This window comes from Bacillus sp. MUM 13 (genome assembly GCF_001866725.1).
Taxonomy (GTDB): Bacteria; Bacillota; Bacilli; order Bacillales; family DSM-1321; genus Peribacillus.
Genome location: NZ_MLYQ01000047.1, coordinates 1 through 51696 on the forward strand (window position 1 = coordinate 1; position 51696 = coordinate 51696).

Genomic DNA, 51696 nt, shown 5'->3' on the forward strand with positions numbered 1-51696 from the left:
TTCAGTTTTCAAAGAGCAATAATTGGAGCGGGTGATGAGAATCGAACTCACGACATCAGCTTGGAAGGCTGAGGTTTTACCATTAAACTACACCCGCATATTAAATTCATTGAGGAAATGGTCGGGAAGACAGGATTCGAACCTGCGACCCCTTGGTCCCAAACCAAGTGCTCTACCAAGCTGAGCTACTTCCCGCAATATGGCGCGCCCGAAAGGAGTCGAACCCATAACCTTCTGATCCGTAGTCAGACGCTCTATCCAATTGAGCTACGGGCGCATTTTTAAAATGTTCTATAATAAATTTGGTGCGGCCGAGAGGACTTGAACCTCCACGGGGTTGCCCCCACTAGGCCCTCAACCTAGCGCGTCTGCCATTCCGCCACGACCGCAAAGCAGCAAGAATAAATAAAACAGATTTGACAAATGTGTCAAGATGAATATGGTGCGGGTGAAGGGACTTGAACCCCCACGCCTTGCGGCGCCAGATCCTAAGTCTGGTGCGTCTGCCAATTCCGCCACACCCGCATATTCATATAAATGGTGAGCCATGAAGGATTCGAACCTTCGACCCTCTGATTAAAAGTCAGATGCTCTACCAACTGAGCTAATGGCTCGAAAAAAATGGCTGGGCTAGCTGGATTCGAACCAACGCATGACGGAGTCAAAGTCCGTTGCCTTACCGCTTGGCTATAGCCCAATAAAAATCAGAAGCACAGGATAATATTATAACACACACTCACTATATTATGCAATACTTTTTTTAAAAATAAAAATGGCGGTCCCGACGGGAATCGAACCCGCGATCTCCTGCGTGACAGGCAGGCATGTTAACCGCTACACCACGGGACCATGAATGATAATATTAGAAGACCTTCGTCTTAATGACCCATACGGGATTCGAACCCGTGTTACCGCCGTGAAAGGGCGGTGTCTTAACCGCTTGACCAATGGGCCTTTTATGTAAATAAGTCCGGCTGGCGGAGAAGGAGGGATTTGAACCCTCGCGCCGCTTACGCGACCTACACCCTTAGCAGGGGCGCCTCTTCAGCCTCTTGAGTACTTCCCCAAAAAATGGCTCCGCAGGTAGGACTCGAACCTACGACCGTTCGGTTAACAGCCGAATGCTCTACCACTGAGCTACTGCGGAATAATAAGGTTTTAAGTGCCGCATCAACGTGTTGTTGTTTTGTCGACTCTTTAGATTATATAGACGATTACTCACGAAGTCAACACTATTTTTAATTTTTTTATATTCACTTTAATCGGCAGGACATTCTTACGCTTTCCCCGCTGTTTTCACTCTAAAAACACCAGTCTCCCTTTACATTTGCCGCACACATATCTGGCTGTATCCACCCGTCTTCTGCGTATATAAATCTGCCTGCATTCCAGGCATTCATATTTTAAGATCTTTTTTGGCTTCGCTGCCTTTTTTGCTTCTTCTTCTAAAGGTTTGCAGAATCTCGGTGCACCTACTTTATTTAATAACTCCCTGAAATCCCGGTCGCGGTGCTTATATCCTTTTTTCTCAAGATGAAGATGGTAGTGGCATAATTCATGCTTGATAATCCCGATTAATTCCTCCATGCCTCTTTCTTCAAAATACTTTTTATTAATCTCTATATTATGTGATAACAGCAAGTATCTGCCGCCAGTAGTTTTAAGACGGTGATTAAAAATAGCATTATGCGAAAAAGGTTTATTGAAGTCTTTTTCGGAGATTTCCTCCACGAGCATTTGAAGCTCACGATTATCCAACGCACTCTTCCTTTCTTCTTGTATCGTGACAACCCATTATAACATACACTCTTGTAAGGACTTCTTTTCCTGAAGCCTAAATGAATTATTTAAAGGGGTGTACTCATGCCTAAATGGTTTCAAAACCAAATGCGGAGAGCATTTTATGAAAAAGATTATCAGCAAATTAAGATTCTGAATCAATGCTGGTTTTTTTATACAAATAAAGAAAGCTATCGTTCCTGAGTACAATAAAAAAACCTCCCTCCCAAATATAACGGAAGGAAGGCAGACCTGTTTTTAACTCTTATCGGGACTGAGCATTGTCAGGGCAACTCTTTGTTTTTGCGCATCAACATGATCCACCCAAACAGTGACTACATCCCCTACCGATACCACGTCTAATGGATGCTTGACGAAACGGCTGCTTAGCTTGGAAATGTGCACGAGTCCATCCTGTTTAACGCCAATGTCTACGAACGCGCCAAAATCTACTACATTGCGCACTGTTCCTTGAAGCTCCATACCGGTTTGCAAATCTTCCATCTTAAGCACATCCTGCTTGAGCAGCGGCTTTGGCAAATCATCCCGAGGATCTCTTCCCGGTTTCATTAGTGCATCTATAATGTCCTTTAAGGTAATCTCCCCGATTCCAAGTTCCTCTGATACCTCTTTAATATTAAGAGTGACAAGCACTTTGTTGAGGTCCTCATTCCCCAGATCACCAGAACTATAACCAACCTTATGAAGCAATTGATTCACTGCCTGGTAATTTTCCGGATGAATGGATGTTTGATCAAGCGGTTCATCTCCATTTATTATTCTTAAAAACCCGATGCACTGCTCATACGTCTTGGCTCCGAGCCTCGGAATATTCTTTAGCTCTTTACGGCTTGTAAAGCGCCCTTCTTCGTCGCGTTTCTTTACAATGTTTTGTGCGACTGCTTTGGAAAGCCCTGCTACATATTGCAATAGGGAGGAAGATGCTGTATTAACATTGACGCCTACCTGGTTAACCGCTGTTTCTACTACAAATGATAGCGAGTCAGAAAGTTTTTTCTGCGAAACATCATGCTGATACTGTCCGACCCCCACTGATTTAGGATCAATTTTTACAAGCTCAGCTAAAGGATCCTGAAGTCTTCTGCCGATGGAAACTGCACTTCTTTCTTCTACCTGCAGATCCGGAAACTCCTCACGCGCTATGTCAGAAGCAGAATAAACGCTTGCTCCGGCTTCATTTACAATGATATACGCAATGCCATTTCCTGATTCCTTTAATATTTCCGCGATTAACTGCTCTGTTTCTCTTGATGCAGTGCCATTTCCGATGGCTACTATTTCTACGCTGAATGCTTTTAGCAGTTCTTTAATCTTTTCCTTTGCCGCTTCTTTTTTAGCTGCTGGAGGATGGGGATAAATCACGCTGATATCCATTACTTTACCTGTCTCGTTGATAACCGCCATTTTGCAGCCCGTCCGAAAAGCAGGATCTACAGCAAGAACTGTCTTTCCTTTAAGCGGAGGCTGCAGTAGCAGGTTCCGGAGATTTTCCGAGAAGATATGAATGGCTTGGTTCTCTGCTTTTTCCGTTAGCTCTTTTCTAATTTCCCTTTCAATTGAAGGAAATATCAGCCGTTTGAAGCTGTCTTCTAAAGCTTCTCTGACAAAACCGGCCGCTGTGGAATGGCTGGATTTTATAATTCTTTTTTCCATATAACGAAGGATGGCCTCTCCATCAGGGTGAATGGATATCTTCAAGACATCTTCCTTTTCTCCCCTGTTCAATGCCAATATTCGATGAGGCACAATTTTTTGTACAGGTTCTTCATACTCATAGTACATTTCAAAAACTTTTTTCTCATCCTCGCCATTGTTTTTAACAGCCGAAATCAATCTGCCTTTTTTAAAGGTCTCTTCTCTAATCCATTTCCTTAGAGATGCATCATCCGATATCTGCTCTGCAATAATGTCTTTGGCCCCGTTGATTGCTTCTTCAGGCGCAGTCAGGCCGTTTTCATCCGTAAGGAATTGCGCCGCTTTTTCGTGAACATCCTCGCCCTGCGGGAATTCCATCAGCCAGACAGCAAGCGGCTCTAGCCCGTTTTCCTTTGCTGCAGTTGCTTTTGTCCTTCTTTTCTGCTTATATGGACGGTATAAATCCTCTACTTCCTGAAGCTTCTCAGAAGCCTCAATTCGCTTCTTTAACTCATCTGTTAATTTTCCCTGTTCCTCAATTATCCGGATTACCTCACCCTTTCTCTGGCCAAGCGCCTCCAGATAATTAGAACGTTCCATAATTGAACGGATTTGCACCTCATCAAGAGAACCTGTCATTTCTTTTCTATATCGTGCAATAAAAGGCACTGTATTTCCGTCTTGAAGCATCGCAATAACATTTTGGACCTGATGTGCTTTCAAGGTTAATTCTTTCGCAATTTGTGCGATCAAAGCTTTTTGGGCAGTAATTTCACTTATCAAGAGCATTTCCTCCAAGCATCGTTTATCTTTTCTTCTTTATCCGCATGAACGGGCATGTTTGGCCCTGCATACTGAAGTTTCCCTTACAGCATATCAAATGTAAATCTATGTTGCTAATATGTATGGCATCAATCAATATGGTTTTTCAACAGGAAGACACACTGCTCTCCTGTGATGATTAACGTTCCGATCACTATTGTGCCGAAATCCATATCAATCTTTAAAAGTAAAAAAATAAAAGGATTTTTTCTTAAAAATTATAGATTTTTATTGAGTCCTGTAAAATGCGATTTCCATAAGTGAGGTTGATTGAAGAGAGACTTCTGCTTAGATTAGCGGGAAGGGAGCATCCTACACCGGAAATCAACCCGTTCCATAACACTAGTTTACGAAAACCGCCAAATAAAAAAACAAAAAGCTTACCTTCACTAAAATCATGAAAGTAAGCTTCCCAGGATAAATGTAGTATCATCAGATTCCATTGTATTATTCTGCAGAATGTGATGTGCGTTTTGTTCAAGAGAATAATGCCTCTTCAAAATGGATTTAGCTCCTTGAAGCTGCAAACCATCGGAATGAAGAAGAAACTTGGCATGTGGCTCATATTTATATCTTTGTGTATGATACTTTTGTTTTCTTCCTGATAAATAGCCTGTAACAGGAAGAGGATAAACAAGTTTGTCTGACTGAGGATTATATAGAAAGAAACGAATATTGCCAACAGAGCTATAAACAAATTCTTTCGTGTCATAATAAATCTTCAGAATAGAAACGACAGCTCCCCTTTTGTTTACCAGGGAACTGTTGCAATTCGCCATTAGGGTTTCTACCCCTTTGCTGTGGTTCTTCTTTACTTCTTCAATAACTGCATGGGAAGACTCATATGCAAACTTGCCGCTGCCTAAGCCATCTGCCAGAACACAAAGGAAGTACTCCTTTGTTTGGCAGATAAAATAATCATCTCCGCAATATGGCATATCATCCTTAGAGGACTGAGAGGCGAGCACTTCGATTTCCGTTTCGCGCAGCACTTCTTTAATCATTGGACAAACTCCGTGTTGCTTTCCGCATTTATAGCTTCCTGCAGTTTTTTAATTGCTCTTCTCTGCAGACGGGAAACATGCATTTGAGAAATTCCAAGCTTTTCTCCAGCTTCTTTTTGGCTTAAATTCTCCAAATAGGTGTACTGGATGATTTTCTTTTCTCTTTCACTCAGCACATGAAGTACCTTTTCAAGCACCATACGCTGATTGACCTTTTCAAATCCTTCATCAACATTTCCAAAGATATCAAGCAGGGTAACAGTTCCGCCGTCAGAGTCCGCCTCAATCGAATGATCCACAGACAATGCCTGATAGCTCTTGCCCATCTCCATCGCTTCCAGTATCTCTTCTTCAGGGACATCCAGATGAAGGGCAATTTCCTCGATTCTCGGGGAACGATGAAGCTCTGTAGTCAGTTCTTCAACGGTGACCCTTATCTTCGGACCAAGCTCTTTAATTCTTCTTGGAACATGGACACTCCAGGTTTTATCCCGCAGAAATCTTTTAATTTCACCAATAATTGTAGGAACCGCAAATGCCTCAAAGCTTTTGCCAAATGACTCATCATACCTCCGGATTGCACCAAGCAGCCCAATCATCCCTACCTGAGAAATATCTTCCTGAAAAGACTTTCCCTTGGAATACTTTCGTGCAATGGTTTCAACCAGGCCTTGATAATGCAGCACCAGCTGATTCTGGGCCTCATCATCCTGGTTAAGCTGATAAGCTCTGATCCATTCATTTACTTTTTCCTTTACCGCCGGATTAGGTTGAGAGTGTTTTTGCATCCATCTCCACCTGCTCTCCTTCTAGAAACTTAGTCATAAAGACTGTAACCCCTTCATGCTGGTGAATTTTCACCTCGTCCATCAGGGTTTCAATGAGATAAAGACCAAGGCCTCCTTCTCTCAGGAATTCTACGTTATTTCCTTTTTCATATGGTCCGATGCCTTGGCGCACTTCATCGAAATTGCAGCTCTTTCCATTATCGGAAACCATAACTTCAAGGCGGTCTTCATAAAGGCCAAACCCAATAATTACTTCGCCTTTATCCATTTCCTTATATGCATGCTGCACAGCGTTGGTACATGCCTCACTGGTGGCTATTTTCAAATCTTCAATTTCGTCATAGGAGAATCCCATCCGGCTGGCAATTCCAGAAAGCGTCAAACGAATGACTCCAATGAAATCCGGTTTTGCAGGTATCTTCATTTCGATGTATTCGTATGTCTGACTCATTCTAACCCACCCTCTGCACTACTTTTTATATCAATAATGTCTGCAAGGCCTGTTATGTCGAAAAGACGGCGCAAACGTTCAGATAAGCCAATAAGCCTGAAATTTCCGTCGTGGGCTTTTACGCTTTTAAATAATCCTACAAATACCCCAAGACCTGTACTATCCATATAGGATACTTCGCTAAGATCTATTACCAATGATATTTGATTCTGCTCAGAAAGAGGAAATAAGGATTCTCTAAGCTTCGGAGCAGTATAAGCATCAATTTCGCCTTTAACTTGCACTTCAACCTGCGAATTGTTGTCTTGAACGTCAATATTTATATTCATCTAATTTAACCCACCTCTTCAATCCTTAATTACATGCTATCGCCATATATAAATACCCTGTTTCAGGAGAGTTAAACCTCTCTTTTCATTACAATTAAAGTGAAATCGTCACGCAGCTGGAAATTCTGCATTCGTTCTAGCTGTCTGTATATATTATTTACTATATCCTGTGCTTTTAAATGTATATTTTTTTGTATATATTCAACAAGGGTTTCTCTTTCAATGAATCCCTCGCTCGTGCGGCACTCTGTTACGCCATCTGACAGCAGCACAATCAAATCGCCAGGCTCGACATTTTTCTCATATTGGCGGTAGCTTGTTTTCTTCTCCACGCCCAAAAGGAGTCCTTTTGCTGTGAGATCCGAGAATTCTTTCGTTTCTGCATTATAATAAAATCCCGGTTCATGCCCTGCTGCAGCATAAGAAAATACATGCTTCCTAGGATTGTATAGCCCATAAAACATCGTGATAAACATGCTGGGATCTACGTTGTGCTCCACTACCCGGTTCAAGCTTTCCAGCACGCTGCTCGGAGCATGCCGGTGCTCAGGAAGGCTATCCATTGCATATTTGATCATGGACATGCAAAGTGCAGCAGGTATGCCTTTTCCGATTACATCGGCAATCGCAACACCAATGCACTCATTTTCATCCTGGACAAAATGATAGTAATCACCGCTCATCTGCCTCGCAGGAACGCTGATTGCGCCAATTTCTAGTCCGTCAATAACCGGTATGCTTGTTTCAAGCAATGTATGCTGGACATTGGCCGCAATTTCAATTTCTGATTTCAGTTCCTGCTGCTGATGCCGCAAACTCTGATGCTCTCTGTATGCAATTCCATATCCCATCATAACCTCAAGCAAGAAGTCCATTGAGTTAAGGACCTTTTCGGGTGTATCAGGACAAATTTCCAGAAGAATGCTTTTGTGCAGACTGATGATTTCTTCTGGGGATATCTTAGATTCAATTGTTTTTCTGCTGATCTTCTGCCCTTGATACAACGCTTGTTCCGTTTGGTCTTGCAAATAGGTAGAGAGAGCTTCACGGTACTTTTCTTCCATGTTCTCTCTAAAGTTCATAGTTCCCCCCCCTTAGCGGAGCCATTTGGTTGCACGGATTTCCGTGCCCTTTCCGGGAACGGAATCGATGTCAAACTCATCCATCAGGCGTTTAACACCCGGAAGGCCTGCTCCAAGTCCCCCGGAGGTCGTAAAGCCATCCTCCATCACCTTTCGAATGTCCTGTATTCCAGGACCTTCATCCGCTGCGATGATTTTGAGGCCTGATTTCCCGCTGTCAAAAATCTTTTCTATACATACACTGCCTTGTCCGGCATATAAATATATGTTCCTGGCGAGTTCACTTATTGCTGTAGTGATTCTAGCCTGGTCAACCGTACCAAATCCCAGCTCTTTGGCAACATTTCGCCCAAGCTGGCGAGCCGCTACGATGTCCCATTCATTGATAATTTTCACGCAGGATTGGAACTCCATACATTTAATCCCCCAGTTCCTGTTGTAATTTCTCCAGGCCTTTCTCTAAATCTAGAGCTGTAAGGACATCATCTAGAGTAATGCCTAGTTCAATTAAAGTAATCGCAACAGCCGGCTGGATCCCGGTAATTACAACTTTTGCTCCCATCAGCTTAGACATGCTGAAAACATCGCCTAAAACCTTGGCAATAAAAGAATCAATGAAATCAATGGAGGTAATATCAATAACAACGCCATTTGCGCTTGTTTCATGGATCTTATGAAGCAAATCCTCCTGGAATTGCAGCGCAGTCGCGTCATCCAGCTCCCATTGAATAGAGACCAAAAGGCAATCATACAATTTTAATATCGGAATCCTCATGATTCTTCCTCCACATCCACAATCTTGCGGCTTGTAAGTTCCAGTGCAGCTTCAATCCCTTTTTTCAGGGTGTTTTTAGTTACCACTTCATTTAGGTTAATGCCCAGGTTGACAATGGTCTGGGCAATTTCAGGCCGGATTCCGCAGAGCATGCACTTAGCTCCTACCAGCCGGACAGCTTCGGCAGCCTGAATGATATGATGCGCTACCATGGTATCCACTACAGGGACTCCTGTGATATCAATCAAGACTACTTCGGAACGATGCTTCACTGCCCCGACAAGCAGATTCTCCATAATCTGTTTCGCTCTTTCCGTATCTATGGTGCCGATAAGCGGCATGACAGTGATTCCTTCAAGTACAGGAATCAGCGGCGCAGAAAGCTCCTGAAGCGCTATCCTCTGGAGGGAAACCGTTCTTTCCCATGTTTGGGTATACATATCTACTATCTCATTATTTAAAGGGGCTGACCACTCGTCAAGTTCCTTAATGATAGATGATATTTCGTCAGGGGGCACTTGCCCCTGATTTAGAAGGCCAGTAAGCACGATTCTGGTGAATTTATGCAATCCATCATTCACGAATGTCAAAGGCCACCCCAGGCGGACCACCTTTTCTGCAAAGTCATTCAGCTTTGCTGAAAATTCTTCGTTGTTATTTTCTGTATTGGTAATAATCACATCTATAAATTCACTGCTTGTTTGGCTGAACATGTTATCAGAAACAATTTTCAGCAGCCTGCCGTCTGCATTCCGCTTCATCATTTCCATCCATTCAGACAGGATATGATCGTGATTTTTCGTAATAAAATCGTAAACCAGCTGATTCATATTTTCCTCCCATTCTATCACAATCGCCAAAAATGATATAACTCCGGCACGCCCCTGCTAAAACGGCAAGGATTTTTAGGCAAAGTTGTGAATGACTGCAAATCTTTGAATCCTTCTTTTATTTACAGGGTCATTTCTTAGAAAATAACCTCTTTGATCTTCAAATAATCTTCTTTCCTACATTTTCACTATATAGCGTTGTCCTTTCATTCGTCAAATGATAGTGTATTCCCTGCAAAAAATGCAGAACAAGAGAAAAAATAGGAAAAAGACGGTATCGGAACACCATAAAGCAAGAAGGCCTGTCCTTTGGATACCAGGAAAAACTGCTCCATCCGCAGGTACAATCTTGAGCGCCCTTGGCAGAGACCATCAAAATTGCAAAAACGGCTCCAGTATTCTGGAACCGTTTGTTCGCCCGCATTACGGACCATGATAAAAATATAATAAAGGCCTAAAGGATTATTTTGTTCATATCCAGACTTTCCCAGACTTTCTTTTAAAAATCAACCAGACCCAGGCTGATCTGCAGTGCATCATTGACTTTCTGCATCATCGGTTCATCGAGATGCGTAATTTTATCTGTCAGGCGCTGCTTATCAATGGTTCGGATTTGTTCTAAAAGAATAACAGAATCACGTTCAAAGCCATATTTCTTTGCATTGATTTCAACATGTGTAGGCAGTTTGGCCTTTTGGATCTGCGCTGTAATTGCTGCCACGATTACAGTGGGACTAAAGCGATTACCGATATCATTCTGTAGAATCAATACCGGGCGTGTTCCGCCTTGTTCAGAGCCCACGACCGGAGACAGGTCTGCGAAGTATACGTCACCACGCTTAACAACAATCAACGGCTCAGCCTCCGCTAGCTAATCGTTCAACGCAATGTCCAGCCTCATATTCTGCCAGGAATGCTTCAGAAGCAATTGTCAAATTAATGGCCGCCATTTCAATATAGCCACGTTTCATTGATTCGCGAAATTCTCTCTTTTTTCGTTCGCGAAGATACATTTTTGTCGCACGATAAATAAATTCGCTGCGATTCACATTTTCTTCACTAACATACCCATCTAATTCGGATAAAAAATTTTGAGGTAATCGGATTAAAATTTCTCTTGTTGCGCTGGATTCAGACACAAACATACACCTCCACCATCACTACACACCTTTAATATATATATCCTTTTTCATATTACCATTAAAACGGCCTTCTGCAAAGAGTATATTCCAAACTCTGTACTATTATCAGCAAAAAAGGATGTGTTCTATTCATATTAAAACAATTTCATAATATAAAAATCAAATCATACAAGATGTGATATAACCTGTTTCTTTTTTCAAGGAAACCTCACCCTAGACCCCAGTCATTTCCAAAGAGTATTGGAAACCTCCGCAGCCTTTCCATTTCTGATATAAACCCTCGGAATGCGCGCTCCCAGCATACATGTAACTTCATAATTAATCGTTTCCAGACGTTTTGCAATGTCATCAGCAGATATGCTTAGCCCTTTGCTTTCCCCAATCAATATAACCTCAGTACCCAGCGGGACTTGCCGGGACAGCTTCACCATGCATTGGTCCATGCAGATTCTCCCTACAATTGGCGCCATTTCTCCTGATACATTCACCTTCAGGCCCTGCAGCCTGCGGATCCAGCCATCTGCATACCCGATTGGAAGCGTAGCGATCCATTCACCATCTTCTTTCGCTGTATAAGTTGCTCCGTAGCTGACACTTTCTCCCTTTTGCAATTTTTTCACATGCACAACTTTCGTTTTAAGAGAGAGAGCGGGCTTCAGCGGGAACGGCAATAGCTCCTTCATTTCCGGGGAAGGACTTAACCCGTACATGGATATACCCATCCTCACTGCATTATAGACAGAATCAGAGAAGCGAAGGGATGCTGCGCTATTTGAGGCATGAATAAGTTCAGGCTTCTTTTTCAGCCAAGACAGCATCTCATTAAATATATTCAGCTGCTTCTGGTAATATGACTTGCTGATTTCATCAGCGGTGGCGAAATGGGTATAAATCCCCTCCAGATAAAACCTTGGATCTTCCTCCAGACTCTTTTCTACTTTTTCCAATTCGTCTTTTGTTTTAATGCCGATGCGCCCCATTCCGCTGTCACATTTTAAATGGAGCTTAAGAGTCTGGCCGTAAGGAATATACTGGCCGGCTTCTCTGATCCAGGTTTCCTGAAACACCGTTAAGGTAATATGGTTCTCGGCCGCAATACCGGCACTTTCAGGTCTTGCCGCCCCAAGCACAAGAATAGGAGCGGAAATTCCCTTTTGTCTTAAAGACAGAGCTTCATCTATAAAAGCTACTGCCAGAAAATCAGCACCGGCTTCCAAAGCTGTTTTTGCCGTTTGCACATCTCCATGTCCATATCCATTAGCCTTGACAACTGCGAAAATTTTCACATTTTCCGGCAGCCTTTTTTTCATCGAAGCAACATTGTCATAGATATGATCCAAATTAATCTCTGCCCACGTATCTCTGTGGAATTTTAGCGTCTCCAAACCTGCAAACCTTCCTTCTTTATATTGCATCCCGTATTTTCTTTTTTCATAGTAATCGTTGTTAGTGTCTGACAGAAACAACCGTGTCATTCAGCCAAAGTTTATGACATTTATTCAGGATTCCTTTATTATAGCAATATTACCGGGGATTTAAAGAAGGGTCCTCCAATTTGAGCGGATTGGACATGCAGAAAATGAGTCGGTGAGGCATCATTAAATCTAAAAAACCGGCACTTGGAAAGCAGGGAACAGAAAAATACCTTTCCGCTGCACAAGGGCCGGGAGAAATTAGTTTTGCGAATTTCCAGACGGCAAAATTCCCGCTAGATCATTTGCATGTATAGGCTTTTAAATTACTTAACAGAATCTCCGCCAACAGATTCTGCGATTGTGACCATTTCTTGTTTAGAGAGGTCTTCAGAAACAAGCGTATAATCCACTCCATCATGCGTCCAGGCAAGTGAGTGTGCAGACATTGCTCCAACTGTATAGCCCAGATCAACAGGCTCTCCATTCATATCAGTCGGAACAATGGTCGTTTCCATCACTTCTGCTTTCTCCTGCACCAGCGTAAAGTTCTTATTGCCTTCGTATGTTAAAACAACCCGTTTCCCATTTTCTGCATCAATTTTCTTTTCTTCTATCAAACTGGATCCAGATAGATCCGCCGGATATTTGACAGAAAAACTGCCGTCCCCGACATTGCCCATTACAGGAACCTCCAATTGGGCGCTTGTCATATTTTTCTTCATATCAAAAGCGTCTTTATCAAAGGTGGTTCCAAACTTTACATTTGAAAACTTCACAGTGACCAGGGTCTTATGGTCCGGATCCATGACCTTTACCTGTACCGGAGACAGGTCTTTTTTATTTAGGGTGATTTCCTGATAAGGAAGCATTTTGTTATTCTGATAACGCGTTTTCGTCTCAAAAATATAATGATTATCTACCGTTTTGAAGGAAGCATTTTTATCCTCAATAATATCCTTCACCAATGACTCATAAAGATATGCCTGGCTGCTGTTTTCCGGCCACTCGCTCTGAAATTTAAAGCTTTTGTTCAAAGCAGGAGTCAGGACATACACTCCTTCATTGTTGCGCAGAATCATCTGGCTCTGTTCCTTTTGGCTGTTTTTCAGATTCACTCTGTAAAAAGAAGGATCTTTATGCCAGATAACAACATTGTAAACCTGTGGCTCTGTTCCCATTTCAAGCGTCATTTTTGCATTCGCTTTATACCCCTTCATGTCAGTAAGCTTCTCGTTCAAGGCACTTACCACGTCTTCCTGCGATTTTTGACCGCAGCCAGAAAGAGCAAACACGAGCAATAGCCCAGTGAAAAGCACAAGCACTTTCTTCATCTTTTCAACCCCTTTTTTTATTGAACTTAAAAAGGGAGAGGAAAAGGCAGGATCCAGACATTGAGGCAACGTTTTTCTCGGCAGGATGATTGGGGTCTTCACAGTTTTGAATGTCTTCTTTCCGGAAGGCATTCACATTTTTCGAGAGCGCTTTTCCTGCAATGTACCTTATACCGGGCCTTGTCTCCCTATAGCAATAAAAGTATATGAAGGGGCCTGGCCATTTATTACCCCATGCTTTTTCACCGGGATTCCCTATTCTGATTCTTCAATAACAACCTGGGCCGCTGCATATTCTGAGCTATGTGTAATTGAAAGATGCACACCCGTGGATATAGGAGCTATGAAGATGGGCTTTCCCTTTGAATCATAAGAAATTTCCATATCCAAAAATGAGAGTTCTTTTCCGATGCCAGTACCATAAGCCTTTGAAAATGCTTCTTTTGCAGAAAACCGGCCGGCAAGAAACTCCATTTTCCTTTTATCCTTTAATTCAGAAAACCTTTTTAATTCGCCGCCCGCCAAAATCCGTTCTGGAAACTTCGGATGCGCTTCAGCAAGCTTTGCGATCCTTGATATTTCAATGATATCCATTCCAATTCCTTTTATCATTCTGTTTCCGCTCCCTTCTACCCAGGGCATGCCTGGCATATAAATTTCAAACAAACATTTATTTTAAAGGAATGATTGAATTGTATAAAAAAACAGCTCTTAATCTGCAGCCTTCCGGAATCAGCCCTGCTGTCACCGGCATACTCACTCTGATAGGACTAGTGTTTATTGTTATTCTGATACCAGCAATGCCTGGATTGCTTATTTTTCAAAAGCTGGCTGGCGTCAATCTTTTCATTAGAAATGGGCAGCTGTGGAGACTGCTGACCCCGATATTCCTTCACACTTCTTTGGGGCACTTGCTTTTCAACAGCTTTTCCCTCGCCCTCCTCGGACCAAAGGCAGAGCGCACTCTCGGCAGCTTAAAGTTCACGCTATTATTCCTGTTATCAGGAATAATGTCCAACATGGCCACTTTTTTATGCAGGCCGCTCACCTATACACACACTGGTGCAAGCGGCGCCATTTTTGGCATTTTAGGATTTTACCTTTATTCAGCACTTGCAAGAAGAGATATTATCCCCATGCGGCAGCCATCCATATTTTACACGTTCATAATCGTATCTGTCATCGCTTCATTCATTCAGCCTGAAGTAAATGGCATCGGTCATTTAGGCGGACTTGCCGGCGGTTTTCTATTGGCAGCCCTTTTTTTAAAAGAGCGTAAACGCCTTGGATGATAAAAAAACCCAGTTCATTCAATCCTGTCGCATAGCTTTAAAACCGCGTTAAGTGTTTCCATTTACATATTACTTCAATAAAAAAAGGATCCCCAGTAAGACAGGCTCATAAGATGCATACAGATTATCAATCCATATACATCTCTGCTGAGTCGTCCTTGATGAGTGATCCTTAGTTTGTTCATAAGTGATGCTTCCATCAGCTCAAGCTGTACCAGTCAGGCTGGCGGCCTGAAATAAATAAGCTAACGGAGCTTATTTATTGAACTGTTCCCTTTTTTGCCCTGTGCTGCGGTTTCCATTAGAGCTGCCGCTTGGCTTGCGGTTATTTGTTCTCTTGTTGCTGTATTCTTTTTTGCCGGATGTTCCTCTTCCGTTGCGCTGTCTGTTGTTGCTGTTGCCGAAACGGCTGCGGTCGCGTTTCATCGGCATTGGCGCTTCTTCAGTAAGTTTAACTGGAGTGCTGTCCGGTTCTTTTGTCATGGACTTAAGCACAGCAGCAACCAAATCTACTGCACTATGCTTCTGAAGCAACTCTTCTGCCTGGCTCAAGTACAGGGATAAATCTTCATTTTCCACTGTATTGACGATTTTTTCAGTAACAGCTTTTTGCTGTCCTTCTAATGCTTCTGTCAGCGTAGGAGTTTTCATTTTCTCCATGCGTTTCTTTGTCGTATGTTCAACAGCATGAAGCTGCCCTCTTTCTCTTGGTGTTACAAAAGTGATGGCAACTCCGTGTTTTCCAGCTCTTCCTGTACGCCCAATACGGTGGACATAGCTCTCAGGATCTTGAGGAATATCGAAGTTATATACATGTGTAACGCCTGAGATATCAAGTCCGCGGGCTGCTACATCAGTTGCCACAAGCACATCAATGCTGCCTTCTTTGAACTTTTTCAAAACAGAAAGGCGTTTTGCCTGGCTCAAGTCACCATGGATTCCTTCAGCCATGTATCCGCGGATTGTCAAAGCAGAAGCAAGCTCATCCACACGGCGCTTAGTGCGTCCGAATACGATTGCAAGCTCAGGTGTCTGGATATCAAGCAAACGAGCAAGAGTGTCGAACTTTTCGCTTTCTCTTAATTCCACGTAGAATTGTTCAATTTTAGAAACAGTCATTTCTTTTGCTTTAACACGGACAATTGTCGGCTCATTCATGAATCTTTCCGCAATTTTACGGATTGGTTCAGGCATTGTAGCAGAGAAAAGAAGTGTTTGTCTTTCTTCAGGAACATTTGAAAGGATTGATTCGATATCTTCGATGAATCCCATGTTCAGCATTTCATCTGCTTCATCAAGTACCACTGTATGAACATCGCCAAGGCGGATGTTTTTGCGTTTGATGTGGTCAAGCAGGCGTCCCGGTGTCCCAACAATGATATGCGGGTGTTTCTTCAGGGCGCGGATTTGACGGTCGATGTCCTGTCCTCCGTATACAGCCATAACACGTGCACGCTTGCCGTATCCAAGCTTATAAAGCTCTTCAGATACCTGGATTGCCAGTTCACGCGTTGGTGCTATTACGATTCCCTGTACGTGATCATCTTTAATATCTATTTTTTCAATTAGAGGAATACCAAATGCAGCTGTTTTTCCCGTACCAGTCTGCGCCTGGCCGATTAGATCTTTTCCTTCAAGAGCCAAAGGAATTGTCTGCGCCTGGATCGGGCTCGCTTCTTCAAATCCCATTTTTTCAATCGATTTCATGGATGTTCTGTCTAAACCTAATTCACTAAACAAAGTCAAAATTGTCGTACTCCTTTTTTATCATGTAATTTATCATAAGCAAATCACTTTCTTGCCCACGACAGTTGAATAACAGCACAATGCGATCTGCATTATAAGTGCATAATTAATTTACCCTTAAGAAAAGTTTTCTCATTACCGCCTAAAAGAATGACTACAATAAAAAAATAATGAACTCAATGATGATTTATTAAAAAGAAAAACATATTGTACATAAACAAGCGCAGGAAAAATCAAAAACGCCGGCTCCAAATATAAATTATCGCCCTTTTAATAGTACATGTAACCAAAATTAAATTCAAAAAAACGGAAATGTCAAAGTAGCAATACGCGGCAGATAGCCGGTTATTAGGTGAGGGCTGCTGCACCTTTCTTCTTTCAGCAGAAGTCATAGCTTGCGAAGCTGCATGGAAACCCGGAAGAAACCAGGCTCTTACAAAAAACAGGCCCTTATGCGTTGAGGGGTGCGGAAGTGGAAAAGAATCACAAGAGTATATCGCTGCGGATACAGGCAGTTCATCATCCTATAAAGAATAACTCCCTGCCGGTATAGCAATCGGCTTGTGAGGCAGCCTGGCCAAGAAGTACTTCTCAGTCACGCCGGACTTTCCTATTAGCAACTAAAGCCGCCACACTGGCAGCTTTTATATGGTTTCAAGACGCGCGGCCTATTTTATCTAAAAGTACAGAATTCTTCACAAACAATGAAGAAATTTAACAGAAATTCTCTCAAAAGGAACAGTAAACTCTCTTTCATTGATTTGTGTCTTTTGCAAAGATGATTATACACATACAGCTATCATCGATTCAATGACACGCAATCACATACTGTATGTTACCACCTTAAGCGCCCTAATGCAATAAAGGATATCTTCACATTGCATTAAATTTACATTACAGGTTTCTTTCTACTATACTCTATTCCATACATCAGCGATTATTTACTCTGAATTCCCGGAAAACAGGAAAATTCAGCAGATTTATACTAGACATGTAGCCTCAGGTGAGTAAAACATGTCTATCCGGAAGATTTTTGCTGCTTATTTTGAACCCCGCCGCCATAAAAATGTTCCTACTTAAGTATTGCCCGGAATACCGCCCAAAATAACATCGTTTTAAAAATCAGTTTACCTGATTTATTGCGCGAAAAAACCCCTGACACATTGCCAGGGGCAGCTTCATCTTTACTTTCATGTAGTTTTGCTGCTTATCTTGATGTTTTATTGAAGTGCCGATACCACTTGTTCCAGCTTCATTCCCCTTGAAGCCTTAACTAAAATTAGATCGTTAGTGTCCGTATGCTTTTTAAGCTCCTCTATCAGCTCGCTTTTATCCTGAAAAGCAAAAACATTTTCTTTTGAAAAAACAGTCAAAGCCCCTTCGCTGATTTTTTCGGCTAATGGACCGAATGTAAATACTTGATCAATTTTTTCGGCTGAAATCTGTTCACCGATTTTCCGGTGATAATCGCCTTCCTGCTCTCCTAATTCCAGCATGTCACCAAGCACAAGGATTTTCTTCCTGAATCCTGACATCCCTTCCATTAGCTCTATGGCTGCTTTCATCGAAGTAGGGCTGGCATTATAAGCATCATTGATGATTTTTTCTCCCCTTGCTCCTTCGACCATTTCCATCCTCATGTTTGTTAAACGGATTTCGTCCATTCCTGACTGCATGGATGCTTCAGGAACTCCCGCCTCTTTTGCTGCAAGCATTGATGCCATGGCATTCAGAACATTGTGGTTTCCAAGTACAGGGATGGTCATCACTGCATCTGGATGACTATTTAATGTGAATGATGTGCTGTCCTTTTCCTGAGTAATCGATATAGGGAACATGTCATTATTCTCAGAACGGCCGAACGAAAGAACTCGAACTTTCGGGAATTCAGCTTTAATCCGGTCACTTAGTAAAGGTTCATCTCCATGGTAAATTAATACCCCGTCTTCTGAAAGGCCTGAAAGGATTTCAAGCTTGGCATTCGCGATTTCTTCTCTCGATCCCAGATCCAATAAGTGAGACTCGCCGATATTGGTAATAACCGCAACATCCGGGCGCCCTATTTCGGAGAGCAGTTTGATTTCTCCCCTTGCGCTCATGCCCATCTCAAGCACAGCCGCTTCTGTATCTTCACCCATGGATAAAATCGTTAACGGCAGACCAATATGGTTATTAAAATTGCCGCTTGTTTTATGAACTTTGTATCGGGTCTGAAGCAGGCTTGCCGTCATATCCTTTGTTGTGGTCTTGCCGTTTGAGCCTGTCACACCTACCACCTTAAGTGAAAGCTCGCTGCGATACTCTTTTGCCAGCTGCTGCAGGGCAGCCAATGCATCTTCCACGATAATCAGAGGAAGCCCAACAGGCGGATTCGGTACGCCCTTTTCCCACAATGAAGCTGCTGCCCCATTTTTTATAGCTCCTTCAACATACTGGTGGCCATTAACATTCTCGCCGTTCAGTGGAATAAACAAATTGTTTTTTTCAATATTCCTCGAATCAATTGAAACGCCGCAAATCTCGGCATCCTGGAAATTTTCCAGTACATTCAGGCCTCCTGCCATTTCATGAACACGTTTCAAGCTTCGTCTAATCATTCTTGCGCCTCCTTAAAATTTTAACCCTGTGATGCTATCAGAAAACAAAGCAAGCAGAAGCCAGCAGTCGGATAACCGCAGCTTCTGCTCTTTTTACTCTTCATATCCCGCATTATCAGGCAGAAAGATTTCCGCTGACGGAAGTATCTCTTTATACGAAGTCAGAAAGTATATTTTATTTTTTGTTTTTCATCATGGCGCTGCCGGGCAAGTTCAACCAGGTTTTCTATCAATTGAGGATAGTCAACGCCTGTATGCTTCCATAAAAGCGGAAACATGCTGAATGGTGTAAAACCAGGCATTGTATTCACTTCATTAATATAAAATTCTCCTTCTTTAGTCAAAAAGAAATCGGCACGGACAAGGCCCGAGCAATCAAGTGATTTGAATGCATCAATGGCCATTTCCTTGAGGCTGCTGTATTCCTCTTCTGAAATGTCCGCTGGAATAACCATGGCTGTTTCACCGTCTTCATACTTGGCTTTATAATCATAGAAGGCTTTTTTGGGAATGATTTCTCCTGCAACAGAGCATTTGGGCTCATCGTTGCCTAATACACCAATTTCCACTTCCCTGGCTGTAACTCCTTCTTCCACGATGATTTTGCGGTCAAATTGGAAGGCTTCAATAAAGGCAGCTTCCAGCTCTTCCTTGGATGTGCATTTGCTGATGCCGACACTGGATCCAAGATTGGCAGGTTTTACAAAGCAAGGATATCCAAGCTCCTCTTCAACCTTCTGATATGCACCTTCTTTGTCCTTTTCCCATTGAGTGCGCACAAACCAAGAGTACTTCACTTGAGGAAGGCCGGCCTGAGCAAAGATATTTTTCATGATGACTTTATCCATTCCAGCAGATGAGGCAAGAACTCCATTCCCGACATAAGGAATGTTTAACAGCTCAAGCATTCCCTGGACAGTTCCATCCTCTCCGTTCGGTCCATGAAGGAGCGGAAATATAACATCATAGCCTTCCCGGTTTTCTCCAGCCTCGGCCGCCGCACTTAACGCCAATGGCGAAAAAGTTTGTTCAGAAGCATAAGCCAATTCTTTCACAGATTCTACAGGAGCAGTCAGCTGCGGGCCGTTTACCCATTGTCCCTCTTCAGTTATATAGATAGGATGTATATCAAACTTTTCTAAATCCAGTGCTTTAAGGACAGCATACGCAGTTTGCAGGGAAACATTATGTTCAGCAGACTTTCCGCCATAAAGCAGACCCAGTTTTGTTTTCATTCCAGTAACCTCCATTATTCAAGACAAATATTAATTTTCAGGCAATATATTCCTTCGTAAGCATTTGCGCAAGGCCTAACGCTTGCTAAATAACAAAATTAGGGGCAGCTGTCATGCATGCGAGGAAATTTGACTTTTCTATTGTATCATTTTCTGAAGCAAAGAAATAAAATTTCTATTATTCCTTTTTTCTAATTCCACCATTTTTTCACAGTATAAAGACCTGCCACTATTTTATGAAATAAGGGGCACGGCCTACACCTGTTTACCTTTAAAATTAATTCCGTAAACACACATACCTCCATTAGCCGGCCATTCACCATCATGCCCGAGGATAACCTCAAAAAAGCCCGGTCACATAAGACCGGGCTTTGCGGGCAGTCAGCCCCTGTTTGCATATTTTCTTATGCCGCCAATTCTGTCAGCAGGTATTACAGACTGTTCTTTCACCTGATAAAAAATTATTGTTTTTTCAGGACTACGGACCATTCCTTAGTTTTGCGGTTATACACAACAAGTGCATGGGGGCTTTCATTTTTTGCCTCAGTATAGGCTTCAATCATATCATCCATATTCAAATAATCGCCCACAGTCCAAATAGGGATTTCAATACGGTTCCTTGACTGCTGCACCCCAATCAGGGAAATGGCGATTCCCTCTCCCATAAGAGGCTCCAGGCTTTCGAAAACCTCCAGCGGCACTTGGGGATATTCGCTTTTTTTCCGGATGCCAAGCCATGTCCGCTCGACACGAAGCGATTCAAGCTTAATGGAAAGTAAGTTTCCAAGTATTTTAAAATACGTATCCAGCGATCTGTAGTATGTTTTATTAAACCATCCATCATCATGGGAAAGATAGGCAAAATGGTTATTCAGCTTTCTGAAAAAGGGCGGCCTTAAATGGCTTTTGGTGTGTCCCAAAAACAGAAGCTCCGCAAGTTCCTTATCTTCTATATCATCAAGTGCTGCTTCTTCTTCAAAGTCTATCCAGCAAAAATCTCCATACTCGCTGACATCCTCTTTAAGAAGCTTCATCACACTGTCACTTGGAACATAATCCAAAAGTGTGTTTCTATTAAATTCCCCATCTTCATACTGATGCTTCAGCAGCAGAAGATTGGCTAGAGGATGCTGCAGGGAATAAACAAACTCCTGAAAGCTCATTCCATAGGAAATCACAAATCGTTCGGAAGCCTGCACATGCATATAAAGAATGTCTTTTCTTTCATTTTTCATACTATCCCTCCGAACTGGCATTTGTCTCCTGTTTCCAATAGAATGCCCAAAAAATTCATTATTGATTATTTTACCAAAAACACTTCCCCTTTGCATAATTTGAATAGGAATTTTCCTGACTGCGATATGTGGCTTAGGCAGACAGCAACAGTGAAAGAAGAACAGCCGCCTTCTATTGTTCAAGGAATCTTGCCAGTTCGCTTTCGCCGCATGGTCTCCTGCCCGTCTTTACAACAGACTCTATATCAGCTTTCTAGAGAGCCAAAAATAAAAAGCCTTCTCTGACAGAAAGCTTTCAAAAGATTCATGAGTGTAATCAGCACTGGCATCTTAAGGGAAATCAGGCTCTTTGATCCCCTCTGAACATAGCCATTTCTTGTCCGTACTGACTATTGGTTTCTTATTTCTTCATTAATCGCTGGATGGTCACAAGAACCTCATCAAGGACCTCCATGTCGCCTTCTTGAATCCTTTCAACCACACAGCTCTTCATATGGCCTTCTAGCAAAAGCTTTCCTACACCGTTCAGAGCAGATTGAGTGGCAGCGATTTGGGTGATCACATCATCACAATAGGTATCTTTTTCTATTAGTCCTTTAATGCCCCTTATTTGACCCTCCACTCTGTTCAAGCGGGTTATCAGGCTCTTTTTAACAGCGTCAGAATGATGGCTCTTTCGGGAAGATTCCCCTGTGCAGCAATCTGCTGCCCCGTCTACTGGCATCACACTTTGTCCATTAGGGTTTTTTTCACTCATTGCACAGCCTCCCTCTACAAAAATACTATCATACCCCCCTGGCGTATGCAATGCACGAAACACTCTTCATTCATGTTCAATATCGCTATAATCATTTATCCTTTTTCCTTAATTACTCCTATATATCTCGCATCCGGCCGGTAAATAGCATTATCTGACCATTGCTCCATCACATGAGCAGTCCACCCTGTTATTCTAGCCGCTGTAAATGCAGGAGTAAACAATTCGTCTTCCATACCTATTGCTTTCATAACGGCAGCCGCATAAAATTCTACATTCGCATAAAGGTTTCTTCCAGGCTTATATTCCTTGAGTAATTTAACCGCACAGTCTTCCGTTTCTACAGCCAATTCAAGCCAAGAATTGTTTCCGCTTACTCTTTGGGCAATTTCACGTAAAGCAATCGCCCTTGGATCAGCTGTTTTATAAACTCTATGTCCAAAACCCATCAGTTTTTCCCCATTATTTAGCTTAAGACGGAGTATTTTTTCTATCCCCCCTCCTGCCTCTATTTCATTTAATAATTCAATGACCCCGCTCGGCGCGCCCCCGTGCAAAGGGCCTTTCATGGCACCCGCCGCACCTGTAACAGCTGATGCTAAATCGGATTCTGTCGATGCTATTACCCTTGCCGCAAATGACGACGCATTCATTCCATGCTCCATCGTCAAAATCATATAGGCCTCCAGAGCCTCCCTTTTGGCCCCCGGCCTCCTTTCCCCTGTTAGCATATAGAGAAAGTTCTCCACATGATTGAGCGATTCATCAGGTTCAATCTGCAATAACCCTTTGCCTTCCCTATATCGCCAGGCAATAATGGAAGGAATGACAGCTGTTAGTTCAATCGCCTGCTCTATAACTGGCATTTCATTAAAGTTCCGGGTTCCCATGGATGAAATAACTGTGCGGATGGCCGCCATTATTTCCATATCTGCAGGCAACGCCTGAAGCATTGCTATTGTTTCAGGCTGCAGCATTCTCTTTTCCTTAAGCTTTACCTTTAGCGCATCAAGCTGGCCTTCATCAGGCAATTCCCCATGCCATATCAGGTAGGCCGATTCCTCAAATGACCTTGTCAGAGCCAATTCTTTAGCATCGAATCCACGATAAATCAGCAGACCCCTTTCCCCGTCAATCATGCTTATAGATGTTTCAGCAGCAATGATTCCCTTTAACCCTTTACTCATTTTAACTCCTCCTTTTCTACTTATATAATAAGCCGTATAATTAATAGAAAATATTGAAAATTTATGCTAAATTTGATTACTTTTTTTAATCAGGAGGTTCCTTATGGACTTAAAATGGCTTAAGACCTTTACAGTTGCGGCAAAATATGAAAATTTCCGAATGACTGCTGAAGAGTTATTTATATCCCAGCCTTCCGTTACGGTCCATATTAAACTGATGGAAGAGTACTTAGGAAGCGAGCTCTTTGAGCGGATCGGGAGAAGGGTTCAGCTGACCGCAGAAGGAAGGCGCTTCCTGCCGTACGCAAAAAAGCTCCTTGACATACACCAAGAAGGCATTGAGGATATGGAAGATTTCAAACAAGGGCGCTCCCGCAAGCTGACTCTTGCCATATCACCATTAATTGCTTCTTCCGTCATGCCCTCAATCCTGAAAAAATACATGGTCCTAAATCCTGACATATCTTTGGAAATTCAGGTTATGGAGTCTAAGGATATCCCCGCTGCCGTATTAGAGGGACAAGCAGATTGCGGGCTTTCGAGAATGCTGATTGTACACACAGAGTTAACATGTTCACCGCTTTATGAGGATCCTGTCATCATGATTGCTCCGCATGATGGCTGGTATAGCGATAGCAGCCCGCCGGTCGATATGGAGGAATTGTTTCGGCAGCATAAGATTTTAACTCATAACCACCCAGAATATTGGGGAGATCTGCTGAAACAAATCAAGAAGAAATATGCTTATGTCCAAACAATGGTCGTGACACAGATTGAAGTGACCAAACGATTTATTGAAGAAGGACTCGGAATTTCCTTTTTGCCGTCTTCTATCGTCAGAAGGGAATTACTAGAAGGCAGGTTTTCAGAAGTATTAACAGATGAACTTTCCCTTCCTGTGGCCCGCAGCTACTTCATTGCCAAATATCAGCATGAAGAGGGCACGCGCTTCCGCCAATTTCTGTCTCAGTTTTACTATCAGTAAAAGCCAAGCAGCCGGGCATCCATCACCAAGATAGATTTCCGCATTCTGCTTATGCGTTCAGACTCAGATTCACAGCCACATACAGCACATAAAAAGATGGAGTTTTACTTTGGATCCAGGTCAAAGGCTCGCTGGTCCCGGACTGAACGGAGCAGCCATAACAAAAAAAAGCCCGCATCTCTTAATGCAGGCCATCCTAAGATGGACCGCCATTAAGCGATACGAGCTTTTTTACATTTATCCGTTAACCTTCTCTGCCGCTTGCATATTTCTATTAGGATTGAATTTGCCTTCCCATTTCGAAATAACAATCGCAGCCAACGAATTTCCTATTACGTTTACAACGGTACGGCCCATATCCAGGATACGGTCAATACCTGCAATAAATGCAAGTCCTTCAACCGGAATTCCTACAGAACCAAGTGTGGCCAGGAGAACAACGAATGAAACTCCAGGAACACCTGCGATTCCTTTTGAAGTAACCATCAAGACAAGTACCAATGAAATCTGCTTGGTGATGCTCAAATCAATCCCATACATCTGGGCAATGAAAATGGCAGCAAGCGATTGGTAAAGTGTAGAACCATCCAGGTTGAATGAGTATCCAGTCGGAATAACGAATGAGGAAATATGCTTCGGACAGCCGAGCTTTTCCGTTTTTTCCATAAGCTTAGGAAGCACTGATTCAGAACTCGCGGTAGAAAATGCTAATATGAGCTCTTCCTTCAATGTTTTAATTAATTTGAAAATACTGAATCCTGCTATTTTTGCAACAAGTCCCAGCACAACTATTATAAAGAAAAACATTGTTCCATACACCGTAATGATGAGCTTGCCTAATGGTATAAGTGAAGAAAGCCCAAACTTGGAAACTGTTACACCGATAAGCGCAAATACACCCACTGGCGCCACTTTCATAATCTGGTTTGTCATATAAAACATGGCATCTGCCGTTCCCTGGAAGAAGCGAATCACAGGTTTCCCTTTTTCGCCTATGGCTGAAATCGCAAAACCAAACATCAAGGCAAAAAAGATAATGGCAAGCATATCTCCATTGGCGATCGCCGATATCGGGTTCGCAGGAACTATATTAACGATTGTATCAGCAAATGAATGCTGTTCAGTCGTTTTTGCCGTGTCCACATATGAGCTAATGTCGGTTTTACTTAAGTGTCCCATATCTACACCGGCACCCGGCTTGAAGATATTTGCCGACAATAATCCTAATAAGATGGCGACAGTCGTGATAATTTCAAAGTACAAAATCGTTTTACCGCCAATTTTCCCAAGCTGTTTGATGTCCCCGACACCTGCAACAGCAATGATAATACTTGAAATAACAATCGGTACAACAATCATTTTAATTAAACGGAGAAAAATGTCTCCAATAGGCTGCAAATATTTAGCTATGTCAGAGTTCCCATAAAAAATGGCCCCTACAATAATTCCAATCACCAGGCCTATAAATATTTGCCAAGCCAAACCAATTCGTTTCATCTACATCCTCACCTTCTGTTAAATTCTATTGCGGAAAAGAAATTTGTCTCGGTAAGGGAAACAAATAGTTGTTTTTGGTTCAAAAAAAAGACACGTAGGGTGTCTTTTCATGCGAACGAAATTCACATACTGTTCCCTTTAAGACGCTGACGAGGTTAGCTGTCGGGTTAGGGCCCGGAAACACACATTAGCCCTTTCTGAAGTCAGAATTCACCCCAAGCGGAATACACCGCAAAGTTGGTTCCCCCGTTCTCAATAACAAGATTAAGCGGAAATTGAATTATAATAAAATATTATCTTATAAAAGCAAATCTGTAAATCCTTTTTGTTTATAACTCCCCGCAGAAAATGCTGGATAACAGACAGGATTTCCTGCCGCAGCTAAAAATCCTCTGGGCGCTGCCCTCAATAAAAAAATTTCCTCACGCTTAAAGTACAGCACGAGGAAATGCCCAACACCATTAATAAAGATCTATTTTTCCAAAAGACCAGTCAATAGATAGCGGATTGTTAAGTGCTTGGCAATTTTCTTATAAGCTGGGGCTCCATTTTCCCTGACTAATATAGGAGTAATAAACAAACTGTGATCCTGAGGCGTTTTACATGGTGACACTACAGCAAATTCGCCAGCAGTCAAACCGCTTTTTATTTCCTGCTTCCCTTGAGAACGAAGGCCTAATTCAACATATTGGTTATTTATATACCCTTTTGGGTTTATTTTATAAACATGAGGCTGCTTTTTTACATGCACAGCTTCCTCTTCAATAGCTGATACTCTTTTTGCATTTTTAGCTGTGACCGTTAATGCAACGTTAGAACCAATAGGAAGCTCTCTTTGGGTTTCTTTTATGCTCCCTTTAAAACGGTAGGAATTTTTGGAATTGACAGAAGGCTCCTTAACAGGGTAGGCATTAATTTTCACGATTGTTCCCTTAAGCGGTCTTTTTAATTCCGGTGATTTAATGGTCATCATCATCCCTGTTTTAGCCATTCTAAATTCTTTTTCTGATAGCACACCTTCTACTGAAGGTGTCTTGGATGCAATTGTAAGAATAGGATTTTTCAAATGTTTATTGATTTTTTTCACAAATCCATCCGCCTGGCTTGCTGCGGCTGCGGTATTGCTTTGTTCATCCATGAAGGCGAGCTGTTCGTCAAATCTTTTCATTCGTGATTCAAGCTTGGTCTTTTCTAATTCTTGTTTATAAATTTCCTGTTCAATTGCACTTAGGATTGCCTGATTAGAGGCATCAGATGCAAGATTGAGGTTCTTATTTATATCTGCATTTTCATCCGTAACAGGCATATCTGCTGTAATGGTTTCCTTATAACTCTCAAGCTTGCTGATGTACGCATCAATCCCATTCATGTCGCCTGCAGCCTGGGATTTTTCTGCTTCAAGATTTTTTTTGATTCTGTCTGCTTCCGGAGAAGTATATTGAAAAAGTGCGGTGCCTGCACGTACTTCATCGCCTTCTTCAACAAGAAACTTCTGGAATTCCTTGCCGTTCCCGCCGTTAAAGTAAACCGGATATTCATTATTTGGTTTTATTACGCCAGCAGTGTGAAAGGATTTTGTTAAATTCTCTTTTTTGACAGAAGACCATTTGCTGACAAAGAGCGTCCTTTCCACTTTGCTGTTTTCCTTTACAATTAAATACACATTAATACACATAAATAATAATGCCGCCAATAGAATGATAGTTTTGTACTTAGTTTTCATAATCTCCACAGCCCCTTACAGAATCACACTAACATCAAGATATGCGAGGAATGCCCCAGCTGTCCAAGTGATGATAAAAACCAATGCAACCGACAGCCAAACTATGAATCTGCTTTTTTCCGACAAAAATTTCAAATAATAGCAGGTTAGCGCAAGCATACTAAGCTGGAACAGTGTAATATTTCCAAATAAATGAATCAAATACTCATTGGAAGTAAAGTGCTGGCTGATTACCCCGAATGAAAAAGGGTTTGCATCCTGGTTTACGTTCAGGTAAATGGAAATCGGTACAAGCAGCAGCTTTTCCAGCAGATATAAACTGAATACAATCATTTGGACCATCACAATCTTTATGTATGGGATATCCAAAAACATCCAGTAAATCAAGGATGCAGCAAAGAAAAATAGAGAGGGAAACACAACTCCCGCTGCCAGCTTTCCATATAAAAACAGCATTTTCGCTGCTTCATATTCCCCTGGCGTCAGCTTTGTCAGCTCTTTGGAGATTGACTCTGATCCTAAACCATAATAAGCTCCCACTCCATAAACCAGCAAGCTGACAGCATACAGCATGAACAAGGAAGGGCCAAACCGGGTCACAGCTTCCGCCTCTTTTAATTGATATCTGCTTAATGCCGGATGAAGCAGGCCTTTCACAAAATGCATTTGATAGATCATTTATGTTCCCCCGTAAACTTTAAAATATGTTATCTCCTATTTTAACGTAAAACTGGACAAAATGAACAAACGAATGCTGTAAACTTTATGTTAATTTTATTGTAACCGCCACCATCGATGAAACCTCTGCAGATTAAGCTTCTGGGCCGCACAGCATAGGCAGGTGGTTCTGCAGGACTTGAATATCGGCAGGTGTTTTCAGATAAATTTCTCCATCTGTATCTGCTTCCATCTCCTTGGAGGTTTGAATTTTAATATCGCTCGCCTGAAGATACCATACACCCGAATCAGGATCTGCGCTTTCAGCTGCCATCCTTTTCATGGCTAGAAGTTCTTTGAATACTCCTATGTTTGATTTCTTTAAAATGACGATATCCATTACTCCATCCTGGCTATCGATCAGGGGAAATGGAAGCAGGTTTGTCCCAATGTACTTTCCGTTGAGGACAAGAATCATGATTGCTTCATCTTCTATCGTTTTTCCGTCATACTCCATTGTGAAGGAAAATGGTTCATTATCTCCAAGCGTCCGAAGGGCACTTAAAAAATAGCCGATTTTCCCAAAAAGGTTTTTCTCATGTTCATCAATGTTGCTCGAAGTATCCGCAATAAGTCCGATTCCCCAAAAGTTCAAGAAATACCTATCTCCGGCTCTGCCGACATCCACTTCCTTTATCCTGCCCGACATCATTTCCTCAGCTGCTTTTCCAATTTTTTGCGGCAAATTAAGCGTCCTTGAAAAGTCATTGCAGGTCCCCCCAGGTAAAATACCTAAGATCGGCCGCTTATTAAGTACAGACAAACCATTGACACATTCGTGAACCGTCCCATCTCCTCCAAGGACAAATACTACATCCATATCCTCACCGTATTCCCCGCATATCCTTTCTGCATCTCCGGCCTCTTTTGTTTGAATAACCAGAAACTCCTCAATATTGCACGAAAGGACTGGCAGGCATTCTCCCAAATTCTTTTCAAGCTTCCCGCCGCCGGCATTTTGATTATAAATCAGCAATCCTTTTTTCCACTTCATCGTCCCGCCTACTTTCTACTTTTCAAAATGTATATGTCTAACACTTTCCAGAATCCTTGTATTTAAAACATTACTTATTGTTCAGAAAACACTTTGTTCTAATGCTTATTATTATAAACTTTTTTGTTAAAAAACCCCAAACTATTAAAAATATTCCAACAACCTGAATAATAGGGTTATGTTTATTCAGCAGCATGTCTGGCACACTAAAAAAAGACAGCTTAATGCTGCCTGGTTAATAAAGGTATTTTTCAAGCCGCTTCCTCAATATAAGGAGCGATGAATTTTTCACATTAATTTTTTCAGCCATCAAAAGAAGGCTTTCTAAAATAATTGAATTTGGAGATGTTTTTTCCAATTCGTTTTTTATAGCCTGAAGTGTTTCTAGTTCTTTTTTCTTGCTGGGACTATGAACCCCCCCGCTGGAGATAACCGACTCAATCGCTTCATTTACAGCTTCCCTAAGAAGTGTCAAGGTATCCTCCGTATCTGCGGCATTCGGAAAAGCAATATTCTTAAGAAGCGATCCCTGTTCATCCTTCAGTCCTTCCACTATGGAATCCAGGCGATTCAAGAGAAATTCAGGGAGCCTTTCACTGTCAAATTCAGCCTTTCCTTCCATTAAACTCAAAGACATATAGGATTTAAAAAGGCCATCCATCATTATGGCACAATCAGGAATATACTCTTCCTTCAATTGAGGATAAAGGCTTTCGATCTTTTTTTGGAGCCATAAAAAATTCCCTTTTTGGATTATTAATAAAAACTGATCCAGTTCTTCAGTAATATGGTGCATATGTTCTTTCATCAGCATCTTAATAAAACCTGTATTCTCAAGCATCCGGTTTATTTGAACAGATAGCTGCTTAGCAAATTTTGCTCTTTCACCCAAGGAATCGTCTCCTTCTACAGAAGATAATTCACCCTGGATTGATTCATAGAAATGAGTAAATATAAAAAGCAGCAATTCGTCCTTTGATTTAAAGTAATTATAAAAGGAACCCTTTGCCATTTTGCACTTATCCACGATTTCTTGTATAGAGGTGGCATGATACCCTCCCTCAGCAAATAACGCTAAGGCCGCTTCCATAATAAGTCTGCTTTTTTCTTTCATAGAACATCCACCTAACATCCATTCAAATGAAGTGACCATTCAGTCACTATGTCTCCCATTGTATATTATTTATTTGCAAATCTCAACAGAGCCTTTAGTCGAGGGTATTTATTATTGCATTAACACATTAATTCCTATATATTCTAGAAGTGACTAGTTGGTCATAAATTTGATCACGGAGGAATCATATTGAATTCGATTATTAAGTTTTCTCTTAAAAACAAACTGGCTATCTGGCTTCTGACAATCATCGTCATTGCCGCTGGAATATATTCCGGTTTGAATATGAAGCTCGAAACACTGCCGAGCATATCGACACCGGTAATCAGCATATCCACTGTTTACCCTGGTGCAGCACCGGATGAAGTAGCGAATAACATTTCTGAACCGATTGAAAAAAGAGTCAGCAATCTTTCAGGAGTAGATATTGTCAGTTCATCATCCATGGCGAACGTATCTTCCATACAAATAGAATATAACTATGACAAAGATATGGACAAAGCCGTGGATGAAGTCAAAGAAGCCATCTCAGGTCTGGAATTGCCAGAAGGGGCACAGGAGGCAAAAGTTTCGCGCATCGACTTCAACGCTTTCCCTGTTATTGCCCTGAGCGCCACAAATGCCGGGGCTGACCTGACCGAATTGACAAAGCAGGTAGAAGAGGACCTCATCCCTAAGCTTGAGGGAATTGACGGAGTTTCAGAAGTGACTGCCTCAGGACAGCAGGTCCAGCAAGGATCATTAGTCTTCAAAAAAGAAAAGCTTGCACAATACGGCCTTGACGAACAAACCGTCAAACAGATAATCCAGGGTTCCAACGTTTCAGTGCCTCTTGGATTATTCAATTTTAAAGATAAAGAAAAAACCATTGCTGTTGATGGCAACATCGGCACTCTTAAAGACTTAAAAAACATTGAAATTCCTGTTTCACCTAAATCTGCAGGAACTCAAGGGATGCAGCAGTCACCGCAAGGAATGGCCGGACAAGCAGCTCAAGGCCAAAAAAAGCCTGCAGTCTCCCAGCCGCAGACGAAGCTGGCAAAGGTGAAGCTTTCTGACATCGCCGACATCAAAATTACCGGCCAGGCTGAAACGATTTCCAAAACCAACGGACATGATTCCATCGGCATTCAAGTAACCAAATCTCCAGATGCGAATACTGTCAATGTTGTAAACGACGTAAAAGCTGAGCTGAAAAAATTCGAAAAGGATACACCAGGATCAAAGATTCACACTACATTTGATCAGGGTAAACCAATTGAGCAATCAGTAAAAACCATGCTTAACAAAGCAATTGTGGGCGGGATTTTTGCAGTGCTGATCATTTTGATTTTCTTAAGGAATATCCGCACTACACTTATATCAGTCATCTCAATTCCGCTTTCATTGCTGATCGCTGTGCTTGTTTTAAAACAATTCGATATCACCTTGAACATCATGACTTTAGGAGCGATGACCGTAGCGATCGGACGTGTAGTCGACGACTCCATTGTTGTTATTGAAAATATATTCAGACGAATGACATTGAAAGATGAAGAATTAAAGGGCGGCGAACTCATCCGTTCAGCAACAAAAGAAATGTTCATTCCAATTTTCTCATCTACCATTGTAACGATTGCAGTCTTCCTGCCGCTTGCCCTTGTAAAAGGACCTGTAGGCGAACTATTCCTGCCATTTGCCTTAACAATTGTTTTTGCGCTGCTGGCTTCCCTGCTTGTCGCCATTACCATTGTTCCTTCTATGGCCCATTCTTTATTTAAAAACGGCATAAAAGGGAAAGGTCACGAAAGCAAGCCCAGCAAATTATCAAATTCTTACCGCAAAGTATTGGACTGGTCTTTGAACCATAAACTGATCACATTTGTCATCGCCATTTTATTGCTGGCAGGCAGTTTATTGCTTGTTCCAAAGATTGGCGTCAGCTTCATTCCATCGGATGAAGAGAAAACCATGATTGTCACGTATAAACCTTCTCCGGGAGAAAAGAAAACAGATGTTGAAAAAGCAGCCGCCAAAGCAGAGAAGTTTTTTATGGATAAAAAACAGGTAACCTCTGTGCAGTACACAATCGGCGGTGAAAACCCGATGATGCCAGGTTCGGGAAATTCAGCGATGCTGTACGTCTCTTATAAAAATAACACAGAGAATTTTGAAGCTGAGAAAGACAAATCCTTAAAGCATCTAACCGGACTCAGCACTGCCGGAACATGGAAATCGCAGGACTTCAGCGGTTCAGGCTCCAACAATGAGCTAACACTCCATGTTTACGGAAAAGATCTGGACCAAATAGAGCCGATCGTCAAAAAAGTGACTAAGATGCTGAATGATAACAGAAGCTTAAAAGATACCGATACTACACTATCTGCGTCTTATCAGCAATACACGCTTGTTGCTGACCAAAGCAAACTGAGTGATCTTGGCCTGACTGCTTCACAAGTCGCAATGGCCCTTTCTGCAACAGGTGAAAAAGAAACATTAACAACCATCAAAAAAGACGGAAAAGATGTAAACATCTATATTGAAAAACAAAATAAACAGTTCCAGGATAAAAATGATTTAGCTGACAAAACCATTACATCCCCTCTTGGAATGGAAGTTCCGCTAAAAGAGGTTGTCAAAATCAAAGAAGGTAAATCACCGGATACTGTAACCCGCCGCGACGGAAAAAGATATGCTGACGTTACCGCCAAAATTAAAGGCAAAGATGTTTCAAAAGTGACCAAAGAAGTTCAGGATAAGATAGATAAACTGGACTTGCCTGCGGGAGCGAGCATTTCCCTTGGCGGAGTTTCCGAACAAATAGGCGATTCATTCAGCCAGCTTGGACTTGCCATGCTAGCTGCCATCGCGATTGTTTACTTGATTCTCGTCATCACCTTCCACGGAGGGCTTGCACCTATCGCTATCCTTTTCTCTCTGCCATTTACGATTATCGGCGGATTGGCCGGATTATTCCTGGCAGGTGAAACGATCAGTGTATCTGCATTGATTGGCGCACTTATGCTGATTGGAATCGTCGTGACCAACGCCATTGTCCTTATAGACAGGGTAATCAAGAAGGAAGAAGAAGGACTAAACAAACGCGATGCCCTTCTGGAAGCTGGAGCAACAAGGATACGTCCAATCCTTATGACAGCCATCGCAACAGTGGGAGCACTCATTCCGCTTGCAATCGGCTCTGAAGGCGGGGGATTAATTTCAAGAGGACTGGGCGTCACCGTAATTGGCGGCTTGATCAGTTCCACTTTGTTAACACTTGTCATCGTCCCTGTCGTATACGAATTCATCACAAGCTTCGGCAAAAAGAAAAAAAGGAAATAAAGCATAATGCTTTAAATGCCCCTCACATTCCGTGAGGGGCATTTTTGTTTTTCCCATATTACAGGTCTTCGGGTGATATGTATATTAAAGCTATATTTAGGTCAGCGTTTGTGCCGCTCGTCTTCTGTAAGTTCTCCTTGGCTTTTGGGGGCGCCATGCAGGGTGACGCGGCGCCATGGCGCCTGCGTCTACTTCTTTCCCTTTACTGCAATCAAGTCAGGTATACCATACCTGCCGAACAGGAATGATCTGCAGACCATTACTAAAAAGAAGTCATAGCCCCTTTTTCGTCAAATACCGAATCGGGATTCCAAGCTACCTCCCAGATGTTATTTTCAATATCTGCAAAATAAGCGGTTCGCCCTCCCCAGAATGCATCACTTGGTTCGCGGAGGATTTTCCCTCCTATTTTTCGGATATGGCCAATAACGGCATCAACTTCTTCAGGTGTATTTACGTTAATGGCCAGAGCAATAGCTTGATAGGCATCCTTAGATTTATGAATCTGCACTCCCGAATCAGCTTCCAGTTCTTTTAAAGGAAAGAGGGACAACAGCACACCAGCTGTTTTAAACACTGCATATTGATCTGAACTCATTTCCGGTTCACTCCAGCCCATCTTTTGATAAAAAGCGCGAAGTTCCGGCAAATCAATTGCTCCTATTGTAATAAGCGTTACACGCTGCGGGACCATATCACCACTCCTAACCACTGTTTAAACACAGTATAAACGCAGGGAACTTCATTTAAATTAAATATTTTTCGACAAAACGGGGTCAGACCCCTAAAAAAAATCATAAAACCCGCTGATTCAGGGTTTTATGATTTTTTTGCATGGTTTATTTTTCCGCGCTGCGGAATTCTGTTTTGACTTTTTGAAGCAATTCTTTGTCTGTCAGGAGCCGGTAGCCTGTCAATGCAAGGGCTTTGGCTCCTGTTAATAATGCGTGTTCTCCCTGACTGGAGCCGGCAGCCTCGCGGAATTCATTTGTGTGTGCAATCAGTTCGTCAGGACCGATTTTGATATAAGGATGTGCTGTCGGCACCACATGGCTTACATTGCCGGCATCTGTGGAGCCAATTCCTCCGCTTCTCTTATCAACGGTTTCTCCTAGGTTCTCCAGTTCTTCCCGAAGAACTTCATCCAAAGATGTATTGATAACAATATCATGCACTTCATTTTGGAATCGCTCAATCTTTACGGTAGCTCCTGCAGCAAGTGCGGCACCCTGAGCAACATTCCTGACCTTAGCTGACACTTCCTCCGCACGTTTCCATGTGCTGGCACGAATAAAGAAACGGGCGGAGGCAAAGTCAGGAATAATATTAGGTGCATCTCCTCCATGGGTAATGATTCCGTGTATTCTTACATCTGAAGGCAATTGCTGCCGAAGGGCATTGATTCCATTGAATATACCAATGACTGCATCTAAGGCATTTATTCCTTCTTCCGGTGATCCCGCAGCATGTGCCGCTTTTCCGTAAAAGAAAAAATCTAAAGGATCAACTGCCAAAGACGGACTTGTCAGCCCTGTTTTACCGCTTGGGTGTATCATGAGCGCAGCGTCTATGCCTTCGAGCAATCCATGTTTAACGAAGCTCCCCTTCGCACTTCCATTAGGGCCTCCTTCTTCTGCAGGGGTACCGAAAACAACAGTTTCTCCGCCGGTTTCCTCAACCACCTTTGATAAAGCAATTCCAGCAGCAATACTCGTTGTTCCAATAATATTGTGGCCGCAGGCATGCCCAAGTCCCGGCAAAGCATCATATTCTGCTAAAAACGCAATCGAGGGGCCCGGTTTTCCTGAGGATTTTCTTGCTATAAAGCCCGTTTCATGGCCGGCGACATTTCTTGTCACTTCAAAGCCAGCTTCCTCCAGGATATTAGTTAATGTATCGGATGCAAGATATTCCTGGTTCCCTATTTCAGGATTTTCGTGGATGTAATGGCTCGCTTCTATATATCTGCCACTGCCATCCTCAATGCTTCTCACAATCAAATCTCTTTGTGTTTCAACTTCTACTGTCATATAAACCTCTCCTCTCTCTTAGCTATATTTTGGGCTGGCCAGCTAAAAGCTTTCAGCCTATAAGTTTTTAATTTTATCTATCGAGGTCACTACTGGCACTGTAGCACCTTTATCACGTTTAATGATGTAATCGTGAACGGCTTTCGACTGATATGCTTTTACGATTTTAAGGAAATCTTTATCCTTTTTATTTTTTGTGGCAGCAGCAATTACGTTGATATAAGGCTGGGCCGATTTATCATTCGGATTTTCCTTATAAAGCGGATCTTTGGAAGGCTGCAGGCCGGCTTGCACGGCAAACCCATTATTAATGACAGCTGCTCCCACATCTTCAAGCGATCTGGCTGTTTGTCCTGCTGCAATCGGTTTGATATTCAAATGCTTTGGATTGTCTTTGATTTGGTCCACACTGCCTCTCGGATCGAAATTATCCACTAGAGTAATTAGCTTTGCCGATGCCAAAAGCTTAAGGGCCCGGCCAGCATTTGTTACATCATCAGGTATTGTAATGGTAGCCCCGTCCGGTATGTCGTCTATCTTTTTATATTTTTTTGAATAAACCCCCATTGGCGCTATAACTGTTGAGCCGATTGCTGAGATATCCAGGTTGTGATCATGTTTGAATTGATTCATATAGGTGATGGTCTGGAAAGAATTTAAATCAATGCTGCCATCATTTAAGGCTGTATTGGGCTGGACATAATCTGAAAAAGATACAATTTTCAGGTTGATTCCATCGTTTTTTACCTGTTTTTGGACAAGGCTCCAAAGATCATTGTCGTCCCCATTTATCCCTATTTTTATTGTGCGCGTGCCTCCATCCTTGGAAGCTGTATTTGATGAGCATGCTCCTAACACCAATATCAAACTTGCAACTGCCGCTAAAACAATACTTAATCTTTTCATCCTCTTTTCCTCCTCACATATCTTGACCATGTATTTCCAAAGCTTTGAATAAGCTGAACGCTAACGATAAGCAATACGACTGTAATGACAATAACGATAGTGATAAAACGCTGATAGCCATAAGTAATTGCAAGGTTTCCAAGACCCCCTGCACCTACAGCGCCCGCCGCTGCTGTCGAACCGATCAGCCCGATTGTCGCTGTAGTAAACGAAAGTATTAATGATGGCACCGCTTCCGGGATAATGAATTTAGTGATAATCTGCATTTTTGTGGCTCCCATTGCGTGAGCTGTTTCCAGGACGCCTTTATCCACCTCGAGCATGGAATTTTCAATCAGCCTTGCAAGATACGGGCCTACAAAAATGGACAAAGGCACAATTGCTGCCGCTACACCTATTGATGTCCCCGTCACAAGCCTTGTAAATGGAATAATAGCAACCAGAAGAATAATAAAGGGTACAGAACGGACAATATTCACAATGGTATTCAGGGCAAGAAAGACCGCTTTATTTTCCATGATATGTCCGGGTCTCGTGATTACAAGAATGATGCCTAAAGGCAGTCCTATGATTGTTCCAAAAATAAATGATCCAAACACAGTGAGAAACGTCTCTTCACAGGCCTGGAAAAACTGCGGCCAGAAAAATTCCCAATTAAGCTCCATGCGCTTCAGCCTCCTTTATGTCGATTCCGCTATTCAAGATAAATTGGATGGCTTTATTTCTTTCCTCAATTTCTCCGTCAATCGCAATAAAAAGATTTCCGTATGGTTTTTCCTGCAGCTCTGTAATAGATCCATACAGGATGTTCAGATGAATATCAAACCGCTTGGAAACTTCCGATAGTAAAGGGCGTGCCGCTTTTTCCCCCAGAAAAACAAGACGGTAATAGGTCCCGCTTCTTATTTTCTTCGATAAATGAGGCGGTATTTCATTTTGCAAAACGGTATTAACGAAATTACGGGTAATTCTTTCCTGAGGATTAGTAAACACATCATAAACTGTCCCTTCTTCAACGATTTCCCCGTCGTCAATCACCGCGACCCTATCGCATAAATCACGAATTACACTCATTTCATGTGTAATCAGGACAATGGTAATGCTGTAAGCTTTATTTACCTTTCTTAACAGCTCAAGAACATTTTTTGTTGTTTCTGGATCCAATGCGGATGTTGCCTCATCGCAAAGCAGGATTTGGGGATCTGTCACAAGGGCCCTCGCGATTCCGACACGCTGTTTTTGTCCGCCAGACAGGTGGCCCGGATAAACATTTTCCTTTCCGCTTAGTCCAACAAATTCAATGAGATCCAGCACCTTTTTTTGAACATCCCGCTTCTTTTTTCCCTGCAGATATAGCGGCATTGCAATATTGTCAAAAACGGTTTTAGCAGAAAGCAGATTAAAATGCTGAAAAATCATCCCAATTTCCCTGCGTGTTTTCCTAAGTTCACTTTCATTCAATGACATCAAGTCCAATCCATCAATGCTGATTGTTCCTTCTGTCGGTTCCTCTAACCGATTAAGACATCTTATTAACGTGCTTTTTCCTGCTCCTGAAAATCCTATGATTCCAAAAATATTTCCCTTATCTATTGTCAAAGAAATATTATTTAGTGCATGAATAGGGGTTTTTCCCTGATAAACCTTTGAAACATTTCTGATTTCAATCAATTCTAATTCCTCCTACGGCGCTATTAACCAATTATCCTTATAAGTTTAATCAGAAATATACATATAAGCCGCCCCTTTCTCCAATCTTCCGGAAACGAAAAAACCCTTCTTTTATCCATGACAGATAAGAAGAAGGGTTTATATGTATAAGCCGATCTACTTCTTATCTTTCAAACCGATTGTATCGATTTGCAGGAATTAGCACGGTATTTGCAATAAGAAGCAAACCCGTTGCCGAGGTTTCGCAGGGCCAGTCCCTCCACCTCTCTGGATAAGTAATAGCATTTATTCAATTGTTTTTTAATTTGTAACTACAATATTAGGCGGGCTTAAGGGATAAGTCAATATTTTTTTAAAATTCCCAATAAAAATTTCCGGCTGGTCCTTCTATTTTATGTCTACAAAAAGAATTCAGAACAAGATTTTACAGATAAAAGAGGGAACGGTTGACGAAAAAAATCATATCGTGTTATTATAAAACCAAGTAAATTAATAAGAATAGTTAATTATAAACTTCATATACCATTATCACGAGTGAACGAGAGATCTGGCTCAATGACTTCACAGCAGCCTCATGAAAGGTGCTCCTACCAGCAAAGCATATTTGCTTTGGCTGATAAGATTTGTCTAAAAAACTTTCTTTGCAGCCGGGCAAGGAAAGTTTTTTATATTAGAAAGGAGTTTTTCTCATGTCATTATCCCCTGTTATTCCTGGTGCTGAATCCTTTTTCTATCCCGGCAATTCTACAGGAATTTTAATTTGCCACGGCTTTAACGGGACTCCTCAGAGTGTTGAATATTTAGGGAGCCAGTTTGCCGAGAAGGGATATACGGTTTATGCACCCCGTTTAAAAGGGCACGGATCAGCTGCGAGCGACCTGAAAGTCTGTTCTTATCAAGATTGGATTCAAAACCTGGAAGACGCCTACTGCGTTCTTCAGCAAACCTGCAGCAGGGTTTATATCCTGGGGCAGTCTATGGGCGGGGCTTTGGCCATTGATTTGGCTTCGAAGACAAACTGTGATGGCGTCATTACAGTTAATGCAGCTTTAAAGGTGCCGCAATATGAGCAATACCGAAAAGTCCAATCCCCCCTTTTCATCCCGGATGGCTCACCAGATATCAAGGATCCATCGGCAAAAGAAATCACCTATCCAGAAGTGCCGCTGCACTCAATTAAGCAGCTGCTGTCACTTATGGATAAGACTAGTGAAAATGTTAAAAAAACAACCTGTCCCCTGCTTCTGTTTTATTCGGTTGAAGACCATGTGGTTCCGGCAGAATGTTCATTTTATCTTTATGATCAGGCCGCTTCGCCTGAAAAAGAACTCATCGCCCTTAAACAGTCATACCATGTGGCCTCCCTTGATTATGATAAGGAACACATTATCAAAAATACGCTTCGCTTTATTGAAGAACATTCCAAGAAAGAAATGGCATCATAATATTGTTTAACAGACTCCTCTGCGGGTAAATAACAAGTAAACCAATGAAGGAGGAAGATAAAGATGAGCGGTTTATCTGATAAAGTCAAAGGTGCTGTAAATAAAGTCAAAGGTGAAGCCAAGGACCAAATGGGCAATGCCAGCGATGATAAAAGAATGCAGGGCGAAGGCAAGAAAGATAAGTTAAAAGGCGAAATTCAAGAAGGAATTGGCAAACTAAAAGATTAATACTAAACCATACACTAGGAAGCTGCAGAAAACCTGCAGCTTCCTTATTACGATAAAGCAGAAAACTACTAAAAAGCAGCCCTCCATTTTTTTGGACGGCTGCTTTTTACCTTATAAAGAAGTCTCCCTTCTTACCGATGCAAACGCTTTAGGTCGCGTGGCTCTAAACCATTGGAGGCAAAAAATAAAAATCATGATGAGTTCAATTGCATCCCCGCCATAGTACATGAGCATCCCCCCTGTTTTTGCCTGGGCTGCCACTACACCAGCGGGCGGATTTGCATAGATGTACTTTGATAAAATCCCGTGTCCAGCGGAAGCCAGCACTAATACTATCGCACGATAAGCAAATGGGTATCTGCAGCTGACCGGATCCATATAAATCATGGAAACTGTGAAAAGATACCCAGCGATGAAGATGTGCATATGTATGACAACATACCATACCATATTCGTGTGCATTACAGAGTATAAATTTGTCGTGTAAAGCAGCCAGAGGCCGCCAATATTCAGGATAGCAGCCACAACGGGATGAAAGAATAGGTGTACGATTTTAATTTTCATAACCTGTGTAAGCCTTCGCGCAAAAGAAATCTTGACTGTGCGCAGCAAAAGAGTCATAGGAACTGAAAGAGCAATAAGCAGTGGCGCAAGCATCCCAAGAAGGAGATGGGCAGTCATATGGCAGTTAAAATCAGTATGTGCCTGTTCTGCCAGAGGTCCATCGACAGCAAAAATGGCACAAGAAACACCAAGAATCCAAAAGATACAGCGGTGCAGCGGCCATTGGCGCAACTGCTTGCGGCGTTTCAGGACATAGGCCGCACCCATATACAAAAACGAGAAGAGAACGATGATGAAAAACATCGGAAAGATAATTTCAGGTGAACTGCCGCTAGCGTGTTCCATATGATGATTCACGAGATATTCTCCTCTTGGCTTGTGGCTTTTCCCTTTCTGCCGGTAATCACTGCTCCAATCACTATCATAGCGACCGCGAAGATATTCCAGACCACGTCATAAATGAACAAGTTTGACACATAACGAATCTGGTGCAATCCCATGAGTTTATGCTGGACAGTACCATCATAAAATTGAAACAAGCCTGCTCCGAGCAGCACACCTCCCCACCACCTTGTCCGCCGCCAAGCCTCTCGCCTGCGAAGGTCAGCCACCATGAACAAAGAAGCAATTGTGGCAAACCAGCTTAACGCGTGAAACAGGCCATCAGAAACCAGTCCAACAGCAAGTGTGGATTTGTCGTAAAAGTGATGCCAGTGCAGAAGCTGATGAAAAACCGCCTCATCAATAAAAGCGATCAAGCCAATACCAAACAGGATCCCCGACCAAAGGTTTCGGCTCAGATAATTAGTTGCAGAAGACATAAGTTCCTCCCCTGTGCTTTTGTAGGAACGTTCACGATCACTCGAACTTATTACACTTCTTTCCCATTAACCCCGCCAACAAAACACAGAACCGCAGAAAAGCCATAAAACAAGGGTGGGTGATCATGCTCGCTTTCCGCGGGCGGGCGGTGAGCTGGTAATCCATAAGATACAAATTTTATAAAGGTACGCGAACCATGGACTCAAGCTTGTTTAGCTCGATTTTAAAAAGAAGACTAAAAAAAATATACAGCTTTTTAATTTTCTATGAAATAAGATGTTTAAGGTCAAAAAAATCGGGGTATTATCTATTAGGGGTTTTTTGTGTTTTGCAGATTCCTTCCAATATGAAATAGCAAAATTAAGCTTGAAAAAAATCCAGCAAAACAATCATCTGATTATATACAAATAGATACAGAATATATAGGTAACCTAAAGGAGATATTGAGAATGTCGATCTTAATCGTAGATGATAACAAGGTTAACCTTTTCGTTATTGAAAAAATATTAAAACGGGCTGGATATAATGACTTTGTTTCTCTGACTTCAGCAAGGGAAATGTTTAATTACTTGGATGCTGATACCCCTTCCCCTAAGGAAACATCCGTTGATATCATTCTGCTGGATATTATGATGCCTGAAATAGACGGGATTGAAGCATGCCGGCGTCTTCAGGAAATCCCTCATTTAAGGGATATTCCCGTCATATTCGTGACTGCGCTTGAAGACTCGAATAAAGTGGCGGAAGCGCTTGATGTCGGGGGAATTGATTATATAATGAAGCCGATTAATAAGGTAGATCTCTTAGCAAGGATACGGGTGGGACTCCGGCTTAAATATGAAAAAGACTGGCACCGGAAGCAGGATGAAAAGATCCGGAACGAGCTGGACCTTTCCATGCAGGTGCAAAGCAGCTTGCTGAGCGAGCCGGTAGAAACGGAAAAACTGCTGATCAAAGCCTCCTATTTGCCCGCAAATAAATTAGCAGGAGATATGTATTATTGGCATCGCATTGATGAACACCGCTCTGCCATTATCATGCTTGATATGATGGGACATGGAATTTCAGCTTCGCTTGTCTGTATGTACATCTCTTCTGTTCTAAGGGATGCACTGAGGACCTATACAGATCCCGTGCGCGTCATTACCGAACTGAACCGCTGGATGAATCTTTTAAATAAACCGGAAAATCCTGTTCATTATTATTTCACCGCCATCTCCATGATCATTGATACAGAAAACAAAACGGTGGAATATGTGAATGCCGGACATCCCCCGGGATACGCCCTTCTGGATGGAGAAGAAGTATTTGCTCTTTCCACAGGATGCTGTCCGGTTGGTTTTTTCCCGGAAATGGATGTTAAAAAAAACACCATCTCTTTTCAGGACCGCATTCAAATCCTTTTATTCACCGATGGTGTGATGGAGGCATTAGAGAAAGATGGTGTAGACGGATTGGAGAAAATTCAAAATGCCGTCTCAAAAGGCTGGCTGGATTGCAGGACCTCATCTCCCATTGATTTTCTTTTGCCAAGTGAACTCCAGCGCGATCAGCCCGATGACATGTGCGTTGTATTCATACAGGCTCAATAAAGCATTCCATACATAAGAAAAGCAGGAAAGCCATGGGCTTTCCTGCTTTTTACTTTTTCCGGTAAATCTTCTCGTTCAGATCCACATCTTCAAATTCCTCAGAGAAACTCAATGTGCGTATCGTTTCCTTATTACCCATCGCCATGAACCCTTCCCGGCAAAGGCTATGGTAAAACAAATCACTAACCTTGCCTTGAAGATCGCCGTTAAAGTAAATCATGACATTCCTGCACATAATCACATGGAACTCATTAAAGGATCCATCCGTTACTAAATTGTGCTGAAAGAATACAATGTTCCGAAGCAGGTAAGGATCTAAATAGGCATATTGATAGTCAGCCGAGTAATATTCAGAAAATGCCTTTTCGCCGCCCGCCTGAAGATAATTCTTCGTATATGACTGCATGCGGTTAAGGGGGAGAATTCCCTTTCGAGCCTGTTCCAAAACATTTTCATTCATATCAGTCGCATATATCTTTGCCTTTTCATATAGTCCTTCTTCTTTTAGCAATATCGCCATGGAGAATGCTTCTTCACCGGTAGAACATCCAGCATGCCAGATCCGGATTTCCGGAAGTTCTCTAAGAAGCGGAACCACCTTCGTCCTGAAAGCCAGAAAAAATCCTGGGTCCCTGAACATCTCGGTCACATTGATAGAGAAATCGTTCAAAAGATTTTCAACGAACCCTTTTTCATATAGCACCTTTTCAATCATATTACTGATTGTCCGGATGCGATCCAGGCTCATTCTGTTTTCAATTCTTCTTTTTATCGATGAGCGCATATACTGGCTGAAATCAAAACCAGTCACGCGGTAAATGGCCTGGAGCAGCAACTCAACTTCAAAATCTTCCCGTTCTTCGGCAGTTAACGTATCTTTCATGGTATTCCCTTCCTAGCTTTCCTGGCAATTAATTAGTCAGCCATACTCTCATCACTGATAGCAGCTGATCCAATTTAAGCGGCTTGCTGATATAGTCTGATGCACCGGCCTGAAGACATTTTTCTTTGTCTCCCTTCATTGCTTTCGCTGTTAATGCAATGATTGGCAGATTATCATACATGCTGTTCATGCGGATTCTGCGCATGGTTTCATATCCGTCCATTTCAGGCATCATAATATCCATTAATATGGCATCAATACTATTTCCGTTTTGCAGCACTTCCAAACATTCTAGTCCATTTTCTGCGGCTATGACCTGCATTCCTTCCTGTTTCAAAGCATTTGAAAGGGCAAAGATATTGCGATTGTCATCATCGACAATTAAAACGGTTTTATTTTTGAATAGCTGATCACCTTCAGGTTCATCTATAATATCTCCAGATGAAAGCTCGACCATTTCCTCTTTTTCAATAGGAGGGGCTATTTCCTGGGCTTCTGCAGCAGCAACCTGGCTTGAGGCTATGGAGACATCCCCTGCTCCCTTCATGCCTTCAGGAAGGCTTGGGATGAACAGAGTGAATTTGCTTCCTTTACCCTCTTCACTGTCAACGATAATCCAGCCGCCAAGCAGCTTGGCAAACTCTCGGCAAATCGAAAGTCCGAGGCCCGTGCCGCCGTATTTCCGCATTGTTGCTCCATCACCCTGCTGGAAGGCTTCAAATATTATCTTTTGCTTTTCAGGAGAGATACCGATTCCTGTGTCAGTCACATTAATTTCAAGCCATGAGCTGGCGCCTTTTGTATTGACCCACTGTGCAACAAGCTCTTCTTCAGCACGCTTGATTGTGACTTGCACTGTCCCTTTTTCAGTAAATTTAAAGGCATTAGACAGCAAGTTTTTAAGTATCTGCTGAAATCTCTGCTGGTCAGTAAAGAAGATGTCAGGAACATTTTTGTCTTTTGTAACTTTAAAGGAAATTCCCTTTTTATGTGCTACATGATCGAAGTTCCTTTTAAGCAATTCCGGAAGTTCACTTACATTCATTTCATCAAAGACAACATCCAATTTGCCGACTTCCACTTTGGATAAATCCAGGATGTCGTTAATTAAGGAAAGAAGGTCTTGTCCAGAGGAATGAATGACCCGCGCGAATTCCTGCTGCTCGCTCGTCAGGCTGCTGTCACCCTGATCCGAAAGCATTTCCGACAGGATCAATATGCTGTTCAGCGGTGTCCGCAATTCATGTGACATATTCGCCAGGAATTCAGATTTATATTTCGAGCTTTGTTTTAATTCTTCTGCCTGGGCTTCCAGATTGATCTTAGCCCGCTGAAGCTCTTTGGATTTCAGCTCTGTATCCCTGTTTCTTTCTTCAAGCTGTTCATTAATCATTCTTAACTCTTCCGACTGTGTTTGCAGTTCTTCTGACTGTGCCTGCATTTCTTCAGATTGAGACTGCAATTCCTCTGATTGCACCTGCAGCTCTTCAGTCTGAGCCTGTGATTCCTTGAGGAGACGTTCAATTTCCATTCTTCCTCTTACACTATTAATGGTAATTCCCAGTGTCTCAAGCACTTTCCCAAGGAAGGTTTCCTGAAATTCTGTAAAAGGAGTAAGGCTGGCAAGTTCGACCATCGCCACAACTTCATCCTCAAAAATAACCGGTGCGATAAAAATGCTTTTGGGAAGTGTTTCACCCAGGCCTGTCTTAATCAGACTATAATCATCTGGAACGTTATTGATAATCTGTGAACGCTTCTCAAGAGCACATTGGCCAACAAGGCCTTCACCAGGCATAAAGTTTGTGCGGCCGGCCTCTTTTCCCTCTTCTGCAAAAGAGGCTAGTTTAACAAATTTGATGTTTTCTCCTTCTCCTCTTTTCAGATATATCACGCCAAGGGATGCATCCACCATAGGCGCCAGCCTGGAGATGAAACGCTGGCCCAGCACTTCAAGATCTACAATGCGCTGATACATTGTCGCAATGTCAGCAAGCCGCGTCTGAATCCAGTTTTGCTCGCTGATTTTGGCGGTAAATTCTTTTTCTTTTTGATTGTACGCTTCAAGCGAACCTGCCATTTCATTAAAGGAATACGCAATGTCGCCGATCTCGTCATTGGACCGAAATTGTATCCTTGGTATCTCGCTTAGGTCATTGTAGTCAATATTTTTGATTACCTTTGTAATGGACTGCAGATTTTTCGAAGTGCTTCTGATCATCCAAATCACTGTCATGGCGATTACAACAATGCTGATTAAAACAGCAAGAATGATAAATCGGATGATTTGATCATACGTTTGTTTGGAGCTTTTTAGCGCATCATTCATTAATGTTTCCTGGTATTTTTTAAAGGAGTCCATCGTAGCTATGACTTTGGTCCTTTTATCCCTTTGGTCACTCATCAGAGACTGGAGATTAGCCTGTCCTTTACCGGATTCGATTTTCTGGATGATATCGGCTTCTGTCACTGAATAGGAACCGTAGTTAGTTTCAAGCTCTTTCAGCAGCTTTTTCCCGTTTACAGTATTGGCTACGCTTGATAGAGTGGCAATTTCATTATCTAACTTGGAATGATTACCGTTGATAATATCAAGGCTGCCGGCCCTTTCGCTTTTGTTCGCTTCATTTGCAGCAAATAGGATTTCCCTGTCCGAATTAGAGAATAATTGGCGTATCTCTGCCACCTTTGAAACTTTGTAATATCTGTCCTCGACGATTTCCGTTAAATTGCTTTTTATGTTATTCAGCATCATGACGATACCGGTCAGCAAAACGACCAAAAAAAGCAAGATTAAACCGAAACCCAACAGCTGTTTCTTTTTGTATCCCATTCCCTCTCCTGCCTTCTGCTTAATATAATGGATATAAAAACGTAAAATACGCCTGCTATAACGTTAGCCTTGCGCCTATCATTATACCATTTTTGTTATAAAAACAGGGGATTTCAAGCCTGTTATTTTTTCATAATTCCTCCAGTAAAAAAAGCCCCGCACAGCAAAAATCTGCTGTGCGGAGCCTTTTTGAATCCTTAGATTTTTTTAGTCCCCTGCCCTTTGGATATTAAAAAAGTAACCTCGAGCATTGTCACTGTTATGGACGTTTTTTTTCTGTACGCAAGATACTTTGGATTCCAAACATCCACGAATTTATCCTTAATTGTATTCAGGTCTTTATATTGATAAAAGCGATGTCCGTAGCTGAAGATCTGAGAAGCAATTTTCTCCCGAAGCAAAGAGAAACGCGAACTTCCTGTACTAGGCAGCGGCGCAAGCCCAAGGGAGAAATATTTATAATGATTCTTCCTGGACCAGTCAATCATGTTAAGGAACATATAATCGAGAAGCCCTTTTGGCTGATTGCTGCGCCAGCGGACTAAGTCTGCCGAAATACTCTCATTATCGAATGCAGGAACAAGGGTGGAAAAGCCCGCAATATCTCCATTACTGTCTTTTACGATAGCAACTGGCGAATTCCTCAGGTACTCTTCATCCACATAAAAAGGCGCAATATCCTTGTCGTCTCTTTCGGACAGCCACTCATCGCAAATGGCCTTTAACTCTTTAACCGTTCTTTCCCCGATAGGCTGATTAAGGATGCCAAAATCAAAGTTCTGTTCACCCAATGACCCCCAGGCCGTTTGTATCGGCGCAGGAGCAGTATTTGAATCAAAGTTCTTCAAATTCACAAGGCCTTCTTCACCAAGCTTAAAAAAGTCATATCCTTCATCATGCAAAAATGCCAGGAGGCTGTTTTTCACTTGATAGAAGACAGGAGTATATCCAAAGCGGTCCGCTTCTGCCAGGAATTCGGCCACTGCCTTAAACACACTGCTATCTTTCCCGATTGGATCGCCTATGACAATGAGCTTATCACTGTAGTTTTTATAGTAAAACAATACTTTATGATGATTATCCCAATATGTATGCCGGTCATTCAGCAAGCTCCAGTGCAAAAGCTCGCCGCCTTCATACTGAGTTAAAAATTGTTTGATTTCAGCTTGTGAACTTTCAGAAATCGCAAACGGGAATTTATGGCGCCTGTACAGAAAGAACGTTATATAAATAAATATTACTGCGATTGAAAAGCCCAGAAATGCACTCATTAACAGATCATCCGAGGTTCCAATTACGTATTTTTGGTAAGCCAGAGGAATCTTTATTTTGGTATCAGGAAGATTCAGGTAACCTACAAACAAATAGCCTCCAAAGAAGACAAGAAGAATCAGGCCATCCATCACCGTTCTTCCCCACGTCATAACAAAGTTCTCTTTATAAAACTGTTTTTTAGCAGCAAAAAGCAAAACGGCTACAAAGAGGAAAAAGATGGCGTCTTCATAATCAAGAGCTTTCGAAAATGCAGCAATTGACCCAAGAATAAGCATAAAAAGGGTAATGTACCAGGCGCGGGTTACCTTGTATCCTATGGCACGCGTCATTCCCAGCAGCGCAAAACCGATGCTTACAGAAATGATATGCGATAAATTGATTACCCAATCAGGCAAAATTCCGCTGATGAATTTAATTCTTTCAATCAGCCCTGGTACTGCGCCAGATAAAAGAAGCAGGGTACCGGATATGAAAATCAGGATATTCAGCCCTTTATGGCTTATATAGCTCAAAATTTGTCCGGGAAGGTGATTGAATTCCAGATTGAGTTTTGCCCAAAGCACTCTTGTATAAAGCAGAAAACCGAATATTACCGGTACGACGTAATAACTCAAACGATATATGATCAATATCAGCAGGGCATGCTCTTCATGCAGCCCCAAAGAAGAAAATCCAAGAATGAAAACAAAGTCAAAGGACCCCAAACCTCCAGGAATCAGACTGATGATCCCGGCAATCGATGCCCCGACAAAAATTGAAAACAGAGTAAAAAAAGGCACATGGGTTCCAAGCAGCCGTGTAATGTAGTAGACAAGCAAGAAAGCCGAAAACCATTCTAACGAAGAAATGCCTGTTAAGATAACGGCTGATTTAGGCGTGAAGTGTTTCCCGAAAAGGTTTTTCTTCCGCAGTGAAATCCCCAGCATGACAGGGAAAAACAGCGACATGCCCAAGATGCCAATGTATAAAGAATGCTTTTCTTTTATAAAGGCATTATCAAATACACCAGTGATAATTAACAGACTGTAAATGGATAGACCAGAAAGAAAAAACAATCCGAAAGTGCCGACAAGCGGAACAATCTCCCTTTTCGAATATTCTTTAGAGTAAAAGATGGTCCGAAGCGTCGTCCCTGCAATCCCTCCAAACCCCACCAAGTTAGATGTGGTATTAGTTAAGTAGGAAAAGATAAACACTTCAGACCGCTTCCTTTTCACTTTAAGGGCACGCGATATGACAAAGTCATACAGCACCATTGGCGTAACCGCAATCACTCCGAGACCCAGAATAATCAAGTACTGAATGAAGCTCAAATCATTGATGTGCCTTGAGAGAAGGCCAAAGTTAATATTGGATTTAATATGCAAAGCCTCATATATCATAAAAAGCATGATCACTGTGATAAAAACAGACTTAAGGAGCAAGGGGTTTTTTGCAAATAGTTTTTTCATTGTATGTTTTATCTCCATTTATTCCCTTATGATTATCTTTATTATTACACAATTACCCTATGAAAAGACATGTTATTTTATGTCGCGCCAAGAAAAAAGGCCAAAAGGATACAAAAATGTATCCTTCTGGCCAAGTCTTTCCATGCCTGCCATTTTTTCATTTAGAGTGAGGTTATCTCTGCTGAGACAATTCTAAAATCATGCATCTCCTCCGCGACAGATACCGCCGCCATAAGCTGTTGCCGGAGGTTCACACGTCAGACATTGGGACGGCCAATATTCCTCTTTTTTTCAGCAGCTATGTCTGTCGCGGACTGGTTTACACCTTTTTCGCCTCAATGTATAAGATGTGATGTCCATCCATTTCCTTGACCGTGAACGCATAGCCTTCATATTCAATTGTGTCGCCCGTTACTATTTCGTATCTTCCGGTCAGCATCCAGCCGCCAAGCGTATCGATATCCTGCTGAGGCAATTCTACACCGAGCAAATCATTCACATCGCCAATAAGCACTTTGGCATCAAGAATATAATGTGTATCATCCAATTTTTGTACAAGCGGCCTTTCATCCTGGTCAAATTCATCTCTGATTTCTCCGACAATTTCTTCAAGTATATCCTCAACCGTTACTAGCCCGGCGGTTCCTCCGTATTCATCCGTCAAAACAGCCATATGTGTCCGCTCTTTCTGCATCTTTAAAAGCAAATCATGTATCGGTGTTGTTTCAAGCACGCGGATAACCGGACTAATGAAGGTTTCCAGGGAAAGTGATGTTCTGTTTTCCTCCGTAATGGCAGCCGTGTATAGGCTTTTGATATTGATCATTCCGATAATGTTATCTTTGTCCCCGTCAGTTACTGGATAACGTGTAAATTGTTCTTCATGTACAATTTCTACCACCTCTGAAAGGTTTGCTGTTTTTTCAATAGTCACCATTTCTGTCCGGGGCACCATAATTTCATTCGATATTCTTTCATCAAAATCAAATATATTATTTACATAACCATATTCAGATTGGTTGATTTCTCCGCTTTCATAGCTCTCGGATAAAATAATTCTCAATTCTTCTTCAGAATGGGCATGTTCCTGTCCGGAGGCAGGATTTAGCCCAAACAATCCTGCAATGCCGCGCGCCGAACTATTCAGAATCCAAATAAACGGAAAAAGAATGCGATTAAACCATATTAAGGGCTTAGCGAACATCAGGGTAATTTCTTCTGCTTTTTGAATGGCAGCTGTTTTGGGAGCCAGTTCTCCCATAACTACATGCAAAAAGGTAATAATGGCAAAGGCGGCAGCCAATGACATGATATGTTCAATAGAAGGATCGAGCTTCAACATGCCAAATAAAGGGCTAAGCAATCTTTCCATTGTACTTTCACCAAGCCACCCCAGCCCTAGTGCCGTTACTGTTATGCCAAACTGGCAGGCAGAGAGGTATTCATCGAGGTGATCCGTTACCTTTTTAGCAGCTATGGCACGTTTATTGCCTTCTTCAATTAATTGATTAATGCGCGAGCTTCTAATCTTAACAATGGCAAATTCAGATGATACAAAAAAAGCCGTCATTGCGATTAATATTGCGACCAGAAATAATTTTAGCGTTATATCCAATGTGTCAGGAAAACCAAAGCCATTCCACTATACACTTCCTATAGAGCGGCAATGATCAAATCCCAGGCACCTCCTGCCGTAATGGTCCATATTTCTTCATTATACTGTACGGAGGACAGGATACCCCACCTGATATCCTTGTCCACTCCGCGATTAAAGCTTCTTACGGAATCGTACTATTTTATCTCTCCCTATATGTACGGATGAATCAGCGCTTCGTTTCAAAATTTATTTCTATTATAAAGGGAAATCTAATCAATCACTAATTTATTGGCTTTTTAGGCTAATGCCTTCAAATCTAAATGAATGTCATACATTCATTTAGGTTGATGAACATTAAAAAAACCGATTCATCAATATGAGGATAAATCGGCTTGCAAGTTTATCTTGTCCAGTTTTTTATGGATTATTGCTTTTTTTGAACAGGATGTCCGGTTAAAATTTTATGATTGCATTGACATAGGATGGAATGCTTGAGTTTTTTAATAGGAGATCCGCAATTTTCGCATATTTTTACAGCAGCCATTCTGGTTCCTCCTCTTCTTGCTATAGTTCTTTAATATATATTATATAACAT

At 42.0% G+C, this 51696-nt stretch carries 44 protein-coding genes, 11 tRNA genes and 3 riboswitches; of the genes, 7 read left to right on the forward strand and 48 right to left on the reverse strand.

The features are described 5' to 3' along the window. Positions 1–23 precede the first annotated feature (23 nt). From BIV59_RS13380 to BIV59_RS13435, 12 genes are all read right to left on the reverse strand, one after another. A tRNA-Gly gene (locus BIV59_RS13380) sits at positions 24–97 on the reverse strand. A 21-nt stretch (positions 98–118) separates the two neighbouring features. Beyond that, positions 119–195: transfer RNA gene (locus BIV59_RS13385), tRNA-Pro, on the reverse strand. A gap of 5 nt (positions 196–200) precedes the next feature. Next, positions 201–277, reverse strand: a tRNA-Arg gene (locus tag BIV59_RS13390). A gap of 26 nt (positions 278–303) precedes the next feature. Then, positions 304–389: transfer RNA gene (locus tag BIV59_RS13395), tRNA-Leu, on the reverse strand. Between the two features lie 51 nt (positions 390–440). Beyond that, positions 441–525: transfer RNA gene (locus BIV59_RS13400), tRNA-Leu, on the reverse strand. A 13-nt stretch (positions 526–538) separates the two neighbouring features. Next, positions 539–614, reverse strand: a tRNA-Lys gene (locus tag BIV59_RS13405). An 8-nt stretch (positions 615–622) separates the two neighbouring features. Further along, positions 623–697 (reverse strand) — tRNA-Gln (locus BIV59_RS13410). 76 nt (positions 698–773) lie between these two features. Then, positions 774–849: transfer RNA gene (locus tag BIV59_RS13415), tRNA-Asp, on the reverse strand. Between the two features lie 33 nt (positions 850–882). After that, positions 883–954, reverse strand: a tRNA-Glu gene (locus BIV59_RS13420). Between the two features lie 21 nt (positions 955–975). Next, positions 976–1066 (reverse strand) — tRNA-Ser (locus BIV59_RS13425). 6 nt (positions 1067–1072) lie between these two features. After that, positions 1073–1147 (reverse strand) — tRNA-Asn (locus BIV59_RS13430). 149 nt (positions 1148–1296) lie between these two features. Then, positions 1297–1758 (reverse strand): SprT family protein, encoded by a 462-nt coding sequence (locus BIV59_RS13435; RefSeq protein WP_083392171.1) that lies wholly within the window; start codon positions 1756–1758, stop codon positions 1297–1299. A gap of 105 nt (positions 1759–1863) precedes the next feature. Here BIV59_RS13435 and cmpA point away from each other — a divergent pair, with 105 nt between their 5' ends. Next, positions 1864–1983, forward strand: a complete 120-nt coding sequence (gene cmpA / locus BIV59_RS23270; RefSeq protein WP_090991213.1) for a cortex morphogenetic protein CmpA — start codon at positions 1864–1866, stop codon at positions 1981–1983. A gap of 54 nt (positions 1984–2037) precedes the next feature. Here the strand turns inward: cmpA and BIV59_RS13440 are convergent, their stop codons facing one another. The 14 genes from BIV59_RS13440 to acpS all read right to left on the reverse strand — a co-directional run bounded on the left by BIV59_RS13440 (position 2038) and on the right by acpS (position 14016). After that, positions 2038–4224, reverse strand: coding sequence for a Tex family protein (locus BIV59_RS13440; RefSeq protein ID WP_071352000.1), 2187 nt, complete (start codon positions 4222–4224; stop codon positions 2038–2040). A gap of 428 nt (positions 4225–4652) precedes the next feature. After that, complete coding sequence (locus BIV59_RS13445) at positions 4653–5261, reverse strand: SpoIIE family protein phosphatase (RefSeq protein ID WP_071352001.1); 609 nt, start codon at positions 5259–5261, stop codon at positions 4653–4655. Next, positions 5258–6049, reverse strand: coding sequence for an RNA polymerase sigma factor SigB (gene sigB / locus BIV59_RS13450; RefSeq protein ID WP_071352002.1), 792 nt, complete (start codon positions 6047–6049; stop codon positions 5258–5260). The genes BIV59_RS13445 and sigB overlap by 4 nt, the downstream gene beginning before the upstream one ends. Continuing rightward, positions 6027–6500 (reverse strand): anti-sigma B factor RsbW, encoded by a 474-nt coding sequence (gene rsbW / locus BIV59_RS13455; RefSeq protein ID WP_071352003.1) that lies wholly within the window; start codon positions 6498–6500, stop codon positions 6027–6029. The genes sigB and rsbW overlap by 23 nt, the downstream gene beginning before the upstream one ends. After that, the gene (locus BIV59_RS13460; protein ID WP_071352004.1) at positions 6497–6829 is read right to left on the reverse strand and encodes an anti-sigma factor antagonist; all 333 of its coding nucleotides are present in this window, start codon (positions 6827–6829) and stop codon (positions 6497–6499) included. The genes rsbW and BIV59_RS13460 overlap by 4 nt, the downstream gene beginning before the upstream one ends. Positions 6830–6900: 71 nt before the next feature. Then, positions 6901–7911 carry a PP2C family protein-serine/threonine phosphatase gene (locus BIV59_RS13465; protein WP_071352005.1) on the reverse strand — a complete coding sequence of 337 codons (1011 nt, stop codon included), beginning with the start codon at positions 7909–7911 and terminating at the stop codon, positions 6901–6903. A 12-nt stretch (positions 7912–7923) separates the two neighbouring features. Further along, positions 7924–8325 carry an anti-sigma regulatory factor gene (locus BIV59_RS13470; RefSeq protein WP_071352006.1) on the reverse strand — a complete coding sequence of 134 codons (402 nt, stop codon included), beginning with the start codon at positions 8323–8325 and terminating at the stop codon, positions 7924–7926. Positions 8326–8329: 4 nt separating this feature from the next. Beyond that, positions 8330–8686: an STAS domain-containing protein gene (locus tag BIV59_RS13475; RefSeq protein ID WP_071352007.1), complete on the reverse strand. Its 357-nt coding sequence runs from the start codon at positions 8684–8686 to the stop codon at positions 8330–8332. Next, the gene (locus BIV59_RS13480) at positions 8683–9516 is read right to left on the reverse strand and encodes an RsbT co-antagonist protein RsbRA (protein WP_071352008.1); all 834 of its coding nucleotides are present in this window, start codon (positions 9514–9516) and stop codon (positions 8683–8685) included. The genes BIV59_RS13475 and BIV59_RS13480 overlap by 4 nt, the downstream gene beginning before the upstream one ends. A 499-nt stretch (positions 9517–10015) precedes the next feature. Further along, the gene (locus tag BIV59_RS13485; protein ID WP_071352039.1) at positions 10016–10366 is read right to left on the reverse strand and encodes a type II toxin-antitoxin system PemK/MazF family toxin; all 351 of its coding nucleotides are present in this window, start codon (positions 10364–10366) and stop codon (positions 10016–10018) included. Between the two features lie 7 nt (positions 10367–10373). Then, positions 10374–10655, reverse strand: a complete 282-nt coding sequence (locus BIV59_RS13490) for a CopG family ribbon-helix-helix protein (RefSeq protein WP_071352009.1) — start codon at positions 10653–10655, stop codon at positions 10374–10376. A 227-nt stretch (positions 10656–10882) separates the two neighbouring features. Further along, the gene (gene alr, locus BIV59_RS13495) at positions 10883–12043 is read right to left on the reverse strand and encodes an alanine racemase (protein ID WP_240501903.1); all 1161 of its coding nucleotides are present in this window, start codon (positions 12041–12043) and stop codon (positions 10883–10885) included. Between the two features lie 353 nt (positions 12044–12396). Then, positions 12397–13404 (reverse strand): LolA family protein, encoded by a 1008-nt coding sequence (locus BIV59_RS13500; protein ID WP_071352040.1) that lies wholly within the window; start codon positions 13402–13404, stop codon positions 12397–12399. A 255-nt stretch (positions 13405–13659) separates the two neighbouring features. Further along, the gene (acpS, locus tag BIV59_RS13505; RefSeq protein WP_071352011.1) at positions 13660–14016 is read right to left on the reverse strand and encodes a holo-ACP synthase; all 357 of its coding nucleotides are present in this window, start codon (positions 14014–14016) and stop codon (positions 13660–13662) included. Between the two features lie 80 nt (positions 14017–14096). Between acpS and BIV59_RS13510 the strand changes: the two genes are divergently transcribed. Next, complete coding sequence (locus BIV59_RS13510) at positions 14097–14696, forward strand: rhomboid family intramembrane serine protease (protein WP_170846154.1); 600 nt, start codon at positions 14097–14099, stop codon at positions 14694–14696. Positions 14697–14951: 255 nt separating this feature from the next. Here BIV59_RS13510 and cshA read toward each other — a convergent pair whose 3' ends face one another. The 6 genes from cshA to BIV59_RS13545 all read right to left on the reverse strand — a co-directional run bounded on the left by cshA (position 14952) and on the right by BIV59_RS13545 (position 23453). Continuing rightward, positions 14952–16442: a degradosome RNA helicase CshA gene (cshA, locus tag BIV59_RS13515; RefSeq protein WP_071352013.1), complete on the reverse strand. Its 1491-nt coding sequence runs from the start codon at positions 16440–16442 to the stop codon at positions 14952–14954. Between the two features lie 1220 nt (positions 16443–17662). Beyond that, positions 17663–19039, reverse strand: coding sequence for a UDP-N-acetylmuramoyl-tripeptide--D-alanyl-D-alanine ligase (locus BIV59_RS13520; protein WP_071352014.1), 1377 nt, complete (start codon positions 19037–19039; stop codon positions 17663–17665). Positions 19040–19200: 161 nt separating this feature from the next. After that, a complete protein-coding gene (locus tag BIV59_RS13525; protein WP_071352015.1) occupies positions 19201–20274 on the reverse strand; it encodes a D-alanine--D-alanine ligase in 1074 nt (357 codons plus the stop codon). A gap of 461 nt (positions 20275–20735) precedes the next feature. Continuing rightward, complete coding sequence (locus tag BIV59_RS13530; RefSeq protein WP_071352016.1) at positions 20736–21509, reverse strand: hypothetical protein; 774 nt, start codon at positions 21507–21509, stop codon at positions 20736–20738. 400 nt (positions 21510–21909) lie between these two features. Further along, on the reverse strand, positions 21910–22233 hold the full coding sequence (locus tag BIV59_RS13540) for a metal-sensitive transcriptional regulator (protein ID WP_240501906.1): 324 nt from the start codon (positions 22231–22233) through the stop codon (positions 21910–21912). Positions 22234–22361: 128 nt separating this feature from the next. After that, complete coding sequence (locus BIV59_RS13545; RefSeq protein WP_071352019.1) at positions 22362–23453, reverse strand: citrate synthase/methylcitrate synthase; 1092 nt, start codon at positions 23451–23453, stop codon at positions 22362–22364. A 103-nt stretch (positions 23454–23556) separates the two neighbouring features. On the opposite strand from BIV59_RS13545, the gene BIV59_RS13550 reads away from it, so the two are divergent. Continuing rightward, on the forward strand, positions 23557–24438 hold the full coding sequence (locus BIV59_RS13550; protein WP_071352020.1) for a LysR family transcriptional regulator: 882 nt from the start codon (positions 23557–23559) through the stop codon (positions 24436–24438). 237 nt (positions 24439–24675) lie between these two features. On the opposite strand, the gene BIV59_RS13555 is transcribed toward BIV59_RS13550, so the two are convergent. The 5 genes from BIV59_RS13555 to BIV59_RS13575 form a co-directional block, all read right to left on the reverse strand. Continuing rightward, the gene (locus tag BIV59_RS13555; RefSeq protein WP_071352021.1) at positions 24676–25935 is read right to left on the reverse strand and encodes a cation:dicarboxylate symporter family transporter; all 1260 of its coding nucleotides are present in this window, start codon (positions 25933–25935) and stop codon (positions 24676–24678) included. A 129-nt stretch (positions 25936–26064) separates the two neighbouring features. Beyond that, positions 26065–26216, reverse strand: a riboswitch (cyclic di-AMP (ydaO/yuaA leader). Positions 26217–26407: 191 nt separating this feature from the next. Beyond that, positions 26408–27658, reverse strand: a complete 1251-nt coding sequence (locus BIV59_RS13560) for an efflux RND transporter periplasmic adaptor subunit (protein WP_071352022.1) — start codon at positions 27656–27658, stop codon at positions 26408–26410. Positions 27659–27673: 15 nt separating this feature from the next. Then, positions 27674–28336 (reverse strand): hypothetical protein, encoded by a 663-nt coding sequence (locus BIV59_RS13565; protein ID WP_071352023.1) that lies wholly within the window; start codon positions 28334–28336, stop codon positions 27674–27676. Positions 28337–28469: 133 nt separating this feature from the next. Next, positions 28470–29369, reverse strand: a complete 900-nt coding sequence (locus tag BIV59_RS13570; RefSeq protein WP_071352024.1) for a diacylglycerol/lipid kinase family protein — start codon at positions 29367–29369, stop codon at positions 28470–28472. 235 nt (positions 29370–29604) lie between these two features. Then, positions 29605–30483: a TetR/AcrR family transcriptional regulator gene (locus BIV59_RS13575; protein ID WP_071352025.1), complete on the reverse strand. Its 879-nt coding sequence runs from the start codon at positions 30481–30483 to the stop codon at positions 29605–29607. Positions 30484–30672: 189 nt separating this feature from the next. On the opposite strand from BIV59_RS13575, the gene BIV59_RS13580 reads away from it, so the two are divergent. Continuing rightward, positions 30673–33804 carry an efflux RND transporter permease subunit gene (locus BIV59_RS13580; protein WP_071352026.1) on the forward strand — a complete coding sequence of 1044 codons (3132 nt, stop codon included), beginning with the start codon at positions 30673–30675 and terminating at the stop codon, positions 33802–33804. A gap of 262 nt (positions 33805–34066) precedes the next feature. Here BIV59_RS13580 and BIV59_RS13585 read toward each other — a convergent pair whose 3' ends face one another. The 5 genes from BIV59_RS13585 to BIV59_RS13605 all read right to left on the reverse strand — a co-directional run bounded on the left by BIV59_RS13585 (position 34067) and on the right by BIV59_RS13605 (position 38411). Further along, a complete protein-coding gene (locus tag BIV59_RS13585; RefSeq protein ID WP_071352027.1) occupies positions 34067–34498 on the reverse strand; it encodes a VOC family protein in 432 nt (143 codons plus the stop codon). Positions 34499–34643: 145 nt separating this feature from the next. Beyond that, the gene (locus tag BIV59_RS13590; protein WP_071352028.1) at positions 34644–35834 is read right to left on the reverse strand and encodes a M20 family metallopeptidase; all 1191 of its coding nucleotides are present in this window, start codon (positions 35832–35834) and stop codon (positions 34644–34646) included. Between the two features lie 57 nt (positions 35835–35891). Then, a complete protein-coding gene (locus BIV59_RS13595) occupies positions 35892–36740 on the reverse strand; it encodes a MetQ/NlpA family ABC transporter substrate-binding protein (RefSeq protein ID WP_071352029.1) in 849 nt (282 codons plus the stop codon). After that, the gene (locus BIV59_RS13600) at positions 36737–37405 is read right to left on the reverse strand and encodes a methionine ABC transporter permease (protein ID WP_071352030.1); all 669 of its coding nucleotides are present in this window, start codon (positions 37403–37405) and stop codon (positions 36737–36739) included. Before BIV59_RS13600 ends, BIV59_RS13595 begins: the two co-directional genes overlap by 4 nt. Further along, positions 37395–38411 carry a methionine ABC transporter ATP-binding protein gene (locus BIV59_RS13605; RefSeq protein WP_071352031.1) on the reverse strand — a complete coding sequence of 339 codons (1017 nt, stop codon included), beginning with the start codon at positions 38409–38411 and terminating at the stop codon, positions 37395–37397. Before BIV59_RS13605 ends, BIV59_RS13600 begins: the two co-directional genes overlap by 11 nt. 160 nt (positions 38412–38571) lie before the next feature. Continuing rightward, positions 38572–38689, reverse strand: a riboswitch (SAM riboswitch). Positions 38690–38933: 244 nt separating this feature from the next. Then, positions 38934–39034: riboswitch (SAM riboswitch) on the forward strand. 66 nt (positions 39035–39100) lie between these two features. Between BIV59_RS13605 and BIV59_RS13610 the strand changes: the two genes are divergently transcribed. Continuing rightward, positions 39101–39856 carry an alpha/beta hydrolase gene (locus BIV59_RS13610; RefSeq protein WP_083392173.1) on the forward strand — a complete coding sequence of 252 codons (756 nt, stop codon included), beginning with the start codon at positions 39101–39103 and terminating at the stop codon, positions 39854–39856. Positions 39857–39919: 63 nt separating this feature from the next. Further along, on the forward strand, positions 39920–40084 hold the full coding sequence (locus BIV59_RS13615) for a CsbD family protein (RefSeq protein ID WP_071352032.1): 165 nt from the start codon (positions 39920–39922) through the stop codon (positions 40082–40084). 111 nt (positions 40085–40195) lie between these two features. Here the strand turns inward: BIV59_RS13615 and BIV59_RS13620 are convergent, their stop codons facing one another. Together BIV59_RS13620 and BIV59_RS13625 are read right to left on the reverse strand one after the other, a co-directional pair. Beyond that, positions 40196–40993: a cytochrome c oxidase assembly protein gene (locus tag BIV59_RS13620; protein WP_083392176.1), complete on the reverse strand. Its 798-nt coding sequence runs from the start codon at positions 40991–40993 to the stop codon at positions 40196–40198. 8 nt (positions 40994–41001) lie between these two features. Then, positions 41002–41469: a DUF2243 domain-containing protein gene (locus BIV59_RS13625; protein ID WP_071352033.1), complete on the reverse strand. Its 468-nt coding sequence runs from the start codon at positions 41467–41469 to the stop codon at positions 41002–41004. Positions 41470–41919: 450 nt separating this feature from the next. On the opposite strand from BIV59_RS13625, the gene BIV59_RS13630 reads away from it, so the two are divergent. Then, positions 41920–43062 (forward strand): PP2C family protein-serine/threonine phosphatase, encoded by a 1143-nt coding sequence (locus BIV59_RS13630; protein ID WP_071352034.1) that lies wholly within the window; start codon positions 41920–41922, stop codon positions 43060–43062. Positions 43063–43111: 49 nt separating this feature from the next. On the opposite strand, the gene BIV59_RS13635 is transcribed toward BIV59_RS13630, so the two are convergent. From BIV59_RS13635 to BIV59_RS13650, 4 genes are all read right to left on the reverse strand, one after another. Further along, positions 43112–43945 (reverse strand): CheR family methyltransferase, encoded by an 834-nt coding sequence (locus BIV59_RS13635; protein WP_071352035.1) that lies wholly within the window; start codon positions 43943–43945, stop codon positions 43112–43114. Positions 43946–43973: 28 nt separating this feature from the next. Beyond that, positions 43974–46778: an ATP-binding protein gene (locus BIV59_RS13640; protein ID WP_071352036.1), complete on the reverse strand. Its 2805-nt coding sequence runs from the start codon at positions 46776–46778 to the stop codon at positions 43974–43976. Between the two features lie 197 nt (positions 46779–46975). After that, positions 46976–49504, reverse strand: a complete 2529-nt coding sequence (mprF, locus tag BIV59_RS13645; protein WP_071352037.1) for a bifunctional lysylphosphatidylglycerol flippase/synthetase MprF — start codon at positions 49502–49504, stop codon at positions 46976–46978. 319 nt (positions 49505–49823) lie between these two features. After that, the gene (locus BIV59_RS13650) at positions 49824–51119 is read right to left on the reverse strand and encodes a hemolysin family protein (protein ID WP_083392175.1); all 1296 of its coding nucleotides are present in this window, start codon (positions 51117–51119) and stop codon (positions 49824–49826) included. Positions 51120–51696 lie beyond the last annotated feature (577 nt).

Bases quoted from the DNA above. Each gene is read 5' to 3' on its own strand.
- cmpA (WP_090991213.1), top strand. From the start codon at position 1,864: ATGCCTAAATGGTTTCAAAACCAAATGCGGAGAGCATTTTATGAAAAA.
- BIV59_RS13440 (WP_071352000.1), bottom strand. From the start codon at position 4,224: ATGCTCTTGATAAGTGAAATTACTGCCCAAAAAGCTTTGATCGCACAA.
- BIV59_RS13445 (WP_071352001.1), bottom strand. From the start codon at position 5,261: ATGATTAAAGAAGTGCTGCGCGAAACGGAAATCGAAGTGCTCGCCTCT.
- sigB (WP_071352002.1), bottom strand. From the start codon at position 6,049: ATGCAAAAACACTCTCAACCTAATCCGGCGGTAAAGGAAAAAGTAAAT.
- rsbW (WP_071352003.1), bottom strand. From the start codon at position 6,500: ATGAGTCAGACATACGAATACATCGAAATGAAGATACCTGCAAAACCG.
- BIV59_RS13460 (WP_071352004.1), bottom strand. From the start codon at position 6,829: ATGAATATAAATATTGACGTTCAAGACAACAATTCGCAGGTTGAAGTG.
- BIV59_RS13465 (WP_071352005.1), bottom strand. From the start codon at position 7,911: ATGAACTTTAGAGAGAACATGGAAGAAAAGTACCGTGAAGCTCTCTCT.
- BIV59_RS13470 (WP_071352006.1), bottom strand. From the start codon at position 8,325: ATGGAGTTCCAATCCTGCGTGAAAATTATCAATGAATGGGACATCGTA.
- BIV59_RS13475 (WP_071352007.1), bottom strand. From the start codon at position 8,686: ATGAGGATTCCGATATTAAAATTGTATGATTGCCTTTTGGTCTCTATT.
- BIV59_RS13480 (WP_071352008.1), bottom strand. From the start codon at position 9,516: ATGAATCAGCTGGTTTACGATTTTATTACGAAAAATCACGATCATATC.
- BIV59_RS13500 (WP_071352040.1), bottom strand. From the start codon at position 13,404: ATGAAGAAAGTGCTTGTGCTTTTCACTGGGCTATTGCTCGTGTTTGCT.
- acpS (WP_071352011.1), bottom strand. From the start codon at position 14,016: ATGATAAAAGGAATTGGAATGGATATCATTGAAATATCAAGGATCGCA.
- BIV59_RS13520 (WP_071352014.1), bottom strand. From the start codon at position 19,039: ATGATTAGACGAAGCTTGAAACGTGTTCATGAAATGGCAGGAGGCCTG.
- BIV59_RS13525 (WP_071352015.1), bottom strand. From the start codon at position 20,274: ATGAAAACAAAACTGGGTCTGCTTTATGGCGGAAAGTCTGCTGAACAT.
- BIV59_RS13530 (WP_071352016.1), bottom strand. From the start codon at position 21,509: ATGAAAAATGAAAGAAAAGACATTCTTTATATGCATGTGCAGGCTTCC.
- BIV59_RS13540 (WP_240501906.1), bottom strand. From the start codon at position 22,233: ATGCCAGTAGACGGGGCAGCAGATTGCTGCACAGGGGAATCTTCCCGA.
- BIV59_RS13545 (WP_071352019.1), bottom strand. From the start codon at position 23,453: ATGAGTAAAGGGTTAAAGGGAATCATTGCTGCTGAAACATCTATAAGC.
- BIV59_RS13550 (WP_071352020.1), top strand. From the start codon at position 23,557: ATGGACTTAAAATGGCTTAAGACCTTTACAGTTGCGGCAAAATATGAA.
- BIV59_RS13555 (WP_071352021.1), bottom strand. From the start codon at position 25,935: ATGAAACGAATTGGTTTGGCTTGGCAAATATTTATAGGCCTGGTGATT.
- BIV59_RS13560 (WP_071352022.1), bottom strand. From the start codon at position 27,658: ATGAAAACTAAGTACAAAACTATCATTCTATTGGCGGCATTATTATTT.
- BIV59_RS13565 (WP_071352023.1), bottom strand. From the start codon at position 28,336: ATGATCTATCAAATGCATTTTGTGAAAGGCCTGCTTCATCCGGCATTA.
- BIV59_RS13570 (WP_071352024.1), bottom strand. From the start codon at position 29,369: ATGAAGTGGAAAAAAGGATTGCTGATTTATAATCAAAATGCCGGCGGC.
- BIV59_RS13575 (WP_071352025.1), bottom strand. From the start codon at position 30,483: ATGAAAGAAAAAAGCAGACTTATTATGGAAGCGGCCTTAGCGTTATTT.
- BIV59_RS13585 (WP_071352027.1), bottom strand. From the start codon at position 34,498: ATGGTCCCGCAGCGTGTAACGCTTATTACAATAGGAGCAATTGATTTG.
- BIV59_RS13590 (WP_071352028.1), bottom strand. From the start codon at position 35,834: ATGACAGTAGAAGTTGAAACACAAAGAGATTTGATTGTGAGAAGCATT.
- BIV59_RS13595 (WP_071352029.1), bottom strand. From the start codon at position 36,740: ATGAAAAGATTAAGTATTGTTTTAGCGGCAGTTGCAAGTTTGATATTG.
- BIV59_RS13600 (WP_071352030.1), bottom strand. From the start codon at position 37,405: ATGGAGCTTAATTGGGAATTTTTCTGGCCGCAGTTTTTCCAGGCCTGT.
- BIV59_RS13610 (WP_083392173.1), top strand. From the start codon at position 39,101: ATGTCATTATCCCCTGTTATTCCTGGTGCTGAATCCTTTTTCTATCCC.
- BIV59_RS13615 (WP_071352032.1), top strand. From the start codon at position 39,920: ATGAGCGGTTTATCTGATAAAGTCAAAGGTGCTGTAAATAAAGTCAAA.
- BIV59_RS13620 (WP_083392176.1), bottom strand. From the start codon at position 40,993: ATGGAACACGCTAGCGGCAGTTCACCTGAAATTATCTTTCCGATGTTT.
- BIV59_RS13625 (WP_071352033.1), bottom strand. From the start codon at position 41,469: ATGTCTTCTGCAACTAATTATCTGAGCCGAAACCTTTGGTCGGGGATC.
- BIV59_RS13630 (WP_071352034.1), top strand. From the start codon at position 41,920: ATGTCGATCTTAATCGTAGATGATAACAAGGTTAACCTTTTCGTTATT.
- BIV59_RS13635 (WP_071352035.1), bottom strand. From the start codon at position 43,945: ATGAAAGATACGTTAACTGCCGAAGAACGGGAAGATTTTGAAGTTGAG.
- BIV59_RS13640 (WP_071352036.1), bottom strand. From the start codon at position 46,778: ATGGGATACAAAAAGAAACAGCTGTTGGGTTTCGGTTTAATCTTGCTT.
- mprF (WP_071352037.1), bottom strand. From the start codon at position 49,504: ATGAAAAAACTATTTGCAAAAAACCCCTTGCTCCTTAAGTCTGTTTTT.